The organism is Veillonella sp. 3310, assembly GCF_003999875.1.
Taxonomy (GTDB): Bacteria; Bacillota; Negativicutes; order Veillonellales; family Veillonellaceae; genus F0422.
In genome coordinates, this window is sequence record NZ_RQVJ01000003.1 from 57,672 (window position 1) to 115,342 (window position 57,671).

Below are 57,671 nucleotides of genomic sequence, written 5' to 3' on the forward strand. Positions count from 1 at the left end.
ATTAGCCTTCCGTTTGTTTGGTAACATACTAGCGGGAGAAATTCTTTTAGAATTATTATATGCCTTGGTACCCTATGTACTTCCTATCGTATGGTTAGCCTTTAGTCTAGCAATCGGTATTATTCAAGCGTTTATTTTTGCCATGCTCGTTACCTCGTATTTGGGGATGACAATTGGAGATGGACATTAATAGTTTAGGAGGAAATCATAATGGAATTATTATTAGCAAAAGCGTATGTATTGGTTGGTTCTGCCATTGGCGCTGGTTTAGCAATTGGTTTAGCTGCGATTGGTGCAGGTATTGGTGACGGTCTTGTATCTGGTAAAGCTTTAGAAGGTATGACTCGTCAACCAGAACAATCTGGTAAATTGTTCACAAATATGTTAATTTCTGTAGGCTTAATCGAAGCGGTGCCTATTATCGCAGCAGTTATTGCGATTGTATTAGTGTTCGCAAATCCATTGGTAGACTTACTTAAATAATAGACATTAGCTAAGAGGAGGTATGACCGTTGGTAGATTTAAACGGCACACTCGTACTTCAGATTTTGAACTTTATTGTGCTAGTGTTGATTTTAGCAAAGTATGCGTATAAACCGTTATTGCAAACCATGGAAGAACGGAAACGTCGCATTGAGAATGATCTTACCAGTGCAGAACAAGCTAGAGAAGAAGCGGCTGCGTTGAAAGCTGAATATACAGCGCAATTGCAAGAAGCTCGTAAAGAAGCACAAGGGATTATCGAGACCGCAAAAGAACAAGCAGAAGCAGAATCACAAGCACAAATCAAAGAGTTACGAGCTCAACTAGTGAAAGAAAAAGAAATCGCCCGCCAAGAAATTGAACGGGAACGGGAAAAAGCAATGCAACAAATCCGTGCAGAAGTTGTGAATTTGTCTGTACAAGTGGCTGGTAAGTTAATTGGAAAAGACTTTTCCAGTGCTGATAATGTAGCTCTTGTAGAGGATACCATTGCAAAACTTGATAGTACAACTATAAGGTCGTGATACGATGAGTGTAGAAAGAATTGCAGAAACATATAGCTCCGCTATATTTGAATTAGGACAGGAATCAGGTTTGTTACCACAATTTGATACAGATCTTTCCTATGTGCAAGATTTATTTTCCACCCATGAGGAATTACGCCAAATTTTAATCAATCCTATGTTAGAAGTAGCGGGAAAAAAGAAAATTTTACAACAAATCTTTGGTAGTGAAGTGCATCCATTGATTATGAATTTTCTCAATGTTATGGTGGACCGCCGTCGCAGTCCCTATATCATGGAAACAGCTCGTGCTTACGTAAAACGCTCCCGTGAAAGTCGCGGTATTTTGGAAGCGAAAGTAACGGTTATAGAACCACTTTCAGAGGCAATGCGGGAAAAAGTATTGCGTAAGTTACAAGAGATTACTGGCAAAGAATGTGTCATCGAAGAACATGTGGATCCATCCATCTTAGGTGGCATGGTCATTCAAGTGGGAGATACTCGGATTGATGGAAGTATGGCTAGACGATTGGAAGAATTAAAAAAATCATTGCTTAATGCAAGTACCAATAAGATTGGGGTGAATGGTTAATTATGAAAATGACGCCTGAAGAAATTACTGCCATTATTAAACAGCAGATTCAGGACTATAATGTTGAATTAAACGTAGATGACGTAGGAACTGTTCTGGAAGTAGGGGACGGTATTGCGCATATCTACGGTCTTGAAAAAGCCATGGCTGGCGAATTGTTAGAGTTACCTCATGGCGTATATGGCATGGTACTCAATTTAGAACAAGATAATGTAGGCGCCGTTCTCCTAGGTAATGACTTCTTGATTAAAGAAGGCGATGAAGTGCGCCGTACAGGCCGCATCATGCAGGTTCCTGTAGGAGATGGCTTAATTGGTCGTGTTGTGAATGCCCTTGGTCAACCTATCGATGGTAAAGGGGAGATTGTGGCAGAAACACATCGACCTGTAGAATATCCAGCACCTGGTATTGCAGATCGTAAATCTGTATTTGAGCCAATGCAAACTGGTTTGAAAGCCATTGATGCGATGGTACCAATCGGTCGTGGTCAACGGGAGTTGATCATCGGTGACCGTGGTACTGGTAAAACAGCGATTGCTATTGATACAATCTTGAACCAAAAAGGACAAGATGTTATCTGTATCTATGTAGCCATCGGTCAAAAAGAATCTACTGTAGCTCGTGTTGTACAAAAATTAGAAGAAGCAGGGGCTATGGACTATACAATCGTTGTGTCTGCTGGTGCTTCTGAAGGGGCTCCTATGCAGTACTTAGCACCATATTCTGGGGTAGCTATGGGTGAACATTTCATGTACCAAGGTAAACATGTACTTTGCGTATATGATGATTTAACAAAACAAGCTGCTGCCTATCGTGCAATGAGTTTGTTGTTACGTCGTCCTCCAGGACGTGAAGCGTACCCTGGTGACGTGTTCTACTTACATTCTCGTTTATTGGAACGTTCGGCAAAAGTATCTGATGAATTGGGTGGCGGATCTATTACAGCTTTACCAATTATCGAAACACAAGCAGGTGACGTATCTGCCTATATTCCAACGAACGTAATCTCCATCACGGATGGACAAATTTTCTTGGGTACAGATATGTTCTACTCTGGCGTTCGTCCAGCAGTTGACGTAGGTTTATCCGTATCTCGTGTAGGTGGTAGTGCGCAAATTAAAGCGATGAAACAAGTAGCTGGTAAATTGCGCTTGGAATTGGCACAATATCGTGAATTGGCGGCTTTCGCGCAGTTCGGTTCTGATTTGGATGCCTCCACAAAAGCACAATTAGATCGTGGTGAACGCTTAACTGAAATGTTGAAACAACCACAATACTCTCCGTTAAAAGTAGAAGAACAAGTGGTATGTTTATATGCAGGTATTAATGGCTATTTCAAACGATTAGCTGTTCATGATGTACCAGCATTCCAAGATGCCTTATTACACTATGTACATGGTAATTATGCCAATGTATTAGCATCAATTAGAGATACTAAGAAATTAGAAGAAGATACAGAAAAAACATTGCAACAAGCGATTTTAGAATGTATTGATGTCTTTGGTGCTACTCACGAATTATTACCAGAGGAGGCGTAATCTATGAGTAGTGCACAAGACTTACGCAAGCGTATAAAAAGTGTCACTAATACGCAGCAAATTACAAAAGCTATGAAGATGGTAGCATCTGCTCGTCTACGTCGTGCACAACAAAAAGCGAAAGGTACTGAACCTTATACAGAACGTCTCCGCCACATGCTGCATCAAAGCATGTCCTCTCTAGATGGGGGCGCAGATTTACCGCTACTCACAGTTCGTCCTGTGAATAAGGTAGCCTATGTGGTGGTAGGTGCTGATAAAGGTTTGGCTGGTGCTTATACTAGTAATATCATTAAATACGTGCAATCCTTGCTCAAGGATACGCCAACAGATGCCTATGGTTTATTCACAGTGGGTCGTAAGCCAACGGAATATTTCACAGGCCATGGCTATTCTGTAGTCTCTGAGTTGCAAGGTTTTTCTGATAAACCAGGCTTTCATCATGCTCAAGACATTGTGGAACAAGTGAAAACCATGTTCTTGTCTGGTGAGGTAGATGAAGTGGTATTGGTATACACTAAGTTTGTGAACTCCTTATTGCAAGAAGTGACTCATGAGCGCTTATTACCTCTTTCATTAGAGTCCGATACAGCAGAGGCCGGTGAAAGTTTATTCTATCCGGACCAAGGGTCTGTATTGGAACAATTATTGCCAGCCTATGTGGAAAGCACTGTATATAATGCATTGCTACATGGGGCGGCTAGTGAATTAGGTGCCCGTATGACGGCCATGACATCCGCTACTGATAATGCAGGCGAATTGATTGGTACCTTGCACTTAGAATACAATAAGTTGCGCCAAGCAGGTATTACTAACGAAATTTCTGAAATCGTAGGCGGTGCAAACGCATTGCAATAATAGATAAAGGAGTATCTCGTATATGAGTACAAATATAGGTAAAGTAGTTCAGGTTATTGGACCGGTGGTAGACGTTGTCTTCCCAAAAGGTGAATTGCCTGCTATTTACAATGCAATTACTATTACAAAAGGCGACGAACAAGAAACGTCTAAAATTGTTGTAGAAGTGATGCAACATTTAGGTGATGACACAGTTCGTTGTGTAGCCATGAGTTCCACTGATGGATTAACTCGTGGTATGGAAGCAGTGGACACAGGTGCCGCTATTTCCGTTCCTGTTGGTGATGGTGTACTAGGCCGTATTTTCAACGTATTAGGCGAAACAGTAGACCATGATCCAGCGGAAGTGAAAGTGAATGAACACTGGCCAATTCACCGTGCCGCTCCAAAATTTGATGAATTAGCACCAGAAACTAATATTTTAGAAACTGGTATTAAAGTCGTAGACTTAATTGCGCCATATGTAAAAGGTGGTAAAATCGGTCTATTTGGCGGTGCCGGTGTAGGTAAAACAGTTCTAATCATGGAATTGATTCATAACATCGCTACAGAACACGGTGGTTACTCCGTATTCGCAGGCGTTGGTGAACGTACCCGTGAAGGGAATGACCTTTGGAACGAAATGAAAGAGTCTGGCGTATTGTCTAAAACAGCTCTTGTATATGGACAAATGAATGAGCCTCCTGGAGCTCGTATGCGTGTAGCTTTGACAGGTTTGACAATGGCCGAATATTTCCGTGATGTACAACAACAAGACGTGTTGTTATTCGTAGATAACATTTTCCGTTTCATCCAAGCTGGTTCCGAAGTGTCTGCCTTGCTAGGTCGTATGCCATCTGCCGTTGGTTACCAACCAACATTGGCTAATGACGTAGGGGCATTACAAGAACGTATTACATCGACAAAAGAAGGTTCCATTACGTCTGTACAAGCCGTGTATGTACCTGCCGATGACTTGACTGACCCAGCGCCAGCGGCTACATTTGCTCACTTGGATGCTACTACAGTATTGTCTCGTTCCATTGCAGAACTTGGTATTTATCCAGCTGTGGATCCATTGGACTCCACAAGCCGTATCTTGGATCCATTAGTATTAGGGGAAGAACATTACTCCGTAGCTCGTGGCGTGCAAGAAGTACTTCAAAAATACAAAGATTTACAAGATATCATTGCCATCTTAGGTATGGAAGAATTGTCTGAAGCGGATAAATTGACCGTAGCTCGTGCTCGTAAAATTCAACGTTTCTTGAGTCAACCATTCTTCGTAGCCGAAGTATTTACAGGCAGTCCTGGTAAATATGTGCCATTGAAGGAAACATTGCGTGGTTTCCGTGAAATCCTAGAAGGTAAACATGATGACTTACCGGAAAGTGCTTTCTACATGGTGGGAACTATCGATGAAGCTGTTGCCAAAGGAAGGGACATGTTAGGGAAAGGAGAATAATCTATGAGTACCATGCATGTAACAATTATTACTCCTGATGAAACAGTGTTTTCTGGAGACGCAACGATGGTGGTAGGAAAAGCTCTCGATGGAGAGTTTGGTATCCAACCACATCATATGCCTTTAGTGAGCGCTTTGGCGCCTGGGGCGATTCGCATTGACCATGATGGCAAGCGTGAAGAATTTATACTACCTGGGGGATTCCTAGAAGTGGAAAATAATTCTGTGTATATCACGACGGCCTCTTGTGAACGTGCTTAATTACATATCGAAGAGATAGAAAAAGGGTTGTACCAACTGTGTTTAGCAGTCTGGTACAACCCTTTTGAATACATAGTTGTCTATATTAGTTTTGTAATGAATCTAAGAATAGTTTGATACGGCGCAAGGCCTCTTGGATAGTTTCCTTAGAGGACGCATAGGAACAACGAATACGGTTAGCACCGCAAGTGCCGAAAGCAGATCCTGGTACAACCGCAACGTGTTGTTGTTCTAGCAATTGTTCGCAGAAACTTTCATCGGATAAACCGGTTTGGGAAATATCAGGGAACACGTAGAAAGCCCCTTCTGGAACGGCGATAGGTAAGCCCATGTCTTGGAAGCCTTTCACAATCATGTCGCGACGTTCCAAGTAATCTTGGCGCATGGACACTACGGAGTCATCGCATTCGTTGAGAGCCACGATGGCAGCGTGTTGCACTGGAGTAGCTGGTGCGACAATGCTGTATTGATGCAGTTTAATGCAGGCCGTAATGAATGGTGCTGGAGCACAGAGAAACCCAATGCGAAGACCGGTCATAGCATAGGACTTGGAGAAGCCGTTTAAGATGATGGTCCGTTCTTTCATGCCCGGCAAGGATGCCATAGATACATGGTCCTTGTGGTAGGTAAGTTCTGAGTAAATTTCATCGGAGATGATGATCAGGTCATGGGCTTTCGCAAAGTCTGCGATAGGCAACAGATCTTCATAGTCCATGATGGCTCCCGTAGGATTGCTTGGGTAGCACATTAAAATAGCTTTTGTCTTTTCTGTTACAAGTGTTTCTAATTCTTCCACACGAAGTTTGAAACCATCTTCCAAATGTGTTGGCACAGGTACAGCCTTGCCACCGCACATATGAACTTCTGCTTGGTGAGCCACGTAGGATGGATTTGGAATTAATACTTCGTCTCCTTCGTTTAGCAATGCCCGCAAAGAAAGGTCGATGGCTTCACTGGCACCAATGGTAAGCATCATTTCATCTGTACCGTAAGACACATGGTAACGGCGGTTGTACCAATTGCTGATAGCCTCGCGCAAGGGCAAGATGCCTGCATTTGGAGAGTAGTTCGTTTCTCCTCGTTCTACGCTAGCCACAAGTGCATCTAGTACAGGTTGAGGAGGAATGTAATCGGGTTCCCCTACGCAAAGGGAGATGACATCGTCCATAGCCATGGCTTTTTCCCAAAACTTACGAATCCCAGATGGGGGAAGTGTTTGTGTCATAGTTGAAAGATAATTGTTCCAGTTCATAGGTTGTCCTTTCTGATACATGATGCATGTATCTCTATGTTAAATGTTATGGGTGTTGTATTACCTGATATGGGCTCTGACTCATAAGAGGTCTTACGAAGATCGCAAGCCATAAAATAAGTTCATATAGAATTAACTACTTATAAGAATGCATACAGAGGATAACAACACCTTTTATAATGATAGAGTTAACAATAGTAACAGTGTACCACATTCTTAGAAAAGAACCTAGTCGATTAGAGGTTCTTTTTTATTGCATATAGTGTATAATTGTAGGTATGACATAGCATTTCATCAGAACTTATGTCATACTATAAAGATAGAGACATATTCTCTAAGCATTGTTACAACCTAAGAGGTTGTAACTGACTTTCACATAAAAACTCACAAGATAGAATAGATACAGTTGTAATGATGGGAAAGGAGTTACCGATGGAAACATTTTCCGTTACCTATGCATTGCATGTTCCCACCTATGAAGAGGCGAAGCAAGTGGCTTGGTCCATACAGGTGGAGCAAACCATTGAATTTCCTTATGAATTATTAGGTGAAAGCGATGCACGCCGTCATATGGTGGGACAATTGCTTTCGCTGGAAGAAAAAGAAGATTGTTTTTGGGCAAAGATTGCCTACCCGGTAGAGACATCAGGGTTTGAAGTGACACAGTTTTTAAATGTAGTCTTTGGCAACTCTTCCTTGCAACCACATATTTGGATAGTAGATATTGAGTTTAGCCCTAGTTTGTTAGACGTGTTTAAAGGTCCTAAGTTTGGATTAGCTGGCATTCGAGAATTATGCCAGACCCCAACTCGGCCTATGATTCAAGCGGTCATCAAACCGATGGGCACGCCCAATGAAGAATTGGCTCGCATGTGTCATGCTTACACCATGGGCGGTGCGGATGTGATCAAGGATGACCATGGATTGACGAATCAATCCTTTTCGCCTTTCAAAGATCGTGTGTCACGATGTGCTCATGCGGTGCAAGAGGCGAATGCTAAAAGTGGTCATCATACCCTCTATGCAGCGAATGTATCTGGGGATGGCACCGATGTACTAGAACGGGCTCACTATGCAAAAGAAGTGGGTGCTACGGCTCTCATGGTGGCTCCGTCCTTAATCGGATTTGGTTGGCTCCATCGGTTGGCTACGGATGATTCACTGAACCTGCCATTAATTGTACATCCTGCTATGATGGGTGGATTCACGTTACCGGGTACATCGGGCATTGCAGCTACCATTTGGATGGGCTTATTACCACGTATCTTCGGCGGTGATATGAATATTTTCGTATCCTACGGTGGGCGATTTACATTCAAACCGGAATTATGCCGTCAAATTTGTGATGCTAATCGAAAATCATTGGCAACTATCAAAGCATCTTGCCCAGCTCCAGGTGGGGGTGTAACTGAGGCTCGATTACCAGAATTGGTGAGCATTTACGGTACAGATACGATGTTCCTTGTAGGGGGCGATATGTTCCGACGAGGACCCGATTTAACAGACAATATGAAAGCTTTCATAGATGTATTAGAAAGAAGCTAGGAGACATATGACATTGGAAGAAAAAGAATTACAAGTTCATGTCGTAGCTAGCGGTAGTAAAGGGAATTGCACCATTATTCGCAGTTCTCACAGTGCAGTGATTATTGATGCAGGCATTAGTTGCCGGCGGATTACGAATGCCTTACAAGACTTGGAGATACCGAAGCATATAGTCGAAGGGATTGTTATTACCCATGAACATTCTGATCATATTGCAGGGGTACCTCAAATGATTAAACAAATGGGTTTACCTATTATCACAAGACCTAATACAGCACGGCGCCTTATGGATAAATTTAGCGTATCTGCGGAGTGCTTTCAAACGTTAGGGACGAAAGAAGTGACCATAGGGGATATGGTATTACAACCATTTTCTACTAGCCATGATGCGGTGGACCCGATAGGAGTCACTTGTTATAAAGGGCATACAAAAGCAGCTTTGCTAACAGATACAGGTATGGTATCAAAGGAGATGTTAACACATTTGCATGATACCAATTTATTGGTCTTGGAAGCGAACTATGATGAACAGATGTTGCTCTATGGACCGTACTCACCAGATTTAAAACGTCGTGTAAAAGGCCAATCAGGACATTTGTGTAATATAACGGCTATGAAAGTGTTATCAGCCCTAAGACGACCTAAGGGGATGGAAGTTGTCTTTGCTCATCGTTCCGAGCAAAATAATTCCCTCCATTTAGTAGAGCAGCTATCAGATCGCTTGTTAGCTTGGTGCCACACACAAGGTCAAGAAGGGTTTACGGCGTATCATGGAGATCCCAAAAAGTATACTTCCATTGGTGTATCTCGTGATATATAAAGAGTCTTAGATTGGCATGTATTGAAGGTTTTAGGAGATAGGAATCTATGAAATTTTCTATCTATTGTATAGGAAAGTTAAAAGAACCTTATTTACGAGAAGGGGTGGCAGAATTTGTTAAGCGAGTGCAACCGTATGGGGGCATCACTATTACAGAGCTACCAGAAAGTAAATTAGGAGATAAGCCAAGTCCATCAGATAAGCAAAAAGCCCTCTATGATGAAGGGCAGCGATTGCTCAAATATTGCACACCACAATCCTTTGTGGTATTGCTAGATGTATATGGAAAGCAAATAAGTTCTGAAGACTTGGCAAAACGAATTAGTGAATTAGAAGTGCAAGGCCATAGCGAGATGGTGTTCTTCATTGGTGGCGCCTTTGGGGTGTCTGAAGAATTACGGCAACGAGCACAATGGAAATTGTCCATCAGTCCCATGACTTTCACCCATCAGATGGTGCGACTTGTACTAGTAGAACAATTATATAGAGCTTGTAAGATTAATCGAAATGAACCTTATCATTGGTAAGAAAGGAGATATGCATGGCAAGTGCAATTGAAAAAGGAATTACTTATGTATCAGCAGATATACAGGAGTTGCCCCTAGAGGATCCAGAATTTGTAGGGCATTATACAACAGAATTAATAGAAGGAAAAGAAGATATTCTTGCGATTCAAAATGAAAAACAGGGATTGGTACAAGGATATGAGGCACTCTTTGTCGAATTAGAAGAGAAGGGGCAATCAGAGTCTTTAGAAGAACGTCGTCATATGGTGTCAGATAGTATAGGAGAATATACGAATGTAACAGATACAGTATGCACTGTATTAGATATCTATATAGATATGGCGAATATGATTCAACAAATGGAAACATCTGGTGGTAATCCAGCGTATTTATTGCATCGTAAACAAGAATTGCTAGAACAGAATGTAGAACTAAATAAGATTTTTGATCGTCTAGATTATTATATTTCTACCGTGGTCGAGATGCTTTCAAAAGAAACAGAATTTGCGAAATCTGTGGTAGCCGGTGGCACAAGTGCTTCGGAAGAAGATGTAGTGCATATGTTACTTTTACATCAAACAGCACTGAGTTCTTGCGTAGAAATTAATAAGGCTTTGGTAGAGCGATTGCAATTAATGGTACCTCGTCTTGAAGGATTGCGAGAAGATGTGATGAAAGTACAGGTCCATTCTGTAGCAAGTGATGTAGAAGAACGTAGAAAGCGATTGCAAGAATTGCGTCAACAAGCGAAAATAGAAGATGTAACGGATTACACGGATTTAGAAGGGCAATATCGTCATGCTTATGATGATGAAGGAAACCACATCGGAACCCAAGAAGGGGGCGATGGGGGTAACCGTAAAAGTTTGACTGCCATTTTGGTTGTAACAGCGATAGTCATTGCTATCTTTGCTGCCTATGTATATATGAAATAGGAGGACTTCACTATGACATTACAAGAAATTATGAACAAATACCCAATTACTGTTGGTAAAGATGAACAAATTACAAATGTAGCCAAACTGATGGTAAAACACAATTTAACAGCTATTGCTGTAGTAGATGAAGATAACAAGTTGATTGGCATTGTATCAGAAGGTGATTTGTTGTATAAAAAGGTTCGCCCCCATGCGCCACATTACATCAATATTTTAGGAGCTAATATCTATTATGGCGGCATCGGTGAATATGATGGACAATTCAAAAAATTGATGGCTAACCATGTAGAAGAAATCATGACCACAGAAGTAATCACTGCCTATGCAGATGCAGAAGTGGAAGTAACGGTGGGAGCCATGGTTGAAAAATATTTGAAAAATTTACCAGTCGTTGATGATGCGTATCATTTGATTGGTATGGTAAGCCGTCATGATATCATGAAACTTATCGCTGAAGAACAAGGTAAATAGGGAAATAATTGCACGATTGACAACTTTATGATAATATTAAAAATGCAATATTAAAACTTATAATTTGGGTGCATTATACCCTAAGGAGGAAATACTTTCATGAAAGCAACTGTAACTGCTGTTGATCAGCACAAGGTATCTATTACAATCGAAATTCCAGCGGAAGATGTGAAAAAAGGTTTTGCGCAAGCTGTAAAACGCATCGCTGGCCAAGTTAATATTCCAGGCTTCCGTAAAGGTAAAGCACCTCGTAAAATTTTGGAAATGAACTATGGTAAAGAAGCTATCGCTGAAGAAGCGTTTGAATTATTAGCAGGTCGTGCTTACACAGAAGCACTTCGTGAAAATGAAATCGTTCCTGTTAGCAACCCAGACATTGAACGTGAACAATTCGAAGAAGGTAAAGATTTAATCTTCAAAGCAACAGTAGTAAAACAACCAGAAGTAACTTTGGGTGACTACAAAGGCTTAGAAGTTGAAAAACAAGATGCTACTATCACTGATGAACAAGTAGAAGAACAATTGAACAATATCCGTAGCCAACAAGCTAAAATGGTAGCAGCTCCAGAAGATGCAACTGTACAAAACGATGACTTTGCTACAATTGATTTCAAAGGTTTCATCGATGGCGAAGCATTTGATGGTGGTGAAGGTAAATCCTACCCATTGCAAATCGGTTCTGGCAGCTTCATCCCTGGCTTTGAAGACCAATTAATCGGCCACAAAGCTGGTGAAGATGTAACTGTTACTGTATCTTTCCCAGAAGATTACTTCGTAGCAGAATTAGCTGGTAAAGAAGCAAAATTTGAATGCCATATCCATGATATTAAACGTAAAGAATTACCAGAAATCACTGATGAATTCGTACGTTCCGTATCTGTAGGTCAAGGTAAAACTGAGCCATCTTACAATACAGCAGAAGAATTTGTAGCAGATCTTCGCAAACGTATGGAAGATGATGCAGCACGTCGTGCTATCGATGCATACAATGCAGGTTTAGTGGAATTAGCTGTTAAAAATGCAACAGTAGATATCCCTGAAATCATGATTGAAGACCGCGCTGAACAAATGGTTCAAGAATTAGCAATGAACCTTGAAGGTCGTGGTTTGAAATTAGAAGACTACTTAAAATTCTCTAATAAAACTATTGAAGAATTACGTGAAGAAAATAAAGCAGCAGCCGCTGAAAACGTTCGCGCTGACTTAGTATTAGATGAAATTGCAAAAGCAGAAAACGTTCAAGTTACTCCTGAAGACATGAACTATGAAATCTTTGCTATGTCCCAACAATTCGGTGCTGACCCTAAAGAAGTATACGATATCATTGTAAAAGAAGGTCGTGTATCTATGTTAGCTAGTTCCGTAGCACGTAAAAAAGCAGCTCGTTTCATCGTAGACAATGCTAAAGGTGCTGAAAAAGCTGAATAATTGCTAATGCAGGTACATGTATAAGAGGTGTTAGATGTCTATGTATGTGCCAATCGTGGTAGAGCAAACTGGTCGTGGTGAACGCTCCTACGATATTTATTCTCGTCTATTAAAAGATCGAATTATTCTATTGAGTGGTCCTATTGATGATACGGTTGCTAATAGTATTGTAGCTCAATTGCTATTCCTAGAATCTGAAGATCCAGATAAAGATATTCACTTGTACATTAATAGCCCAGGTGGTGTGGTAACGGCTGGTATGGCGATTTACGATACTATGCAGTACATTAAACCTGATGTGTCCACGATTTGCGTGGGCTCAGCAGCTAGTATGGGTTCCTTGTTGCTTACAGCGGGAGCCCCTGGCAAACGATATGCGTTGCCACACTCTCGCATTATGATTCACCAACCATTGGGTGGTGTTCAAGGGCAAGCGTCTGAAATTGAAATTCACGCTCGTGAAATATTGCGGTTACGAGAAGAATTGAATGGCGTGTTAGCACATCATACGGGTCAACCAATAGAAGTGATTGCACAAGATACAGATCGTGATAATTTCATGTCTGCAGAAGATGCAAAAGCATATGGTTTGATTGATAAAGTATTGACTCGTCCATCCTCAACAGAAAAATAAGGAGACAGGGGTTTGAATAAAGACGATAAAGAAAGACGTTGTAATTTTTGCGGTAGAGCAGAAACAGAAGTCGAACGATTGATAGCGGGTCCTAATGTGTTCATTTGCAATGAATGTATTGATGTATGCCAGCATATTATTGATGAAGACAAAATTGAAGAACTACCGGAAGCGTTTGATTTAAACGATATCCCGACTCCAAAAGAAATTAAAGCTCATCTTGATCAATACGTGATTGGTCAAGATGATGCTAAAATTTCCTTGTCTGTAGCCGTATATAATCATTACAAACGTTTGCAACATGATAATGTCATCGATGATGTAGAACTGCAAAAGTCCAATGTATTATTCATTGGTCCTACAGGTAGTGGCAAGACATTATTGGCTCAAACATTAGCAAAAATGTTACAAGTACCATTTGCCATGGCAGATGCTACTAGTTTGACAGAGGCAGGCTATGTAGGGGAAGATGTAGAAAACATTCTCCTCAAACTGATTCAAGCCGCCGACCATGATATAGAGCTAGCTGAACGAGGTATCATCTACATTGATGAAATCGATAAAATTGCTCGTAAATCAGAAAATCCGTCCATTACTCGCGATGTATCTGGCGAGGGTGTACAACAAGCATTACTGAAGATCCTAGAAGGAACAGTAGCCTCTGTACCACCACAAGGAGGACGGAAGCATCCTAATCAAGAGATGTTACATTTAGATACAACAAATATCTTGTTTATTTGCGGTGGTGCTTTTGATGGTATGGACAAAGTAATCACGAAGCGAACTGCGAAGAAAACATTAGGTTTTGGTGCAGATATTCAAAAGAAAGAGGAAAAAGATGTAGCCTCTATTTTGAAAGAAGTTGTGCCAGAAGACTTACAAAAATTCGGGTTAATACCTGAATTTATCGGACGATTGCCAGTGATGGTTACGCTCAGCCCACTTGATGAAGAGGCATTGATCAAAATTTTAACAGAGCCTAAAAATGCATTGACTAAGCAATATGAAAAAATGCTGTCTTTAGATGATGTGAAATTAGTCTTTGAATCAGATGCACTCCGTGAGATTGCGAAAGAAGCCTTGGAACGCAATACGGGAGCACGCGGATTACGGGCCATTATCGAAAAAGTTATGAAACGTGTCATGTATGAAGTACCATCTATGAAAGATGTAAAAGAATGCATTGTAACAGACAAAGCGGTTCGTGGCGAAGAAGAGCCAATACTCAATAAATGAGTCCACGCTGAAGCAATCAGATAGTAAAGGCAAAGAAACTCATTTCAAAGGCGGAATGGGTTTCTTTTTATCATATAGTACTGGGAGGTTCAATGGAAACTAAACCTATGACATTACCGATGGTTCCCCTACGTGGAATTGTTGTATTTCCCAAAGTAGTGACACAATTAGATATTGGTCGTACCACATCGGTACAGGCTGTAAAAGCAGCTATGGACAAAGACCAATATTTGGTGGTTACTGCTCAGAAAGACGAAAATATCGAAACTCCTACCTTGGAAGAAGTATATCAAGTTGGGACGATTGTTAAAATAAATCAAATGCTCCGCTTACCAGGGGGCGTGGTTCGTATTTTAGTAGAAGGCGTAAGCCGTGTTAAGTTAGACGCCATTTTAGGTACAGACCCATTTTATGAAGTATCAGTAACTCCGTTGGAGACTCTTCATGAAGATCCAATGGAAGAAGAAGCATATCGACGTATCTTGCAAACTAAATTTGCACAATGGGTAGAGGTGCTTAAGCCCAATACAGATGAAGGATTAGATCATGTTTTGGGAAGCTCAGATGCTAGTGAATGGGCGGACCAAGTAGCATTCCTTGTGCCTATTCAATTGAAAGTACGCCAAAATATTTTAGAAGAGTTATCCGTAAATCGACGTTTGAATATGGTTGTAGGCGTATTGAATACAGAGCTACAAATTTCGGATATGGAAAGCTCCATTAATAACCAAGTTCGTCAATCTATGGAAAAAGCACAAAAGGAATATTTCTTGCGTGAAAAAATCCGTATTATCCACGATGAATTAGGGGATAAAATGGACCCTGACCAAGAGGCAGAAGAATTACGAGAACAGTTGGCAAAATTAGAATTACCAGAGGATATCCATGCACGTATCGACAAAGAGATTACTCGCTATAGTCGTATGCCACAAATGATGCCCGAATCCAATATTTTGCGTAATTATATTGATTGGTTATTGCAATTACCTTGGAATACTTTGTCTGATGATCGGTTAGAATTGAAAGAAGCTAGCGATGTACTTGACGGTGACCATTATGGTTTGGAAAAAATTAAGAAACGCATTCTAGAATTTTTAGCAGTTCGCAAGTTGTCTGGCAAACAAGGCGGCTCCATATTATGTTTAGTAGGACCACCAGGGGTAGGTAAAACATCTTTAGCAAGCTCCATTGCAAAAGCTATGAATCGTAAATTTATCCGTGCCTCCTTAGGTGGTGTCCGTGATGAAGCTGAAATTCGCGGCCATCGTCGTACCTATGTAGGAGCCTTGCCAGGTCGTATGATCCAAGGGCTAAAAAATGCAGGTACTCGTAATCCTGTATTCTTGCTTGATGAAATTGATAAATTGGCATCTGATTATAAAGGGGATCCATCTTCTGCTTTATTAGAAGTGTTAGATCCTGAACAAAATAGCACATTCAGTGACCATTACATTGAAATTCCATTTGATTTCTCTGATGTATTCTGGATTACTACTGCCAATGTAGCGGGTAATATTCCTAGACCACTATTGGATCGTATGGAAATCATTGAACTCAGCAGCTATACAGAGGAAGAAAAATTAGAAATTGCTAAACGTTACTTAGTGCCAAAACAAATTGAGAAACATGGTTTAGAAGGTCACAGTGTGAAACTTTCAGATGCTGTGTTAAAACGTGTGATTTCCGAATATACTCGTGAAGCTGGTGTGCGTACCTTAGAAAAAACAATTGCTAAAATTTGCCGTAAATTGGCATTTGCTGTGGTTACGGAAGGTGAAAAAGCACCTAAAGTAACGGTGAAAAATTTGGAAGACTACCTAGGCACGCCTAAATTTGTGGAAGAATCTCGAGAGAAACAAGCGCAAGTTGGACTTGTATATGGTTTAGCTTGGACTTCCGTAGGTGGAGTTGTCTTACCATGTGAAGCGACAACAATGCAAGGAACCGGCAAATTAAGTTTGACTGGTAGCTTAGGCAAAGTGATGCAAGAATCTGGTCAAGCGGCTATGTCCTACATTCGTCATCGTCAAAAAGAATTGAAATTGCCAGAAAAATTCCACAAGGAACTGGATATTCATGTGCATTTACCAGAAGGGGCTACCCCTAAAGATGGCCCATCTGCGGGGATTACGATGACCTTGGCTATTGTATCTGCTTTAACCAGTAAAAAAGTGCGATCAGACATTGCTATGACTGGCGAAATTACTTTACGTGGTAGAGTATTGCCAATTGGTGGTTTGAAAGAAAAATTATTAGCGGCTCTTCGCTATGGAGTGAAAGAAGTGCTCATTCCAGAAGGCAATAAAAAAGATATTCAAGACTTACCGGATATCGTTAAAGAAGGATTGATCATCACTCCTGTGAAAACGATGGAAGAAGTATTAGAAAAGGCATTACTATGAAAAAGAAACCAGCCGTAAAACGCCATCCAAAACCAGTGTATACTAGAAAAGAGACGACAGGTCCACGCATCATCGCAGCGAAATATATAGCGTCTGCGGTGAAGGCGGATCAATACCCAGAAGGTGATACCATTGAAATCGCCTTCTTGGGACGATCCAATGTAGGAAAATCATCTCTCATCAACTCCTTGTGCAATCATCGAGGATTGGCGCTAGTCAGTGGTACGCCGGGTAAAACGAAAACGATCAACTTCTTTAGTATAGAATCAAAGGAAGATTTACCAGATGATATGGAACGTCGCTTTGATTGGTTCTTAGTCGATTTACCAGGGTATGGATATGCAAAAACAGGTGGGTCCAATACCAATATTTGGTCTTCTTTTATTGCCAATTATATTTTACAAAGTGAAAGAATGATGCTATTATGTTTACTCATTGATGGTCGTCATCCAGAGTTGCCTATCGATAAAGAGGCCTTTGATTGGTTACAATCCCATGGAGTACCTTTACAAATCGTGGTAACAAAAGCGGATAAATTAAAAATGAACGAGCGACAAAAACAGTTAAAAACTATTGAAGAGCGGTATCCAACGGGATATCCACCTATTTTGTATAGTTCTTTAAAACATACAGGTCGTGATTGTTTATTAGCACGTATTAATGCAGTCTTATTGGGGGAAGAGGAATGAGTATTCTTACAGATGCACAAATGAAGCTACGAGTCTCTAAAGATTTAGAACGCGTAGAAACATATTTGCAACAATCTCTACAAACTGGTGCAGAAGATTTTAACGCACTCATTCGTCCTCTTTCAGCAGGGGGCGGCAAGCGACTACGAGCGCAATTGTGTTTGTTAATTGCCTTGAGTGGAGATTCCAAACAAGAAGATAGAGTTCGTATGGCAGCAGCCATTGAGATGTTGCACTTGGCTACACTCATTCATGATGATGTATTAGACCAAGCCGAAGTACGACGTGGCGTAACTTCTATTCATTGTACGAAAGGCAATAAAGTGGCTATCCTCAGTGGAGACTATTTATTTGCTAAAGCTTTCGGTATTGTAGCTGAAATCGGTTCTATTCCATGCTTAACTATTTTTTCTGAAATTATTTCTGCCTTGGTAGAAGGCGAATTTATGCAAATGGAAGATGTGTACCGATTAGATCAAGGCACAGATCGATACCTTTTAAAAACACAAAAGAAAACAGCAGACTTCATTGAAGGTTGCTTGGCATTAGGCGGCATCCTTGGGGGATGGTCAGAGGAGCATATTTCATTATTGCGCACCTATGGTCATGGCTTGGGAATGGCATTCCAAATTACCGATGATGTGATGGATTACCGTGAGCAAACGGTGACCACAGGAAAACCGGTAGGGAAGGATGTGAAAGAAGGCATCTTGACCTATCCATTATTATCTATCGTAACGCCAGAAAATACAGCGTCTTTGACAACTATGATTGAGGAAATCCGTGAGGGCAAAGATACAAAAGAGTTGTTGGATTATGTCGTTGCAGAAGGCGGCATCGATAAAGCGTTAGCTCTTGAGGCGATGTATCGCAGACAAGCAGAGATAGCATTAGAGCAATTGCCGTCCTTTAAAGGAAAAGATATTTTGGAAACTGTTCTTGAAAAATTATCGAACCGTAAGGTGTAAGCATGAAAGAATTTCAAGTAAAAGACTTTGACATGAGTGCCAAACGTCCGTCCTTGAATAGTGTGATAGCGCAAAGAAAGCGTCTTGCTCAGCAACAAGCAGAGCAAGACGCCTTATTGCAAGAGGATAACTATACAGATACGGAAGCGAAACTTATGGAAGAGGCGTCCTCTATGTCCGTAGTAGATCATTTAAGCGAACTTCGCATGCGTCTAGTAGTAGCCATTGTGGCAATCATCATATGCACTTTGGGGGCGTACTATTATGTGGAGGATATTCTGCAGATTTTAGTGGCTCCAGCTGGAAAATTGTATTATACAAAACCGACGGAAGCTTTCTTCACATATATGAAAATTTCCATAGTAGCAGGTTGTATTATATCGAGTCCTATTTGGTTTTACCAGTTATGGGCGTTCATTGTACCAGCCTTGTCGAAAGGTGAGAAAAAGGTAACCTTTATGGTGGTACCTACGGCAGTCACCTTATTCGTGGTAGGGGTGCTGTTTTCATATTACCTAGTCTTACCAATGGCTATACAATTTTTTATCGGCTTTGGTACGGATGAATTGCAACCATTGTTTTCCATCGGTCAGTATATTGATTTTGTGATCGCCTTTGTTTTACCATTTGGCATTACCTTTGAATTGCCACTGATATTGATTGCTCTTGGGGTGATGGGTATTCTTTCATCGAATCGATTACGCCAGTATCGTAAGATATTTATTCTAGTAGCTTTTGTTGTGGGGGCGGCCATTTCACCTACACCAGATATGCTATCCCAAACTATGATTGCAGGGCCTATGATTTTGCTCTATGAAATTAGTTACGGTGTATTACGATATATTGTGAAAGTATAAAGTAATGGTTCATATTACGTTCATAATTATAGTGTATACTGATTTAGAAACTGATTAGTGTATATAAAGGATGTAATATGAGACGAAAAATACTTATAAGTATCCTTAGTATTTGTGCTATTCTTTCGGTAGGGGCAATTTCTTGGTATTCATGTTGTACTGGAAATGAGTCGATTTCTACTACAACAATGGTGGATGGAACGGAGATTACATTGAAGAAAGTTCCTTTACCAGAGGTAAAAGTTGTATCTACAGAGCCGCAAAGTTCAGATGCGAAAGAGGGATCAGATTCAATCCTTGTAGATGCCAAGGGGGCTGTTAATTTATACAAGAAACAATATCCAACAGCACAAGTGAAAGGGATAACATTTGAAACACAAGATGGACGTAAAAGCTATGAGGTAGCTGGGGTATCCTCGGAAGCGGGCCATAGCGTGACCATAGATGCCACAACAGGACAGGTGTTACAAACCAATGTAGGTGAGGCTCGCGAACCGATGGTTGATTCTGCAGCCATAGATTTGGGAAATCTCATTAACCCAGAGGAAGCAAAAGAGGTGGCTATCACTATGTTGGGTAGTGATGCTCGTCTAATACGTTGGGAATTAGAAACAAAAGGATATGTTGCTCGATACCATATGGTATTGGATATGCATGGTGATACGATGCATGTAACGATTGATGCCAATTCCAGTCAGGTTATGGAAGTGACAAAAGAAGAATAAAAGCTATTCATTCCGATAGGAGTGAATAGCTTTTTATGATTTATATATGTGATAGTAAAGGATCTATTACACCATTGTCTGTGAATGCTTGTTCTCGGTCACGACAGGTTCCACAGGTGTGACAAGGAGTGTCTCCACCTTCGTAACAAGACCATGTGAGATGATAGGGTACTTGTAATCGTAGCCCTTCTTCTACAACTTGTGTTTTATTCATTGTATTCAGTGGTGCATAGAGGCGGACTTTGTTGTAGGAACCAATGTAAATGGCTTCATTCATGTGGTGATTAAAGTCAGGTCGACAGTCTGGATAGGCATTGCCCGCAGCATCGTCAGCATGAGCACCGATATAAATGGTCACTTCCTCATCTGGATAGAGGCTAAGAGCTAAGCTAGCTGCCATGGAGAGGATGAGTCCATTGCGAAACGGTACATAGGTAGACACTGAACCGCTTTCTGCAATTTGTTCACCATAGGTGCGGTGATCGATACTTTCAGTAGAAGAAGATAAGAGAGACGAATTGGAATAGGACATAACCTGAGTCAGGTCTAATTCATAGTGAGGAACACCATAATAGCCTGCAATGGCTTTGGCGGAATCTAATTCTTTTTTGTGCTTTTGCCCATACCAAATGGAAAGGGCACTCACGTTGTCTGTGCCGAGGGTATCGATGGCCATGGCTAAGCAGGTGGTGGAATCGACACCGCCACTGGATAATACTAATGCTTTCATAGGAAACCTTTCATGGAAATAAAAAAATTATAAGTGAGTACTGACATAGAACAGATGATGTACTATAATAGTAAGGATAAGATTGTTATAAAAGGAGATAGTATGCGTTTACGTAGAAAGCCGTGGATTGATGAAGCAATCCTAGAATATAATACATATACTGTACTAGAGAATCACGAAGTTTTCAAGGGAAAATGGCGTGAAAGTTTTGCAGATCCGTCCAAACCATTATACATGGAGCTAGGAACGGGAAAAGGTAAATTCATTGCAGGTATGTGTGAAGCACATCCAGAAGCAAACTTTGTTGGTTTTGAAGTACAAATTGGTGTGCTATATTACGCAGCTCAAAAATTGTATGAACAAAAAGCAGAGAATGGTAAAGTGAGCTTGTTTGATATTGCAGGTATTGAAGAGGTAATGGCACCAGGTGAGGTGGACCGTTTCTATATCAACTTCTGTGACCCTTGGCCAAAAGCTAAGCATGCTAAGCGTCGGTTGACCTATCATACATTTCTAGATCGTTATGCACGATTATTGAAAGAGAATGGAGAAATCCATTTTAAAACAGATAATGAAGGATTGTTTATGTTCTCCTTGGAGGAGTTCAAAAATTCTGGTTGGACATTAAAGAATGTAAGTTATGATTTACATAGTACGGATATGCCAAATGTACGCACAGAATATGAAGAAAAATTCAGTGCTAAAGGGCAACCAATTTTCCGCTTAGAGGCAATTAAGCCGGCTAAAGGAAGTGATACGACAAATGCAGGAGAATAGTAGTTCACCTAACAAAAATCTCGGCATATTTCAGCAAGTAAGAGCCCTTTATAAGAGTATTATCAAACATGATGGGCAGGGCATATTAGTTCCTCTCTTTGGGATTATATTAATAGGCTTTTTGAATGGCTATAGTGCTACCTATACGACGACCCTACATGGGGGGGACAATTGGAAACCATTTTGGCTTCTATTAGGTAAGCAAGCACTATTCTTGGGAGTAGGCTTTTTTGTAGCTTGGTGGTTCTATCGTTTTGACTATCGTAAATGGGGAGATCCTAAGGTACAACGTAAATTGTTGGTGATTGTACTTATCCTCATGGGTGTTGTTTTTATACCGTTTCTTGGACATGGTGCGAACGGGGCTCGCCGTTGGATTAGTTTACCTTTAGGGTTGACATTGCAACCGTCGGAATTTGCGAAGTTAGCCGCCATGCTTTGGGCAGCGTATCGTATCGATATACAAGTAAAGCAACGAGGGATTATGTACTTGTTTGAGCCTCATAAATGGGGGCAATATAAACGCTTGCACTGGCTTTGGAAAGTATGGGCCTTTGTCATATCTCAAATTAATAAATTGTGGAAAGGCTTTCGAGGAACTCCCGGCAAATTACATCCAGACTTGCTATTGCCATCTACTTTTGCGGTACCTATTCTATATGCTGTGATTACTATGTTTCAACCAGATATGGGAACAGCAATTTTGATTTTATTATTTCCTACGTTAATGACATTTTGCGTAGGCTATCGAAAATCGGATTGGAAATATTTAGGTGTAGTATTTTTTATACTCAGTGTCATTGCATATCTGTTGGTTCGCTATACAGAATATCGTTGGCTACGTGTAGTCGCTTTCTATGACCCTTGGTCAGATACAACGGTCAATGGATATCAAGTGACGCAAAGTATATTGAGTGTGTCCATTGGTGGATTCTGGGGAGAAGGATTTACGAAAGGGATTTCTAAATATAATTACTTGCCAGAAGCTCATACAGACTTTGCCTTTTCGATTTTCTCTCAAGAATTTGGCTTTGTAGGCGTTTGCTTGGTAGCTTTTTTCTTCTTGTGGTTTACGAAATATGGTTTGTCCATTGCTCGTCAATCAAGAGATGTATTAGGTCAAATCCTTGCTATAGGATTTACCTTCTTTATTACGATTCAAGCATTTTTTAATATTGCTATGGTGGTAGGTTTAGTACCAGTTACAGGGGTTCCGTTGCCATTTATCAGTTATGGTGGCTCCTCGTTGGTTACAAACTTTGCCGTTATCGGCATATTATTAAATATTGCGCGCCGCAATGAATATGCACGCAAACAAATTGGAACGACTCGTCATTTACCATCCATTGGTGAAGAAACGCGTCATCGGTTTCAACCTAAGTCTTAATGTTTTAAGTGTGATTTACACAGAAAGAGATGCACCATGAAAGATTTTATTGATGTTCACGAACGCCCGTCTTTCGCTAAGTTATTACCACTTAGTTTCCAGCATTTATTTGCTATGTTCGGGGCTACTGTATTAGTACCATTCTTATTGAAAGTTGACCCAGCTACGTCTTTATTCATGAATGGTATCGGTACGATTTTATACGTATTAATTTGTCAAGGAAAGATCCCTTCTTACCTAGGTTCTAGTTTTGCTTTCATTGGTCCAGTAGGTGCAGTAGTCGCTTCTGGTATGACCTATGGAGCAGCCCAAGGTGGTTTCATCGCTTTTGGTGTGTCTTTTATGCTATTGGCTTTACTAGTAAAATTCATTGGTATTAAATGGATTGATACATTGTTCCCACCAGCAGCGATGGGTGCTATCGTTGCCGTTATCGGCTTGGAAGTAGCCCCTGTAGCGATGGGAATGGCAGGTATTATTGGAGATCAATGGCAAAGCTTTGGTATGACTCATGAACAAGCCTTATTTTTATCCTTGTTCTCCTTAGGGGTAACCATTTTAGGGACTGTATTATTTCGTGGATTCTTTGCAGTCATTCCTGTATTAATTGGTGTAGTATCTGGGTATGTTGCGGCTGCAATTATGGGTGTAGTAGATTTCACTAATGTAGCGAATGCACCATGGTTTGCACTTCCACATTTCTATGAACCAGAATTTAATATCAATGCGATCTTGATGATTATGCCAGCATTATTCGTAGTGTTTGCAGAACATGTGGGTCACATTGTGGTAACAAGTAATATTGTAGGTCGTGATTTAATGAAAGATCCAGGCTTGAGCCGTTCTTTATTTGCAGACGGTCTATCTAATGTGTTGTCCGGTTTATTCGGTGCTACACCAAATACAACATACGGAGAAAACATTGGTGTAATGGCAATTACACGTGTATTCAGTACTTTCGTTATCGCTGGTGCAGCAGTGCTTGCTATCTTGTTCTCTTTCATTGGTAAAGTAGCAGCCTTAATTCATGCCATTCCAGTTCCAGTTATGGGTGGTGTAAGTATTTTACTATTCGGTATCATTGCTGCTTCTGGTTTACGTATGTTGGTAGAACGTAAAGTGGATTATACAAAATCTTCTAACTTAATCTTAACATCGGTAGTACTAGTTATTGGTTTGAGCGGTGCTAAATTAGCTATCGGTCCAGTTGTGCTACAAGGTATGGGTTTGGCAACAGTAACCGCTATCTTGTTGAGTATTCTATTTGCCATTTTCCGTAAAACAGGACTATGGAATGAGGAACTCAAAGACTAATCTTGCTCTACTATGTAGCCTGTGGCGTTCTTAACTGAATATGATAAAAAGGAAGAGCACGGTATACTCCTCACAAACGGTATTTCATAATGTTTGTTCGGAGCACACCGTGCTCTTCTTGCGTTTGTGTCATTTAGATAGAAAGGTACGCCACGAGGCTACTACGCATAACTGCGATTCTACGGGGGGATAAAAAAAGCTGCTACCATATCGGTAACAGCTTACTGTGGCGGAGAGGGTGGGATTCGAACCCACGGCCCCTTGCGGAGTCACTGGTTTTCAAGACCAGCTCCTTAAACCACTCGGACACCTCTCCAAATATAAAAACTAGATATAGTCTATCATTGAATGAGGGGGTTTGTCAATTAGAAATAGGTGTGAAACTATGTTACATATGTTATAATTTTATGCGGATTATATTCTTTATATAGGTTTGTGGTATTCCATAGGAGGTATTACATGAAAAAGGGGTTTACTCTTACACAAACAGGTATACTGCTGACTTTGTGGTTAACATTTTTATTAAGTTTTGTCATGCGCTTATCCTGGTCATCGTTGATGCCAATCGTAAATGAAGCGTTGCATTTTACAGCACAGCAAGGGACGTCCTATTTAACAGCTTTCTATTTTGGATATGCATTGACTGTATTGCCAGGGGGACTGTTAGCGGATCGTTTTGGCTATCGTAAATCCATTTTAGGTAGCTTAGTGGCTATGGCTATTGTAACGGGGCTTATGAGCACTGTACAAAGTTATGAGTACGGATTAGTATTGCGTTTCTTATTGGGTATTGTATCAGGTCCTGTACAATCTGCTTGTTTGAAAGCTATTGGAGAACATTTCAGTGCAGAACAACGTGGTACTGCGGTAGGTATCTTTATGAGCTGTACATCCTTTGGCATTACCGTGGTCAATGGATATGCACCATTTGTAGCTGTACACTATGGATGGCAAATGGCATTTTTGATGACTGCTTTATTGCCATTACTAGTATTCTTTTTAGCTTTGTTTACAGTGAAAGAAGTACAAGCTTTCAGAAAGAATCACACAGTAGACACACAAGGTACAGAGCAACAGTCCATGTCATTGGCACAAAGTTTGAAGTTTGTAGGAACGAACCGCAACATTTTATTGTTAGCAGTGATGGGATTTTTTGCAACAGGTACTACATGGGGCGTTACCACATGGGCTAACTTGTATTTGGTGAAACAATTACATGTGACGCCTATCTTTGCGGGAGCCATCATGAGCCTCTATGGTATCGCTGCGGTGATTGCAAAGCCGACCATTGGATTCATTTCTGATAGAATTTCATTGCCAAGAAACTATTTGGCGGCCATCGTTATGTTTTTATTCTCTCCAGCTTTATTAATCTTTGCGAACACAAGTAATCCAGATATGTTATACATTACAGCACCTCTCTTAGGCATGGGGGCATTCATGTATAGTCCATTAACCAACGCTATCATTATCCAAGCGGCACCACCAGAACTAAGAGGGACCACAGCAGGATTCGTGAACTTGTTCAACCAAATAGGAGCCCTCACAGCACCTATCATCTTGTCTACCGTATTAACCGCTACAGGCAATTACCAAACAGCGTTAATGGCACTATCTATCTCTCCAATCATCGGAGCTATCTTGTTGTCATTAATTCGATTAAAATAGGAATATAGGGCCTTGAAATAGATCCCTTAGTGGTATCTCTCTTTCCATTCCTTAGAAATGCAATGTTAGGATATACTCTTGTAGGTCTTCTTTTGCAATGGTAGGACAAAGTCGATGTAGCACAGCAAGCACGTATCGATATTGATTGTTTATATTTAGTAAATGGAAGAAGAGCAGGGCATGGGTAAATAGATTCTAGTATATGAAATGATATTTGTATTTGCCTAAATTATGCTAATCTGAGAAGAACGTGGCATACCTCGGAGCAAACCTAACGGAGTATCAGTTTGTGGAGAGGTGTGCCACGGTCTTCCTTTTATCGGGGAATTCAGAAATAGAGGCCAGACTTTGTGCCCTGCTCTTCGATTTAGAAACTATGCTGTGCTTTCAGTGTGCGCCAATATTGCAAAAGAACACCATAAAGATATCATCGTAACGCAAGTTTCATTTGCGAAGATTGGAATTTTGTGAGACAATAAGAGTAAAGAAAAGGAATTTTCAAGTCTATGTCGAATTCTAGTGATATAGACAAGTTACATAGTAGCACAGTAACAATTCGGAGGAGGTCTTACTATGGTGGAATATAAAAAAATAATTGTTCCTGCAGATGGATCGGAAAATGGTAAAAGAGCATTAGAACATGCATTGGCAATTGTAAAACGTAATGATGCGGAATTGATTTTGGTGCATGTAGCGAATATTGTATCCGCAATTTCTAACTTTGACCAAACTCCAATCAGTGGTGGTTATGTATCGGAGCAAATTGCAGAAGATATGGAAGAAACTGGTAAAAAAATCTTAAGCGAAGTCGCAGAAGATGTACCGGCAGATATGAAAGTAAAATGCGTCTTTGAAGTAGGGTCTCCTGGACCTGCTGTATTAGCGGTGGCTAAAAAATATGATGCAGACTTAATTGTTATGGGGAGCCGTGGATTAGGACCTTTGAAAGGCCTATTTATGGGTAGTGTAAGTAGTTATGTAACTAGTCATTCCACATGTCCAGTATTAATTGTTAAATAATAGGATACAAGGCTTTGTTCTCTGAGCAAAGCCTTTTTTTATGGAGATATATATGAATATACAACATATACGTTGGTTACATGAAGAACTTGAGCAATGGCGGGAGGAAGGTCTAATTTCAGAAGAGCAAAGCCATCGATTACAAGCTAAGTATGGTTTTATTCCTAAAGAGGGGCCATCTTGGACGCGACTGATCACCGTGTTAGGGGGCGCTGCGCTCATTTTGCTGGGGATTATTTTGCTCTTTGCAGGCTATTGGTATGGATTTTCCCCAAATGGGCGCTTTGACTGGTCATTAGTCATCTTATTACTGGCAATCGCCATTGTAGGGGGCGGTGTTTGGAAAGCCAAGCCAGCGAGTATGGTTGCTGAGGCCATTACAGTCATCTATATGGCAATTTTAACGACGTCAACCTTATTAGTGGCAGATACCTATTATACAGGGGAACACATGGGATTATATGTGTTGATTATCCTGTGTTGTTCTTTGCCCATCATTTATATTCTAGATTCGGCGTTGGGGATGATTTTGTACCTCATTGGCGTCTTAGGCTGGAGTTTTTCCAGTCATCCTTTGAATGCGTGGGTAGGACCGGCTGCCGTAGGTGGACTGTTATTAGTAGCAGTGCCATACTATATACGTCGTTTTGGTCAGTATCAACAGGTGAAAGACCCTTTATTGGTGTCTGTATCGTGGGCATTTGTAGGTGCCATTTTTGGAGAAGTATTTTTCACCTTATCCACCTATGAACCGCAAATGAATCTATTTTTTATCAGTGTATTAGGCGCCGTTACTTATGGACTAGGCACATTAGAAAAGAAAATAACCCTCTTAGCATTACCTTGTAAGGGGGTAGGTGCTATTGCCTTACTGTATACCATTGTGGAAGGTACGTACATCAGTACATGGATTCGCATCGGTGAAAGCAGCATGGTATGGTGGTTATGGCTTTGTATGTTACTGAGCCTAGGTGTAGCATTTCTTGTGTTACGTCGTTTGGTATTGGCAAAACGTATTGAAAGCTGTATTGGATTAATTCCGTTCGTTGTCTTTGTATGTTATATTGTCACTGTATCTGGAGCGACTCCTATTTTGACATCCATTTTATTTAATGCTTATGTGTTAGTGGCAGCTTTAGGGACGTTTATTCGTGGCACTTTGGTGAAAAAGGTAAGTTTATTAAATAGCAGCATTTTGACTTTGATAGCTATGTTTGGGGCCCGTTTCTTCGATCCTAGCTTTACCTTTGTAGAACGAGGCGTATCCTTCTTAGTGCTAGGTATTATTGTACTAGGAATTAATGCCATTTATTTATGGCGAAAAGGGAAACAACGTGCTACGATGAATCAACGTGTTCGACAAGCACGTCGGCAGGTAGCAGATGTATCAGCTTTGGAAACACCGATGGAAACACAAGTAGTGACAGAAGAAACTAAAACGGTAGAATCAGAGGTAGCTATGAAGGAGGAAGAACGATGAAATATCAAAAGTGGATTTTCTTTGCTCTTGCTGCGATTGTTGCCTTGCTAAGTCAATTCTATATTCAACAACGATATACAACCTTATTGCAAGGTGGTGCGGAATACCAATGGCCTGTGAAAGTAAGTCGACATATTGGATGGGTTCCGTCAGATTACTTAGAGATAGAGTTTTTAGGGTCTTATGCGAATTGGGAAGGGAAGCAAACGCCAGAAGTAGGACATGAGGTGTATGTTGTTGTAACACCTAAACAGTCTGGTGTATTGCAAGTGCTATCCGCCACTGATGAAACTCCAAAAGATCAAGAATACATTCGGGCTAATGTGAAACGATTTGATCATGGTGTAGTGGAATTTTCAATTCCTTTTAATCGTGTGAAAGTAGACCTTAGCAAGGTAGATAGTAAGTTTTATACCAATTATCGAGGTACTTTGATTGGCACCTTAAAATTACGTGATGGCTATGGGGTAGTCACTGGTGTCTATGCCAAGGGGGTACCGTTGGAATTAGCTACACCGGAGAGCGTAGTGGATCAAGAAAAAGATTCACGAGTTCTTTTGGAAAAAATTGGTGATACAGAACAAGAAAAAGATGATATAATAGTAATACCGAACTCTAATTAGAGGACGGACTACTATATGATAGCGAGGTTAAGATGGAAACAAATCAACAAGAGTTGGAAACACAATTGTTAGCTGAACTATTTAAGGTCCTTGGTGATCCAACGCGGTTGCGTATTGTTAGACATCTGCTTCAGAAAGAAATGTGTGTAACTGAAATTGCAGATGCTATGGATATGGGCCAGTCAGCTATATCTCATCAGTTGCGTGTGTTGCGTCAAGCAAGACTTGTAACATTTAGAAAAGAAGGAAAAACAGCTTGGTATCGCTTAAATGATGACCATGTGATTGTTCTTATTCGTCAAGGATTAGAACACGTGGGACATCAATAAGTGTAGAAACATGTAGAAGGGTTGCGAAAGCAGCCCTTTTTGCATGGAAAAAGGCCTATTCAACCATGTATTAAATACATTGTCAGATAGGCTTTCTAGAGCTATATGCTTGTATGAGAGAACAGGATATCGCATAGTTTTTATGTAGTGTTATTGATTTAGACTATTGTCTGCTATATAGTTACATAGTAGACCTAGAATGTACCTATATACGTTTATTTGTTTACTATCTCAAGCAAATTGACATACCAATCTGTTAGCTATAAAGGGAACACATAGTATGCCAATAATATAGCTAGGGGCATAGTAAAAGAAGAAAGAACTGTAGTAGCTAGTACGATTTGCGTAGCTAGTTCTGGATTGTTGTTCATCTCCACTGCCATGAGGGCGGTGTTTACTGCAGATGGGACTGCGTAAGCGATGATAATGCTTTGCGCTGCAATAGCACTTAGTGGTGTGTAGTACATGGTAATAGGAAGTACTACGATTAATGCTAATACAGGACCTGCGATTAATCGCAAGAAAGAAGTAATCATGACATCTTTTTTGATGAAGTTCCAAGGCGTTCGATTCAACTGTACTCCTAGAGTCAGCATAGCGGCGCCTACAAAGCAACGGCCGAATATATCTAAAGGCCCCCATATAATGGTTTGGGTGAAATCGATAGGAATGTAGTAATGAGCAATGATTGAGATAGGTACGCAGTAAATAATAGGAATATGTAAGATAGTACGTAAAGATTCTGCAGTGGTTAACTTTCCTTTGCCAGCTTGATAGAATCCCAAGGAGTTACAGAACACAGTTTGTATAATAAAGGTAGCGATAATGGCGATAACCCCATCATGTAAATAAGGGGTAGCCCCATCGATGATGTATGGTTCATTGGCAAAGACGAAAGTTCCTAGGGCTACTCCTAAGTTACCAATGTTCGAGAACATCACTGCATTGCGGACAATTTCTGTTTTTCCTAAATTATAACCTTGCCACTTAGCGACGATGCCTGCTAATGCTGAGTTAGCAAATAAAATGATGAGGGCACAGCCAAAAATTTCAAAACTTTCATGGGTTAAATCAGTGACATAAAAGGATTTCAAAATATAGGCGGGCAGAAATAAATAAAAGTTCAACTTACTCAAAGTTCGTAAATCGAGGTGAAACCATCGATCTAGTAAGACCCCCATGAGGGTAAGTAATAAAATGGGGACGATGCTAGTGAGAATGATGTGAAAAAATAAATCCATAATGGATAACCTCCTTAGGTTGTATAGTTGTCATCTCTATTGTACCACATGTAATTAAAATCATTTTGCTTAATATCATTTTTCTAGTATAATGAGAATATGTAGTAAGCTTCTAAGTGTATATATTTAAATTAGGGAGGATATCATTATGAAGCGTAATTGGTTAATGGGGTTAGTTATGGCAGGTATGTTAGCATTAGCTGGCTGTGGTGGACAAGGCACTACATCGTCTACAGCACCATCTACAAATGAAACAATCACTGTATCTGCAGCAGCTAGTATGCAGGGGGCATTGGAAGAATTAAAAGCAGACTATGTGAAAAAACATAACTTAAAACCTGAACAAGTGAATATTGTCTATGCAGGTTCTGGCACTTTGCGTCAACAAATTGAAGAAGGCGCGCCATCCAGTATCTTTATTTCTGCGAACAAAAAGAATATGGATCAATTGAATGAAAAAGGATTAATGGATAACATTCGTCCATTCGTAGCGAATACATTGGTGATGATTGTACCAAAAGGTAAAGAAGCTGTGACATTAGATAATATTACGAATGCAAAACGCGTAGCTATCGGCACAGTAGAAACAGTGCCAGCTGGTAAATATGCGAAAGAATCCTTAACCAAAGCTAATTTGTGGGATGCAGTAGAACCTAATATTGTATTTGCGAAAGATGTAAAAGCAGTAGGTGCGTACATTGCGGAAGGCGCAGCTGATGTAGGATTCGTATATAAAACTGATGCCTTAGCATTGAAAGATAAAGTAGATATTTCTGCTACAGTGGATGCTAAATTACATGCACCTATCGAGTACCCTATCGGTGTGGTGAAAAAGAACCAAAATAAATTAACTGAAGATTTTTATGCGTTCCTAACAAGTAAAGAAGCTAACGAAGTATTAGCCAAATGGGGCTTCGCTGAGCCAGCTCAAAAATGATAGCCTTACAACTATCCATCGAAGTTGCCTTTCTGGCACTTTTGATTAATGTCATTTTTGGACTTAGTTTGAACTATGTGATGAAACATTATGCCTTTCCAGGAAAATCTTTAATTGATTCTTTCTTTACATTGCCCTTGGTATTACCACCAGTGGTATTAGGCTTTGTGTTGCTCATCATATTTTCTCCAGGCAATGCCTTTGGAGCTTGGTTAGAGGCGCATGGAATTCGCGTGGTCTTCTCTAAGTTAGGGGCAATTATTGCATCCGCCGTGGTGAGTTTTCCTCTGTTTTATCAATCTGTTCGAACAGCGCTAGCCGCTATCGATAGCGATATGGAAGATGTAGCCCGTACATTAGGAGCCTCGGAGTTTCGTGTGTTTTGGACTATCTCCTTGCCGTTAGCGTGGAAAGGAATTCTCAGTGGATCCATCCTTTCCTTTGCCCGTGGATTAGGAGAATTTGGTGCCACTATTTTGATTGCTGGAAATATTCCAGGTATTACAAGGACGATGCCCTTAGCCATTTATTCTCTCGTAGAATTTGGCGATTATAGTGGGGCCTTTGAACTTGTGATTTATATTTGTATTTTAACATTGGGGCTTGTGTGGGCCATTCAAGGTCTAACAAAAGGATCCCTCTTCTCAAATCGGTAAGGAGGTACTATGATTTCCTTTGATATCGTCATAGAACGAGGTACTTTTGTTGTGAAAGCCCAAGGTACATTACAAGAAGGTATTACTACATTGATGGGCCCTTCTGGAAGCGGGAAATCTACATTTTTGAAAGCTTTATGTGGATTGTTAACACCCAAAGAAGGTAGGATTACAGCCAATGATGCGGTATGGTTTGAGGGCAAGAAGGTAGTAACACCTACCCAAGAACGACACATTGGCTATATGCCGCAAGGCAATATTGTGTTTCCCCATATGACTGTAGAGGACAATATCCGATACAGCAAACAAGGATCTCCAGAGTTATTCGATCATATTGTGGAACGTTTGCGATTGACACCACATCTTAAGAAAAAAGCCAAAGGCTTGTCTGGTGGGGAACAACAACGGGTGGCATTAGGTCGAGCGTTGTACTCTAAACCGGTACTACTCATTTTAGATGAACCACTCACAGCGTTAGATGTAAATCTACGTGCTCAGCTGCAACAAGATTTAGTCGCCATTATTTCTGAATGGGCTATCCCCTGCTTGTGGGTCACTCATAGCGAAGAAGAGGCCGCAGCCGTGGGCAACCATCGACTGTTATGTCGTGATGGGGTTATAGCAGAGGAACTTTAAGTAGGATGTTGGTTTATAAGGCGGGGCTGATGGTGGCAAGTTTAGAAACAATGCAATCAGACTGCGGTAGATGAACACATACATAACAAAAGTAATAGCGTAATAGAGGAATGTTGATGCACTTTGATCAGCATTCCTCTATTTGTATACCATGACAATATCACATGCCGTTCATAATATTTGTAGCTAAATTTGTTTATTTCTTTACAGTATAGATGTATATGAAGTATAATACTACTGATTATGACTATTTTTAAATTACTTAGGCATAGTCAACAGAACTGTCGAAACAATGACAAAGGAGGAACCAAATTCGTAAAGGCGAATAGCGCAAGCGCTGGAAAGAGACAGCTTTCACAGCGGACGAGGTAGAGGAGTATCGAAATTCAGCGGATGCCTCTCGGCTAGCTTCAGTCGTAGAAGTAGAGCAAAACACCAAGGTAACTAGGTGCACAAAGGCTATTTTCAGAAGCAATAGTAATGAATTAATCAAGGAGGTACATACCATGTGTGGTATCGTAGGATATATTGGATTTGAAAATGCAGCAGATTTTATGCTGGAAGGTTTGGAGAAATTAGAATACCGCGGATATGATTCTGCAGGGATTGCCGTAGTGGGCGAAAATAATGTGATTAAAGTACAAAAGAAAATGGGACGCTTGGCGAATTTGGAAGCTGTGGTGAAAGCAGATTCTAACCAAGGTCATATTGGTATCGGTCATACTCGTTGGGCTACCCATGGTCGTCCAAGCGATATGAATGCGCACCCACATACAAGTACAGATGGAAAATTTGCCGTAGTGCACAATGGTATCATTGAAAATTACATGCCATTGAAAGAAGAATTATTGGCTAAAGGTGTTGAATTTACATCTGAAACAGATACAGAAGTAGTAGCTCACTTATTGAGTGATATGTACGATGGCAATTTTGAAAGTACCGTTCGTCGCATGTTAGATCGCATCGAAGGGTCTTATTCTTTAGTGATGGTTTGCGCCGATGAGCCAAATAAAATCATTGCTACAAAAAAAGATAATCCATTGGTAGTGGGCTTAGGAAAAGGGGAAAACTTCATTGCTTCCGATATCCCAGCTATTATTCAACGCACTCGTGAAACATATATCATCAACGACAATGAAGTTGTTATTGTGACACCAGATAGCGTGACAATCACTGACCGAGCTGGTCAACCAGTACAAAAAGACATTTATCATGTCACATGGAATGCAGAAGCGGCTGAAAAAGGTGGCTATGAGCACTTCATGTTAAAAGAAATTTACGAACAACCAAAAGCGATTCGTGATACCTTGAGCGGCCGTATTAATAAAGATGCTACAGAAGTAGTGTATGATGAATTAAACTGGACACCAGATACAGTGAAAGGCATCAAGCGCATTTTAATTACTGCTTGTGGTACGGCGTACCATGCAGGTTTGGTGGCAAAATATTACATTGAGCAATTGGCGCGCATTCCAGTAGAGGTAGACATCGCTTCCGAATACCGTTACCGTACACCATTAACAGATGAAGATACGTTGTGCATCGTTATCAGCCAATCTGGTGAAACTAGCGATACTTTATCTGCATTGAAAGAAGCAAAACGTTTGGGTGCTAAATCTTTGGGTATCACTAACGTAGTAGGTTCTGCTGTATCCCGTGAAGCGGATCAAGTCATCTACACTTGGGCAGGTCCTGAAATCGCCGTAGCATCTACAAAAGCGTATACGACGCAATTAGTAGCCTTATTGTTATTAGCTGTGTACTTGGGTCAATTAAATGGTCGCATTGATGAAGCGGTAAAACATGAAATTTTGACAAACTTACAAGAGTTACCTACATTGACGCATGAAATCTTTGAAAACGTAGACGAAATCAAAGCCTTTGCTAACCATTATGGGTATAAAGAAGATGCCTTCTTCTTAGGCCGTTTAATCGACTATGCTGTAGCTATGGAAGGGTCTTTGAAATTGAAAGAAATTTCTTACATCCATGCAGAAGCCTATGCAGGTGGCGAGTTGAAACACGGTACTTTAGCATTGATCGAAGAAGGAATTCCTGTGATCGCTTTGGCAACACAAGAGTCTGTACGTGAAAAAATGATGAGCAACATCAAGGAAGTAAAAGCTCGTGATGCCATCGTTATCGGCGTAGGTATGAAAGGTGATGAAGAGTTGGCGAAATACGTGGATCATACTATCTTCGTGCCAAAAACTGATGCTTTCACAGTACCTATCTTAGCCGTTGTACCATTGCAATTGTTGTCATATTATGCAGCTATCACACGCGGTGCTGACGTAGATAAACCAAGAAACTTGGCGAAATCCGTAACCGTAGAATAGGAGATACTATGTCCGTTATTTTTTCCGGAATTCAACCAAGCGGTGAGTTGACCATTGGAAATTACCTTGGGGCTCTTCGCAATTTCTTGACATTCCAAGACGACCATGAATGCTTTTACTGTATCGTGAATCAACATGCGATTACAGTACCACAAGATCCAAAGGACTTAATCCACAATACTCGAAGCTTGGCTGCCTTATATTTGGCAGTAGGCTTGGACCCTAATAAAGTAACTTTATTTGTGCAATCTGAAGTACCTGCTCATGCTCAGTTAGGTTGGATTTTAACAACGTTAAGCTCTATTGGTGAGTTAGAGCGCATGACGCAGTACAAAGATAAATCGGCGAAACAAGGGGAAACTATCCCAGCTGGTTTGTTGACGTATCCACCATTGATGGCAGCGGATATTTTGTTATACCAAACAAACTATGTGCCCGTAGGGGATGACCAACGTCAACATATCGAGTTAACTCGTGACTTGGCGCAACGTTTCAATTTCAAATATGGCGAAGTCTTTGCTATGCCAGAAATTAAAACGACAGTCGGTGGTGCTCGTGTGATGTCCTTGCAAGATCCGACAAAGAAAATGAGTAAGTCCGATGATAATAACTGGGCGACCATCCGTTTGTTGGATACACCAGATGTAGTGGTGAAGAAGATTAAAAAGGCGGCCACTGATTCTGAAGGGGTCGTGCGCTACGACAAAGAAAAACAGCCAGGTATTTCTAACTTGATGGGTATTTATAATGCCTTAACAGGAGATTCCTTTGAGGCTATTGAAAATATGTATGCTGGCAAAAATTATGGAACTTTCAAAGGTGACATTGCAGACCTATTAGTAGGAGCATTGACACCAATCCATGAACGGTATGCAGAATTAATTAACAGCCCAGAACTAGATACGATTTTGACAGAAGGCGCGGAAAAAGCGGCCTCTGTGGCGAATGTAACATTAGCTCGTGTAGAAGAAGCTATGGGTCTACGACGTAAGTAATGATGAAGATGTAATGAGATGCGTATATAGCATTTCATTACATCTTTTTAATCATGTATACTATGACGCGGTGAGGATATCTAGCAGGATAGGTATGTAGTAAAGGAATATATGGTATCTACAGAGGTGTTGAGTAGGAACACCATAGAGGTTGGAGTACTGTTTAGGAGAGGAACTATGAAACGTGAAGAAATAGAAGAACTGTTTCCTTGTGGAGCGATTCAAGAAGAATTACATAATTCCTCTGTTATGATATGGGGATTTCAACTAGTGTATGCAGCTATCGCTGCTTGGGGGCTGTATCGTGGAGTACTTCTATATCGAGAACTGGGTCATAGCTTCAATATGTGGATGCTTCTTCTTATGGTGGTATCTGCCTACGCATTATTGCGCATGTACCAGCAAGACGATGTGGAGATTTATATCGCTACAGAAGGAATTATTTTAAAACGAACACCTATATTAGTAAAAGAACGGATAGAACGATTCTTCGCACCAGATCTATATTTAACCTTTGTTCATTATCAAGGTATCATGGGTTTTGGAGAGGACTGGAAAACTTTGTATGTTCAGACAGAAACGGGCGGTATATATATCGTGCCTATTAGCTTACAGTTTTTGAGCCATCAAGATAAAATGAAAGTCTTAGAGGCATTGAATCGATATAAAAATACTTGAATAGGACTAGAAAACATGTTACCCTCTTATCAAGGAGTAATATCTGTTCGTTATACGGCAGGGTTTATTTTCGCACAAGGGGGAAATCTATATGTTTGGTGTATTGCTAATTCATGCGGTTTATGCAGTCTTGATGTATTCCTTTAGCTTTAGAATCATGGTGATTCCACATGCTGTATTTGTTGCATTGTCTGGAATCTATATGATTGTTGAAAAAGGACTTATCATTGCGCCTATTTTGTCTTTTGTATACTCATTTTTTGCTATCCTATTGGCTATTAGTGATGAAGCCACTTGGGATGATGGTACAGGCAATGAAATGATTTGGTTTTGGGTATTCTTCTGCTCTGGACTATGCTATGTTATCTTTGAGTATCTCTACTAGGCTATCATAATAGATATAATTTAAAGATCAGCTTAAGGTGTAATCTATAGATTCTAACTTTTTGTTCTGACATAGTTTCTTTATAATGATATTTCGAAGCCGTTGCAACGGTTCTTAGATTATGTGGATGGTCATGCTGCATCGGATGAGTTACTACGAGAAATTGAAAGCGCCGTAGATGAAGCAAAACATTGTGAGACTTGGAGGGAGGAATATTCAATGCTATCAATGGATCATTATACATATTGGAAAGAAGGCGTAGCTGAAGGAAGGGCAGAGGGGTTAGTAGAAGGTGAAAATCTAGGTAAGGCTAAAGCGAAAACTGAAGTTGTCGTTCAAATGCTTCGAGAGAATATATCCATGCAGATGATTGCCAAGATTACTAACTTAACGCTAAAAGAAATAAATGAAATAGGCAAAGCACAGGGCTTGATATAAAACATATAGGTAAAGAGCAAATCAGCGATATAGTGAGTACATAACTTACTATATCGCTTTTTGTTTTGATAGTTAGTTGTTGGAGAATGTCAGTATAAATTACTTTCAGAATAAATAATAAAATTTAGTATTTTATCTCTTTACAACTTTAATTAACTAAAGTATAATGTAATCATGAAATAGAGATTGAATATCTGTAGAGAGGAGAAAGTACTATGAATTGGTTACAAAAATGTTCTAAAACAGTATTGGTAGCGGCTAGTGCATTGGTGATTGTTGGATTAGTGGCAGGTTGTGGGACGTCTACGAAGCAGGCGAACACAGAGGTGCCGAAAAAAATTGTCATCGGCTTAGATGATAACTTCCCACCTATGGGATTCAAAGATGAAAAAGGTGACTTAGTAGGTTTTGATATTGATTTGGCAAAAGAAGTAGCAAAGCGTATTGGTTCTGAAGTAGAATTTAAATCCATCGACTGGGATAGTAAAGAAGCAGAACTAAAATCTAAACGCATTGATGTGTTGTGGAATGGTTTAACCATTACGAAGGAACGGGAGCGCAATATCTTGTTTTCTAAACCATATCTTCGTGGGGACCAAATCATTGCAGTCAAATCTGATTCTGGTATTACAGATAAAGCCCAACTCGATGGTAAACGCGTAGGCGTGCAATCCGGTTCTACTGGGCTAGAAGCGGTGAAAAATGATCCACAATCTAAAAATTTTAAAGAAGTCAAAGAATATGGCGATTATGTAAATGCTTTCATGGATCTAGAATTAGGACGCATCGATGCGGTCGTGGTGGATGAAATGGTAGGCCGTTATTTAATCGGTAAAAAAGGTAATAATGTATTTACCGTAGCCACAGGCTCCTTTGCCAGTGAAAAAGTAGGTGTAGGTATGCGCAAGGAAGATGAAGCGTTGAAAGCTAAAATTGACGCTGCTTTACAAGAAGTGATGAATGATGGTACGGCTGACAAATTGGCGCAAAAATGGTTTGGCAGCACATCTATCTTGACGAAAGAGGAGTATAAATAAATATGGACTTACTGGAGTATATGTTACAGATAGCACCGGCTATTGCCGGCGGATTCCAAGTGACCTTGTCCTTGTTCTTTATCGTCATCATCTTGTCAGTGCCAGGGGGATTGCTCTTGGCGCTGCTCCGTTTGAGTACGAACCGCGTGGTGACAACCATCGTAGATGCTTATGTGTACGTTATGCGTGGTACGCCGTTGATGTTACAAATTTTGCTCATCTATTATGGTTTGCCATTCATGATTGACGGCTTTGAACTGACGGATATGACGGCGGCGGTGTTATCCTTCGTGTTGAATTACATTGCCTACTTATGTGAAATTTTCCGCAGTGGTATTCAATCTATCCCGAAGGGACAATATGAAGGGGCTAAGGTATTAGGCTTTACCTATGTGCAGACTATGTACAAAATCATTTTGCCACAGGTGATCAAACGTGTGTTGCCACCATTGGCAAATGAAACGATTACATTACTGAAAGATACATCTTTGGTGTACGTATTAGCTATGAATGATATCTTACGAATTACTCGTAGCATCGTGCAACGAGACTTTGATATTACCGCTTTTATCGTAGCTGGCGTATTCTATTTAGCTATGACATTTGTATTGACGAAGTTATACCAATATTTAGAACGTCGTATGGCGATGTACGAAGATTAGGAGGAAACCATGGCTTTCATAGACATGTTACATATTGAAAAGAACTATGGCTCAGTGGCGGTCTTGCAAGATGTGTCACTATCCATGGAACGGGGCGAAGTGGTGTCCATCATCGGTCCCTCTGGATCGGGTAAATCCACCTTTCTTCGTTGCTTGGGACAATTAGGAAGTATACAAAAAGGGACGATCATCGTCGATGGGGCAACCTTGGTGGACACTCCGGCGAATGTAGGTGAGGCAGTGTACGTAGGGAAAGAAGAACAGCAACGCATCTTGCTGAAAATGGGGATGGTATTCCAATCTTTTAACCTATTCCCGCATATGACGGTGTTAGAAAATATTATGGTCGCACCTCGCATGGTAAAAGGCATGAAAGACGCGGATATCTTGCCTATTGCTCAGTCCTTGCTAGAAAAAGTAGGCCTTTGGGATAAACGAGATGTATACCCTAGCACCTTGTCAGGGGGACAAAAGCAACGGGTGGCTATTGCTAGAGCACTAGCGATGAAACCAGAAATCATGCTCTTCGACGAACCAACATCCGCTTTAGATCCGGAGTTTACTAGCGAAGTATTACGGACCATCAAAGAACTAGCGGAAGAAGACATGACTATGATCATCGTCACCCACGAAATGGCATTCGCCCGTGAAGTAGCAGATAGAGTCATCTTCATGGCAGACGGCAAAATACAAGAAGAAGGAACCCCAGAAGAGGTCTTCGGGAATCCACAAAACCCAAGAACACAAGCGTTCCTAAACTCTATGCTGAGAGTGTAAGGTTCAAACATTATAAACGCACCTAAACTCCATGCTACGAGGTTTGGTATCAAATCATGCAAAGTAAATGCGACATAACGAGGCACAAACCGTATTATATAGTTTGTACTAGGTATGTCGCATTTTGTGCACCAATACCCTTGCCCTACACTTACTTTCTCATAGAATACAAGCAACTAAATGCGCAATGTCATTTTGTATAGTTCTAGCTAGAATCATACATATACTCAGTGGGAGATAAAGGAACTATCAACAGAATGGACATCCATCATATAGCTTGGTTTTATAATTTGTCGGCAGAGGAATAATAAAAGGGGCTTCCCTCTTGAGGATCCCCCTCACATAACGATGATGATACACAATCATATAAACGGACTGGAAGTAGATGTGTGCCTTTGACTGATGGAGATATAAGGTCAGGGGATACAAGTAAGTAGGCTAGTTTTGCTATATAAGATAAAGGTTGAGAAGAATGCGGTATGCTCCGCAGCAAACATTACGCAGTGCCGTTTGTGAGGAAGCATGCCGCATTCTGACTGACAAGTAAAGGAGAACATAGCCTACTTACCGAGGATAAAATACCCTCAGTCAGAGGCATACACAAATTGCCAATCAGTACTAAGATTGTGTATAATAAGAGGTATGTATAATCCGATGTTAGAGGGAAATGAGGAATGACGATGCGAATTGATGGTCGTGGTTTAAAAGAAATACGCCCTGTGAAAATCACTAGGCATTACACAGCCTACGCAGAGGGATCTGTATTAATTGAATGTGGCAATACAAAAGTACTTTGTACGGCTAGCGTTGAGGATCGTGTTCCCCGCTTTTTGAAAGGCACTGGTACGGGTTGGGTGACAGCGGAATACTCTTTGTTACCACGAGCCACACATACGCGTGTACCTAGAGAAGCAGCTAAAGGTAAACAGACAGGACGCACGGTGGAAATCCAACGCTTGATTGGCCGTGCTTTGCGAGCTGTTGTAGACTTAGAGGCTCTAGGAGAAGTATCTATTACGGTTGACTGTGATGTATTACAAGCTGATGGTGGTACTCGTACAGCTTCTATTACAGGTGCTTTTGTAGCCTTAGTAGATGCCATCTACTCTATCTATGATGGATATGGTAAATTCCCTGTAACAGACTATTTAGCAGCTATTTCCATGGGCATCGGTGAAGATGGTCCTATGCTAGACTTGTGCTATGAAGAAGATAGTGCAGCCGTTGTAGATATGAATGTGGTCTGTACCGGTAAAGGCCAATTAGTAGAAGTGCAAGGTACAGGTGAACATGGGACTTTCACGAGAGAAGAATTGAATAGCTTATTAGATTTAGGTGAAGCTGGTACAAAACAATTGATGCAAGCACAACGTGAAGCATTAGGCGAAATTGGTCACATGGTGGGTCATGAAAATGCACCGAAAGCAGTGGTACTAGCCACACGGAATAAAGGGAAAATTCGTGAGTTTACCGCAGCTTTTGAAGAATTAGGTTTTGAAGTGCGCACAATAGATGATGTGGTGGATATTGATGAGCCAGAAGAAATTGGCACTACCTTTATGGAAAATGCAGAATTGAAAGCTTTATACTACGCAGAGGCTTGTGGTCTCCCATGCGTGGCTGATGATTCTGGACTGGAAGTAGATGCTTTAGGTGGAGCGCCGGGTGTGTATTCCGCACGTTATGCAGGACTGCACCGCAGTGATGAGGATAATAATCGTCGCTTAGTGGCAGAATTAGCTGATGTAACCCCAGCGGATAGAACGGCACGTTATCAATGTGCTCTTGTATGGGCTACGCCGGATGGACAGTGCATTCGTGCTACGGGCACTTGCGAAGGGCTTATCCAGTTAACGCCGATGGGAAAAGGTGGATTCGGTTATGATCCATACTTTTACATTCCAAAATTAAAAACGACGATGGCCAATATTTCTATGGAACAAAAGCAGGCGATTAGTCATCGAGGTAAGGCGCTACGGGCATTAGTGGAGCAATTGCGACACACTATAATTAAGTAATTAAGTAGAAAGTGCCTATATATCAATGATTTAAGGTAATTCTGTGTATAAATGATATACACACGGTTGTTATATTGATATGTATAATGATACACACTCTTTACTATAGTCAATTGACTTTTTAAAAATGCTATGCTAAAATATGTAATATATTATTCTGAAAAGAGGTGAAAATATGGAAGTCAGTAAACATGGAACAAGAGTAAGATGGACAAAAGGTTCTTTGAAAGACGCAGTTTTAAATTCTAAATTTGGAATTATTGCGCGTGATAGATTTATTCGTGCAAAAGAAAAAAGAAACTTAAGATATGAGGATATTTCATATCAAGCTAAAATTAGCCAATCGGATTTATCAAAATATTTAACAAGAAACATTATTTTATCTGATGAAGAATTTACAGCACTTGAGGAACTACTAGGAGTAGAAGAGGGGTACTTAAATCCATTCAAATTACTCCAAATCGAAGATGATGAGATTGAAGTTTTTAGCAACTATCTTACAACCTCTAGCTTTAGAGACGCAACTTCTGCAGAGTTAGAAGAAACTTTAAAAAACAAAAAAGTACAAGCGTTGGTAAATCAATTCCAAAAAGATTTGAGCGAATTAATTAGAGGTGAGTAATCTATGGTTAATATACCATAAGGCTATCTATTGTTATAATAACAGTAGGTAGCCTTTTTTTGTCATTTATATGCAAGAAAAAACAGTAGGTTTAATTGCCTACTGTTTTTAATTCTAATGGTTTAGTTTTCTGTATGATGTTGCTATCGTTGACGGCTATATAGTATCCTTTGTTGACTTCTAGCGGTGTAAACGATGACGAAAACATAACGTATTTAGCACCATTATGAGCAACAACGAAAGCCATATCATTACCGTTTCTATCCTTGCGAATATCGAACTTGTGGACAATAACAGCTAGAACATTTTTACCGTTGACTAATGACGTATCGTAAATGGACAGCGGATTATCCAACGTGATTCCAAGTACTTCTAGTTCAAAGTCACGTTTATTAAACGGTTCTTTTTTATCTGCAGATTCCATTTCATTGTGCAGCTTTAGAGTCCACTCATTGATTTTCTTTTCAGCAGATACAATCTTTTTAGCAATCGACTGTTTCTCTTTATCGTTCACTGGTTCAATAGTTTTTAAGTCGGCAACAATATTCGTAAAGTGATTAATTCTTTCATGACACTTAACTTCGTTGTTGACGTTTTCTTTGTAACTATCTATAATATAGAACAGATGTTCCCTATTATTAAGAAAATCTAAAGCACCAGACTTTACTAAAGACTGTAGGATACGTCTATTGTATGTACGATAGATACAATCTACCGTATATTCTAGCGGTTTATTAATCGAGCCTATACCCTTGACGTAGTTAAGCCCCATGCGAATCTTACCGTTTTCAACAGTCCATTCTTCGCTAGAGTATCTAAGGTCGGGCGGTAGAATCTCTACACCTTTGTTTTGTATCTCTTGGATAAACGGTATGATTTTTTCTTGCGTGCCATGTTCGGAGTTAATGCTGGCGACATAAAACTCAAGGGGATGATGAGCCTTTAGGTAAGCTGTAATATAGCTAAGGTATGCGTACGATTGACTATGTGCAAGGTTAAATGAGTAGGTAGCACTGGCGACAATATCATCTAAGATTTGTTTAGCTACAGATTCATCTGTACCATTCTCTACAGCACGGCTTACAAAATCTTTAGTGATAGATTCCATCAGTTCCATATCTTTTTTACCTACAGCACGGCGAACTGTATCAGCTTCTGCCATGTCATAACCGCCAATGACACGTACTACAGACATCACATCCTCTTGATAGACCATAAGACCATACGTACGGCTTAATACGTCTTTCAATCGTGGGTCTAGGTACTCAAATTGTTTACCATTCCTACGTTCGATGTATTCGTCAAGGATACCAGTAATGATACAAGCAGGGCGGTAGAGCGCAACGATTGTAATTAAGTCAACGAGGCTAGTCGGTCTAACACGTTTCAATGTACGAATCATACCGTCTTTATTCAGTTGGAATACACCTAGAGTATCTCCTTGTTGCAACAGGTTGATTGTCTTTTTGTCGCTCCATGGTAGAGTGGTAACATCTAGTGGATTATCTATAGACTTTAAAACATCGTCAACAACGTCAAGAGTTTTAAGTCCAAGTATATCCTCTTTTAAAAGTCCTATTTGTTCTAAGTACTTAAAGTTAGTGCTTGCAATGAGCACATCCTTGTTCGTCTTTGAATCTTTTTGTCTTTCAAGCGAACAAAACTTGCGTATATCTTGATTGGAGATGATAACACATGAAGCATGCTTACCGAACCCAGACATAATTCCAACAAACTGTTTTGCAAGGTCAATTACGTTATCGGGAATATCACCATGTAGTGAATCTAACATCATCAACTCTAGTTCTTTATTTGTATAATCTTCATCTTCATCATCTACCTTGAATTTGTCTAACTTCTTAGACCATTTCTTGACGATTGAATCTTCAAATCCTAAAGCCTTACCAGCACGGTGCAACGCACCCCTAGACTTGAGATAATTGAACGTGCGACATTGATATACATAGCCGTATTTCTCTTTGATATAGTCTATAACGTCACCACGCATGCGTTGGCTTACATCGTTATCTACATCAGCTGGAGAGATACGTTTAGGGTTAGCAAATCGTTCAAAGTGTAATCCGTTTGTGATTGCATCCAACGTTGTTATTCCAAGGAGATATGCACATTGACATCCACCTACAGACCCCCTGCCGTGACCTACTGGAATACCTCTTTTGCGACAATTATCGAGTATATCTTTAGTAATCAGCAGATAGTCCATGTAGTCTACTTTCTCAAGGACATCAATCTCATGTAGTAGTCGTTTGTCTACTATTTCCTTTTGTTCTTTAGGCAAGAGATGTATTCCTTTGTCTTTGTAGCCCTTGCGTAACTCACTTAGGAATACCTCTTTAGTATTTTGTCCATCGGTAAACTTAGGGTATAGATGTTGATTGAACTCAATCGAGGTATTACATTTATCGAATATCTCCATTGTATTGGCGATTGCATTATCAACAACAGTACTATCAAGATAAGATAAACGATGTCTTACTTCATCTTCTGATTGAATATAAAAGTCATTAGACTGATAGTAATTATCTTCGTCTGACTCTTTGATACCTCTAAAGTACTTATGCAGTTGATATTTATCTTGCGTTGTGTAATGCGCGTCACAACATGCGACTAGCTTAACATTATGTTTGTTCGCAAGTTCAATAATCTCTTTGTTGAATGCATATTGTTCTTCATGCTGGTAGGTGTGAATCTCTATGTATAAATCATCTCCGAATATCTCTTTGAACTCTAACAGTAGATTCTCTTTATCGGGAGACCTCAGCCATCCACCCATGCATGCAGATGTACAGATAAGTCCTTTAGAATACTTGCGAATCATGTCTAAGTCACAACGGCTTTTGTAGTAGTAATGTTCATGTGCTTCGGATGTTAGTTTATATAGATTTTCTAAGCCGTCATTATCCTTAGCGATGAACAGAATATGAAAGTACGACTTATCCTTAATTGATACATCGTACGTATAATACAATTCTGACCCCATTAATAGCTTTAAATCAGTATTGTATTTCTTGTTAAATTTTTGTACTTTGACATAACCCTCTATGAGACCAGAGCACCCGTTATGGTCTGTAATAGCAAAACCCTTTTGCCCTAGAGAGTGTACTCTATTGATTACATCATCTATGCTACTGATTGCGTCATTCATTCCATAGTTGGAAAACTCAGTATGTAGATGAGTGTGTATAAAATTATCCATTTTAAACTCCTTTCTGTATCTATATTATATCACTTTTTGGGAATAATAGAAAGGATTTAGATAGAATGTTATTCATAAAAGTAAAAATTAAAGATAAAAATAGCTTTAAAATAGTTGATATAATGTTGAGCATAGTTTATGATGGTTACATCAAATAGTTGTTTTTAAGAAAAGAAAGGAGAGTAAAATATGGAAATGTTAAAAGAGTTCTTCACTTATCAAATTGTAGAAGAAGTATTACAAGATGGCAACTTTATAGACGATATAAAAGAGCGCTATCCACAAATTGATGAAGTGGCATTGCATGATATTGTCATAGAAACAATAACGAAGGCAGTTAGAAAATCATTAGATACACTAGAAGAATACGAACAATAGGAGAAACACAAATGAATAACAATCAAAAGACTAAACGTGAGCAATACATCACACCGTTGGGAACAGCTAAGTACATCTACATTAATGGACGTGAAGATATTCTGACAGACCAATTCACTGGACGCAAAACTCCAAACGGATATTCCGCGACAATTGAAATCACGGAAGAACAAGCTAAAGAAGTAAAAGCTAAGTTTACCAAAGCATGGACTGAATCACGTGAGTATGAGGTATTGAGCAACAACGGTAAAGATGTATCTACACCGAAAATGCCGTTATTCAAAAACAAAGAAGGTAAATGGATGTTGAAAGCTAAGACTAAGCCAACATTCTATGACGCAAAAACGCAATCTCAAAAAGAGCGTGTAGTCATGCTTCGTGACGGTTTACAAAATATCTTAGACCCTAAGACTACTATTTGGAGCGGTTCAACGATTCGATTGGTTACAACGATTAATCCATATGCTGGAGCGATGGGTTACGGTATCAGCTTATATCTATCGGGTATCCAAATTGCGGAGTTGGCACAAGCACAAGGTGGTAACAGCTGGGGAACAATAGAGGGAACACATGCGATTACTAACTTTGAAAATCCGCAATATGTATCAGCACAAGAAGAGGAACAGGATGTAATTCCATTCTAAGATAATCGTTGCAGATAAATTATATACGTACACACACATTACAAAACCAAACCAAAGAATTAAGCAAGGGGAATATACTCTTGCTTTTTTCTAATGCATAAAAACTGTAGGGAATATCAGTATTTGAAACGAGTGACAATACCTTTATGATTGATATATACTGATTTTGCACACATATATTTATACAATACGTTAAATTACTTGACACGATATGATATAATATTAATCTATAGATTACTATACTATAGATTAGTCTATAGATAACCTTTAGGATTGAATCTATAGAACTTATCTTATAGATTATCTTTAGGATGATTATCTATAGATTGTAATCTTTAGATTTGTATCTATAGGTTTCTTATCTTTATGTTATTCATCTTATAGATTCTCATCTTATTAGTTGATTAATCTATAGATTGATTTAAAGAACTACGTTCTTTAAATAGGAAACCCAGTGTTTTTTGACTTAAAGTCTTTCATCATTGTGACTTTGATTGCTACGCAATGGCGCTACGCACCAATCAGTGATTTAGTTTTGACGAACCTTTGGACGCAATTAAAATTGCTTGACAAGTCAAAGTGAAATGTTTTACAATGTTTTCGGAATATAAATTTGGTACTTTTTAGAATATTGGAATATCAGAAAGGGAAGTATGGGAATGAACATTGAAGAATTTAGTAAATTGCCACATAAAAAGAAGTCGTGGCACGTTGCGAAGTTGTACTTGAATAAGTGTACCGTTAAAGGCTTTATCGTAAATGGGAAGCCTAATGCAGATTTCTTTAAAATTCAAAATTGGTTGAATCACAATGAAGAGGGAAATTTAGCATTACTATTTAGATATTTGACAAACATTGAAGATAAGGAAATATGTACCTTATCATCGCTATTTGATAAAGCAATGAATTTAAGCAGTAAGGTTCATATAAATGCAAATTCAGCGCAAACAGCTAAACAATATGAACGAAAATCTGTAGAGGAATGGTTAAATGGTTAGTAGAGTGCATAGTAGAAAGTATGGACCGAGACCTACTAGACAATTCTACAAAATATCTGTAATGAAATACTTAGCACATTTAAGTTATGACAGAGATAGGCAAATTTATGGTATTTACTTTCCAAAAAGAAAAGTAGTAAACGTTGAAGAGGAGATAATCAACAGACCTTTCAAGTACAGAAACACAAGGCAAATGACGTTAAAAGAATCTTACAAAAAGATTGACAATAACATCATGTTCTATTTTAAAATTGGCGAAGCCAGATACGTAAACTTAGATACAGCGGAAATATACCGCACTGAACGTGGTAGACAAACAACGTACCTATTGCTTGACGGTGGAGAAGTGACAGCTTATGACATTCAACGAAAAGAGTATAGAAGCGAAAAAGATATATGGATGGAATGCGACGATAACTATTTTCAAACATACAAACAGAACTACAAAACAGAAAAGAGAAAAGTTCAGTTAAGACGTGGACGCAATAAGCGTTGGGAAGCGAAAGAAAAAATCCGAGTAGAGGAAAAAAGGCGAATTAGAGCCTTAAAAAGACAGCAACGAAAGGAACAAGAGAAAGGAGAAACGCATGGACACAATTCAGACATTGTTATACAAGATTGACTTAGTTGACCTAGTACAAGAGTATACGCCGTTACAATTAATCAATGGTGTGTATCGTGGTTGTTGCCCTATTCATGGTGGTCACAACAATACATCATTTTGTATCTTAGACAATCGGTATTATTGCCATTCATGTGGAGCTACAGGTGACGCCATTAAGTTTTATTGTGAAATGGAATCTCTTAGCTTTTATCAAGCGGTAGAAGCATTGGCAGATAAGTATGAGGTATCTACAGACGATGAAAAGTATCAACGCGAGAAAGATTTATATCGAGAGAATGCTATTACAGCGAACTCATTCCATAAAAAGGTAAATACCGTGACAGATTACCTAGTCAACAAACGTGGATTATCACTAGACACAATCAACGAATTTCAGCTAGGGTATGACAGCGGTGGCTATCTAGGAGTTGATGTAGCTGGGATTATCATTCCAATTCAAGACCACTATGGACGAATCGTTGGATTTTCTAAACGTAGATTAGACAGTGGTAAGCCTAAGTATAAGAATACAAAGGAAAATGAAATATTCCACAAAGGTAGCTTGTTGTTTAATTACCATCGAGCAGTCAAGATGATTAAGCATACGAAAAAGCTACACGTGGTTGAGGGATACATTGATGTGTTATCAGCACATGAACAAGGACTTGCATGTGTAGGCTATCTCGGAGGTAGACCAACGCAACAACAGCTAAAGATACTTATGGAGATACAGCGATTATATAAAGGTGACGTAACATTTATATTAGCCGTTGACAATCCACTAGAGGATGACGCAGGTAGAAATGCGTTGATTAAAACAAGAGAATCAATCATGAAGTACACTCCAGAGTTAAATGTACGTGTACCAATTTATCCAACGTGATAGAAAGAGAGGAATTAATGCTAGATTTTCCATTTTATAGTATGCCTATTCGAGTGCTAAAGAAAACAACAAAATATACAGTGTTTAATAGTTTTGACTTAAAACGCAATGATAAGCTACAGTTTAAAATTGCAACGATTGATAGAGATGTGGTTGGATTATCCAAGCATAAAATCAATGTAGAAGTTTACTGTAACGATGTATACATGGAAACAGTTGGATTAAGGCGACTACAGACAATCTTAACAGATTACATCGAGTGGCTGCCGTATGCGTTATACGCCAAAAGTAGTGCATTTAGAATTAAAAACGAGGAATAGATATGAAATTTTACAAGATAGATGGACGGTCAGATTTTGGCAAGCAATATATCAAAAGCTTTAGATTTGAAACTATCATGACAAACGTTGTACTTAATGACTTTTGTAGATTTACTGGTATCAGTAAATACGGCGTCAAAATAGTAAACGACACAATTGTTATCAGTGAAGATGAATACAATAAATTATCAGACTTCTATAAAGCGTTCTTTGAAAAGATTCTTAAGATGTACTATCTAAAGCCTAATAACGAATGGGGAGCATATCTTGACGTACTATTGCGTGTTCTAGAAGAAACAAGAGAGCCTAGCTTGCTAGATTATATTGATGATTGGAATGGAGAAAATCTATCACTATTAACAAGCGAGCGATATAAAGTCGTTGATTCTGAAATTGTAACTGATACGGTTGACGTATTCGTTAAAACAAGGGGAAAGATATACACTGATAACAACGACATACGTGAGTGCTTACCAGAAGAGTTTATGACAGCAAGAGGTAAACAAATTGACATCATGTTATATTCGATAGGTGAACTCAATGAAAGACTATAACGACTTACACATAGCTGGTGTATGCATTGGAGACCTAGAAACAGAACCGCTTGATATAGCTTGCCTTAATATTGGGCTTGAGAAGATTGGCGACTCTACAAATGAATACAGATTCGCTAGTGACTTTTGCAAGACTATTCGTGACGGGATGATTAAGTCAGATGTAGCAAAGATATTATCTAAGCGGTGGGATAAGCCGTTAAGTGAGGTTAAAGAGTATTTATCAGTATCGGTAACAGATAGCGAGGAACTACTTACAAAAGTGCACAACTTTGAAGATTCGTTCTTAGATTTCAGAGAATTTGTTGGCGAAGAGGGCGAAGGCTTAGGATTTCCATCCATTGATGAATCTATTGGAGGTGTAAAGCGAAAAGAGGTAGTAGTCCTAGGGGCTTACTCTAATCATGGTAAATCGTTTGTTGCTTCAAAAATTGTAGCACATAGAATACTTCACTATAACGATAATGTAGTAGTATTCTCCATGGAAATGCCTAGGGGTCAGTTCTTAGCAGAGGTTATCAAAGAGATACTACACATGAACGATGATACACTACAAGCCTACATGAAAACAGACAACGGATTTCACATCTATGAACAAGTGCAAGAAAAATTAAAAGATAGGCTGCGAATTGTTGATGAACCGAACAAGTCTGTAGCAGATATGACTGAAATCGTACGATTGTTACAGGCAGATGGCTTTAGTAGCGACTTTATCGTATATGACCACTTTCACCTAATACCGGGTGTAGATGACCTTGCGATACAAAACAGTGAAGCCAATTCACTAAAAGATTTTGTCAAGCGATTCAACTGTAGACTACTCATGCTGGCACAATTCAATGAAGAGTCTCAAAAATCATATGGTACAAAGAAAAAAGTGTTTGAACCTATGATTACAAATATCAAAGGGTCTAATAACTTAAAAGCTATAGCAGACCAAGTGTTACTGGTTTGGCGACCGTATTATACTGACACTTCGCTTGACTCAATAGAACGTGAAGCCTTGCGATTTATCACATCGATTAAAATTGCAAAGAGTAGACGTACGTTGAAAGGGTCTATCTTTTTTCGTCTTAAATATAATCCAGAGACGGCTTCACTGACAGAGGTTGTTAGAAACAATTAATCTTTCTATAAAAATTAAAGATTAATATTTTTTTAGAAAAATTATATTCTAAAAAGTTGACATAGTACATAAAAAGTGATATTATATAGGTGTAGGGAAAACCACCTACTGGATACTTGACGTTTCCGCTAATTCCTTTCAATGTGACGGTGCAAGCCGTCACTACATGAGAGGTGACAGTTCAGTATCGTCATTTTATCAAGCAATTAAACAAATGATAGACTCAACCAGCAATATTTCAAATCAAGGCTATAGAGATAATATTAGAGTCTAGTAATCAAACACTGCGAACAGCAAAAAACATTCAAGAATAAAGATTTCCATAAACCATAATCTATATAATGATGCAGTGTGTATGTTTAATTGTTTGACGAGATGATGATATGTCGAGGTGCAACTCCTTGACCTCTCAACTTTCTTATTATTTATGTTTATAAATTATAAGTAGATGTAAACTACAAATTAGAACACCTCTTACATCAAATATTAGGATTGAACGTTTAATTAAAATAACCTTAAAGAGGTGTGTGGAAAACTCAACAACTTCTCATACAGCAACTGATATGGGATAAACTGATAATTTATTAACCAAAGAACCAAAGAGGAGAGTAGGATGAGCGACAAATTATTTAAAGCATTAGAAAAAGCACCTAATGCAGAAACAGCGAACGGTGCTAATGCATATGATAGTACAAATAATGCGTTCTTAGATTTCTTTTATGAAGCTGGTAACGCAAGAACAAAAGAAAAACAAGCTATTTACACTTTAGTAGAAAACTCTAAAGTGTGTGATAAAGAAAATACGATTCGCTTGATTGGATATATGCGAGATGTACGCAACGGATTAGGCGAACGTAAAGGCTTTAGATTGGCAATGCAGTACTTAATTGCTGGTGGCTTAAAAGTAAAACCTAAGAAGCTGTTCGATTGGTGCATGGAGTACGGTCGAGCAGATGATTACTATGAGATTGTCTATAGTGCTTACAAAGGTGAAGAACTAAAGACTTTCACAGAGGTAATCAAAAAGGCTTTAGCTAAAGATATGAAAGCCAAAGCACCTACACTACTTGCGAAGTGGCTACCGTCAATTAATGCAAGTAGTAAAGAAACTAGAAATAAAGCTAAAGTCTTATGTAAGTATTTAGATATGACTGAAAAGGACTACCGCAAAACACTTAGCTGTATTCGCAAGAAGATTAAACTAGTCGAAACGTTCTTAACGAACAAGGACTACAGTTTTGACTACTCTAGCATTCCATCACTTGCGATGTTGAAGTATAGAATGGCGTTCGCACGAAACGATGGTGAGAGATATAGCGAGTACATCAAGGCAGTCAACAGTGGCGACAAAAAGATGAACATGCAAGTGTCAGAGCCTAAAGACATTTACAAGATGTGGAAACAAACACGTGAAGCAAATGATTTAGTTGAAGCTGCATGGAAGTCTTTGAAACAGCAAGAATTGACTGATGTTAAATTCTTACCAGTGTTAGATACAAGTGCTAGCATGTGGGGTGTTCCAGAACAAATTGGCGCGTCTTTAGCTGTATATTTTTCAGAAAAATTGCCACAGCCGTATCGGGATAAAATCGTGACATTTAGCAGTAAGGCTAGATATTTTGACTTATCTAAATTCGATACAGTGTGTAAAAAATTCAATCATCTTAATGAAAATTGTATTGTAGAAGATACAAACATTGAGTCTGTATTGCATTTGGTGTTTGGAACAGCTAGAGATAATGGATTAACAAATGAAGATATTCCAACATTGTTATTCTTGAGCGACATGCAATTCAATGAAGGAGTGGATAAAGTACATGGTTGTTCTTATCACGAAGCCTTTAAAAAGATTGCAGATAGCTATGGGTACAAATTACCTAGAATTGTATACTGGAATATCAATGCATACGGATATAAGAACTCACCAGTTCGTCACGATGAGCAAGGAGTGGTAATGCTTAGTGGTTCATCCACAAATGCAATTCAAGCGTTGTATCACATCAACGAAACACCACTAGAAACAGCACTTGCGACTGTACAAAACAGTAAAGCAGGGAATGAATTACTAGAAGTGTTTAAAAAGAAATAAACAACAAGAAATATCCATGAGTGACAACAGTATTTACTCATGGATATTTTTATAACCAAAAGGAGAGGAAATTATGGAAAACTACTTTATGTGTCCAGACAAAAAGGTCATATCATGCAGTGACTGTATTAAACAGTGTAGGAGAAAAGAACGTTGTCTTGCATTACCGTTGTTAGTATACGCAAGTCGAACTAGAGATTTAAACAGACGGCATTTCAGTGTGACTGAACTATTGTCACCTACACTGCAGATGTATCTAAAGGCTACACATGGCGAATTAATCAAGCCACAGTCAATACTACCTAGCGCTATCGGAACAGCGTGCCACGCTATCTTAGAGGACTGTTTACCAATTGGATATGCTGGCGAGTTTAGGCTTGAGAGTGACGGAATTACAGGTCAAATGGACTGTATCGACTTAAAAGGTAAAACTCTATATGACTATAAAATCACTAGTGTTTACAAAGTAGCCAGTATGCTGGGGTACAGCATGTACAGAGGATACAAGGAAATTACTAGAGGTAAGAATAAGGGTGAACAGCGATTTGGACTTCATTGGACTAAAGAGCCTAATGGACTGCATGACTATGGTGACTACTGTAAACAACAAAATTTATATCGTATCTTGCTTGCTAAGAATGGTATAGAAATCAACGATATGTATCTACAGTGCATTATCAAAGAACCCGAATCTAAGCTAAAAGAAACACCGCTTAAAAAGCCGTGCTATCTAATCAAATTACCAAAGATGAATGATGAAAGACTTTGGAATTATGCACAGTATAAAAAGCGAGTGTTATTACATGCGATTGATACAGGAGAATTACCTAAGATGTGTACACCTAAAGAAACATGGAACGGTAGACGTTGTAAAGATTACTGTAATGTAGCCGTGCATTGTCCTTATATGAATGGGGGAAAGTAAATGATACTCATAGGTAAAATGGGTAGCGGTAAATCTACGGTTGCTAACATTATGGATGTTCAGCAATTTGCATTCGCAGATTTACTCAAAGAGGTTATCACAGAAACAGAAAATACCACTGCTAGCCACGGCTTGCATATAATCTGTAGTCAATTTGAAGAAGAACGATTCACTGACCAAAGCCGTGTATATAACCTATTGAAAGAAATTCATCGAGTAAAACCTACTAAGCAAGGCAAGCAGTATGCACGGTGGTATTATCAACAGCTGGGACAGTTAATGCGTGAGGTTGACCCTTTGTTTTGGGTAAAAGCTGTTAGAAACAAGATGAAACAGCAAAAATACAGGTGGAATAAATTAGACTATGTAATTACAGACTGTAGGTTTAAAAACGAGTTTAAAGCATTCAAGGAAGATTATTCAATCTACATCGAATGTGATGATACAGAGCGCATTAAACGGTTGAAAGAACGTGACGGGGATGTAACGCTTGAATACATGAAAGACATCTCAGAGATTGAATTGGAAAGTCTAAAAGATAAATGCGACTACATTATTGATACAACAGGATTAACGATTGAAGAATTACAGCAAGAAGTGTGGGAGGTAATGGTTGACATTGAGCAAAATCAAGAAGAATGACGCATACTTGCTAAAGTCAATAGCAGATATGCTAGAGCATGATAAACAGCTGTGTTATAAGGCTTGCGAATTAGAAACTAAAGAAGAACAGTTAGACATACTACAGAAACTAATCAAACGATTAGACGGTGAGAAAAGTCTACTATTAGAGTATATGGAGACTATACAGCATGATTCTATTTAGTGGCATAGTTGAGGGAATACCAGTAGCACAGGGTAGACCACGGTTTAGTACGTTTGGTGGATATACAAGGGTATATGACCCGCCAAAGTCTAAAGCATACAAGAAACTCATTCAAGATACTGTACCAAAGAAAGAACATCTCATTGATGTACCTTTTAAATTTAATCTTGATGTGTATCTGCCTATTCCTAAATCAACATCGAAAAAGAACAAGCAGTTAATGCTAGAGGGGGCAATCGTACCGACTAAAAAGCCTGATGTTGATAACTATGTGAAAGGTGTACTGGACGCATTAAATCAACACATATGGACTGATGATTCACTCATAGTAAATCTATCGGTGAAAAAACGGTACAGTGACAATCCTAGGATTGAGTTCGCTTGTTATGATATATCACTATAGAAAACGAGGAGGTAATTATGCATAGATACAATTTTGAAAATGGATTTTTTAAAGATGTAGAAGTGAAAATCAATATGGAAATTTTCATGAGTGGCGAAGATTACGAAACAACATACGAGGAAAAAGAAGAGCATATCAAAAATCTTGTAAAGTATATCACAAGAGATAAGGATATTACTAAAGTATATGATATTGAAGTGTTGGATATTTTTTAATGGGGAACATTTATGACGGAAAGATATATTGAAGCAAGTGGTAGGTTTAATATCACAATCAAAGTAAAAGACTATGGTCAAGAACCATGCGATGAAGAAATGCTTAGAGAAATACTGCACGCATTTCTAGGCAAGAGTTCATCTAAAAATGATTCTATCGACATTTTGTATGACTATGAAATAGTAGACGAAAATATCTATTAAGGAGAAAGCTATGGATAAAGAACAAATGCATATACAGGCTACGGTTACACTTAACCTAGATACATACTTTGACGCAAATAACTTTAGAATCTTACCAGACCAGCTTGGATTTGTGAAAGATAGCATTACTAATGAAATTGAAGAGAATATGCGCCGTGCTGTAATGGCAATAGATACGTTTGATACAGATTATGTAATCGAGGAGATATTAATCAATGGCGAATACGTATGATTTATACTACGGCGACAGTATCAATAAGGAATATATCAATACATTTAATACAGAGGATGAAGCCTTTGATTGTATCGTTGAGTTTTTAAAGTCAAAAGGATGTGAGCCGTATTATTACCGTGGAATTTATCACGATGAATACACGATGATAGACTACGGCAGTCACTATACTTTTTATTATATTTACAAGAGGTAATACTATGGAATTATATTGGTTTGTTTATTTTACAAAAGATGGTGAACATAAATTAATTGGTAAGTATAAAAAAGAGTGTAAGGCATTCGATTGTGTAGCAGAATATTGCAAAGACCCTATAAAGTTTAAAGACTTGGTATTTCACAGAGATATCAATGGGTTTACAGTTGGATATGGCGTAACAGGTGAATATTATTCAGTAATTAAAGAGTTTGTTTAATTTGAAAGGAGTAACGATAGTGGAAAAGCTAAAGTTTATTGACATGTTCGCTGGAATCGGTGGATTTCACAGTGGACTGGAACAAGCTGGTATGCAGTGCGTTGGATGGATTGAGATTGATAAGTACGCAAGGAAGTCTTATCTTGCGATTCACAATGCACACGATTTATGGACAGCAGAAGATATCACAAAAGTTAAAGGCGATGAGTTGCCACATGCAGATTTATGGTCATTCGGTTCGCCGTGTCAAGATTTATCAGTTGCAGGTAAAATCAAAGGTTTAGATGGCGAAAGGAGTGGTCTGTTTTATGAAGTCATGCGACTTATTGACGAACGAGAAGAAAGTGGAAAAGGTAAACCCGAATGGTTACTCTTTGAAAATGTTAAAGGAGCTTTATCCAGTAGGGGGGCAAGACTTCCTTGAAATCCTCTATCAAGTGGCAGAAAGAGGGTACTATCTTGAATGGAGAGTGTATAATTCAAAAAACTACGGAGTACCACAAAACCGTGAGCGAGTGTACCTTATTGGACATCATGGAGGAAAACCCCGGAATGAAATACTACCTAAAGCAAGAGACGGCGGAAAAGGTATTAAAAAGCTTGATGGCTTAGATAATAACGATTGTTTTCAAGGTTATCGTGTGTTTGAAACTGATGGTGTAAGTTGCACGTTAAGCTCAGCGCATGGTGGACTTGGAGTAAACACTGGATTATACGGTCAAGATATTCCAAAGAACA

Annotated in this window: 64 protein-coding genes, 1 tRNA gene and 1 pseudogene (2 of these 66 cut by a window edge); 61 read left to right on the top strand and 5 right to left on the bottom strand. The window is 39.3% G+C overall.

Features of this window, described 5'->3' with window-relative positions; translation table 11 throughout:
• The 8 genes in view from atpB to atpC are tightly spaced (at most 29 nt apart) and all read left to right on the top strand, a layout consistent with a single transcriptional unit that may run on beyond the window.
• Window positions 1-190, top strand: partial view of a F0F1 ATP synthase subunit A gene (gene atpB / locus EO127_RS05250; protein ID WP_009353413.1) — the end only. It extends 482 nt beyond the left edge of the window; only the last 190 of its 672 coding nucleotides appear in the window; its start codon lies beyond the left edge, outside the window; it ends in the stop codon at window positions 188-190.
• 20 nt (window positions 191-210) lie between these two features.
• Window positions 211-483 carry a F0F1 ATP synthase subunit C gene (gene atpE / locus EO127_RS05255; protein ID WP_009353316.1) on the top strand — a complete coding sequence of 91 codons (273 nt, stop codon included), beginning with the start codon at window positions 211-213 and terminating at the stop codon, window positions 481-483.
• Between the two features lie 29 nt (window positions 484-512).
• Window positions 513-1,007 (top strand): F0F1 ATP synthase subunit B, encoded by a 495-nt coding sequence (gene atpF / locus EO127_RS05260; protein WP_127448305.1) that lies wholly within the window; start codon window positions 513-515, stop codon window positions 1,005-1,007.
• 4 nt (window positions 1,008-1,011) lie between these two features.
• Window positions 1,012-1,578 (top strand): ATP synthase F1 subunit delta, encoded by a 567-nt coding sequence (atpH, locus tag EO127_RS05265; protein ID WP_009353260.1) that lies wholly within the window; start codon window positions 1,012-1,014, stop codon window positions 1,576-1,578.
• Window positions 1,579-1,580: 2 nt separating this feature from the next.
• Window positions 1,581-3,116, top strand: coding sequence for a F0F1 ATP synthase subunit alpha (gene atpA / locus EO127_RS05270; RefSeq protein ID WP_127448306.1), 1,536 nt, complete (start codon window positions 1,581-1,583; stop codon window positions 3,114-3,116).
• Between the two features lie 3 nt (window positions 3,117-3,119).
• On the top strand, window positions 3,120-3,974 hold the full coding sequence (gene atpG / locus EO127_RS05275; protein ID WP_127448307.1) for an ATP synthase F1 subunit gamma: 855 nt from the start codon (window positions 3,120-3,122) through the stop codon (window positions 3,972-3,974).
• A 22-nt stretch (window positions 3,975-3,996) separates the two neighbouring features.
• A complete protein-coding gene (gene atpD, locus EO127_RS05280) occupies window positions 3,997-5,418 on the top strand; it encodes a F0F1 ATP synthase subunit beta (RefSeq protein ID WP_127010974.1) in 1,422 nt (473 codons plus the stop codon).
• Between the two features lie 3 nt (window positions 5,419-5,421).
• Window positions 5,422-5,679: an ATP synthase F1 subunit epsilon gene (atpC, locus tag EO127_RS05285; protein ID WP_127448308.1), complete on the top strand. Its 258-nt coding sequence runs from the start codon at window positions 5,422-5,424 to the stop codon at window positions 5,677-5,679.
• An 85-nt stretch (window positions 5,680-5,764) separates the two neighbouring features.
• Here atpC and EO127_RS05290 read toward each other — a convergent pair whose 3' ends face one another.
• Complete coding sequence (locus tag EO127_RS05290) at window positions 5,765-6,931, bottom strand: pyridoxal phosphate-dependent aminotransferase (RefSeq protein WP_127448309.1); 1,167 nt, start codon at window positions 6,929-6,931, stop codon at window positions 5,765-5,767.
• Window positions 6,932-7,363: 432 nt separating this feature from the next.
• On the opposite strand from EO127_RS05290, the gene EO127_RS05295 reads away from it, so the two are divergent.
• The 13 genes from EO127_RS05295 (at window position 7,364) to EO127_RS05355 (ending at window position 20,150) form a co-directional block, all read left to right on the top strand.
• Window positions 7,364-8,476 carry a RuBisCO large subunit C-terminal-like domain-containing protein gene (locus EO127_RS05295; RefSeq protein WP_127448590.1) on the top strand — a complete coding sequence of 371 codons (1,113 nt, stop codon included), beginning with the start codon at window positions 7,364-7,366 and terminating at the stop codon, window positions 8,474-8,476.
• Window positions 8,477-8,483: 7 nt separating this feature from the next.
• Window positions 8,484-9,296 carry an MBL fold metallo-hydrolase gene (locus EO127_RS05300; protein ID WP_127448310.1) on the top strand — a complete coding sequence of 271 codons (813 nt, stop codon included), beginning with the start codon at window positions 8,484-8,486 and terminating at the stop codon, window positions 9,294-9,296.
• A 47-nt stretch (window positions 9,297-9,343) separates the two neighbouring features.
• Window positions 9,344-9,823, top strand: a complete 480-nt coding sequence (rlmH, locus tag EO127_RS05305) for a 23S rRNA (pseudouridine(1915)-N(3))-methyltransferase RlmH (protein WP_127448312.1) — start codon at window positions 9,344-9,346, stop codon at window positions 9,821-9,823.
• A gap of 14 nt (window positions 9,824-9,837) precedes the next feature.
• Complete coding sequence (locus EO127_RS05310; protein ID WP_127448314.1) at window positions 9,838-10,737, top strand: hypothetical protein; 900 nt, start codon at window positions 9,838-9,840, stop codon at window positions 10,735-10,737.
• 12 nt (window positions 10,738-10,749) lie between these two features.
• A complete protein-coding gene (locus EO127_RS05315; protein WP_127448316.1) occupies window positions 10,750-11,211 on the top strand; it encodes a CBS domain-containing protein in 462 nt (153 codons plus the stop codon).
• A gap of 99 nt (window positions 11,212-11,310) precedes the next feature.
• Window positions 11,311-12,639 (top strand): trigger factor, encoded by a 1,329-nt coding sequence (tig, locus tag EO127_RS05320; RefSeq protein WP_127448318.1) that lies wholly within the window; start codon window positions 11,311-11,313, stop codon window positions 12,637-12,639.
• 40 nt (window positions 12,640-12,679) lie between these two features.
• Window positions 12,680-13,273 (top strand): ATP-dependent Clp endopeptidase proteolytic subunit ClpP, encoded by a 594-nt coding sequence (gene clpP, locus EO127_RS05325; RefSeq protein ID WP_177429254.1) that lies wholly within the window; start codon window positions 12,680-12,682, stop codon window positions 13,271-13,273.
• 12 nt (window positions 13,274-13,285) lie between these two features.
• Window positions 13,286-14,509 carry an ATP-dependent Clp protease ATP-binding subunit ClpX gene (gene clpX, locus EO127_RS05330; RefSeq protein WP_127068346.1) on the top strand — a complete coding sequence of 408 codons (1,224 nt, stop codon included), beginning with the start codon at window positions 13,286-13,288 and terminating at the stop codon, window positions 14,507-14,509.
• 92 nt (window positions 14,510-14,601) lie between these two features.
• On the top strand, window positions 14,602-16,911 hold the full coding sequence (lon, locus tag EO127_RS05335; protein WP_127448322.1) for an endopeptidase La: 2,310 nt from the start codon (window positions 14,602-14,604) through the stop codon (window positions 16,909-16,911).
• The gene (yihA, locus tag EO127_RS05340) at window positions 16,908-17,600 is read left to right on the top strand and encodes a ribosome biogenesis GTP-binding protein YihA/YsxC (RefSeq protein ID WP_127448324.1); all 693 of its coding nucleotides are present in this window, start codon (window positions 16,908-16,910) and stop codon (window positions 17,598-17,600) included. The genes lon and yihA overlap by 4 nt, the downstream gene beginning before the upstream one ends.
• The gene (locus EO127_RS05345) at window positions 17,597-18,568 is read left to right on the top strand and encodes a polyprenyl synthetase family protein (protein ID WP_127448327.1); all 972 of its coding nucleotides are present in this window, start codon (window positions 17,597-17,599) and stop codon (window positions 18,566-18,568) included. The genes yihA and EO127_RS05345 overlap by 4 nt, the downstream gene beginning before the upstream one ends.
• A 2-nt stretch (window positions 18,569-18,570) precedes the next feature.
• On the top strand, window positions 18,571-19,425 hold the full coding sequence (gene tatC, locus EO127_RS05350; RefSeq protein WP_127448330.1) for a twin-arginine translocase subunit TatC: 855 nt from the start codon (window positions 18,571-18,573) through the stop codon (window positions 19,423-19,425).
• A gap of 77 nt (window positions 19,426-19,502) precedes the next feature.
• Entirely contained in the window at window positions 19,503-20,150 is a 648-nt protein-coding gene (locus EO127_RS05355; RefSeq protein WP_127448333.1) for a PepSY domain-containing protein, read from the top strand.
• A 40-nt stretch (window positions 20,151-20,190) separates the two neighbouring features.
• Here EO127_RS05355 and queC read toward each other — a convergent pair whose 3' ends face one another.
• Complete coding sequence (gene queC, locus EO127_RS05360; protein ID WP_127448335.1) at window positions 20,191-20,880, bottom strand: 7-cyano-7-deazaguanine synthase QueC; 690 nt, start codon at window positions 20,878-20,880, stop codon at window positions 20,191-20,193.
• Between the two features lie 102 nt (window positions 20,881-20,982).
• Between queC and trmB the strand changes: the two genes are divergently transcribed.
• Genes trmB through uraA form a run of 3 tightly spaced genes read left to right on the top strand, consistent with a single transcriptional unit; the run spans window position 20,983 to window position 24,358 of the window.
• Window positions 20,983-21,657, top strand: coding sequence for a tRNA (guanosine(46)-N7)-methyltransferase TrmB (trmB, locus tag EO127_RS05365; RefSeq protein WP_127448338.1), 675 nt, complete (start codon window positions 20,983-20,985; stop codon window positions 21,655-21,657).
• Complete coding sequence (locus EO127_RS05370; RefSeq protein WP_127448340.1) at window positions 21,644-23,044, top strand: FtsW/RodA/SpoVE family cell cycle protein; 1,401 nt, start codon at window positions 21,644-21,646, stop codon at window positions 23,042-23,044. The genes trmB and EO127_RS05370 overlap by 14 nt, the downstream gene beginning before the upstream one ends.
• Window positions 23,045-23,080: 36 nt before the next feature.
• Window positions 23,081-24,358: a uracil permease gene (gene uraA / locus EO127_RS05375; RefSeq protein ID WP_127068337.1), complete on the top strand. Its 1,278-nt coding sequence runs from the start codon at window positions 23,081-23,083 to the stop codon at window positions 24,356-24,358.
• A gap of 227 nt (window positions 24,359-24,585) precedes the next feature.
• Here uraA and EO127_RS05380 read toward each other — a convergent pair.
• Window positions 24,586-24,674: transfer RNA gene (locus EO127_RS05380), tRNA-Ser, on the bottom strand.
• Between the two features lie 143 nt (window positions 24,675-24,817).
• Between EO127_RS05380 and EO127_RS05385 the strand changes: the two genes are divergently transcribed.
• From EO127_RS05385 to EO127_RS05405, 5 genes are all read left to right on the top strand, one after another.
• A complete protein-coding gene (locus tag EO127_RS05385) occupies window positions 24,818-26,026 on the top strand; it encodes an MFS transporter (protein ID WP_127448343.1) in 1,209 nt (402 codons plus the stop codon).
• Window positions 26,027-26,599: 573 nt separating this feature from the next.
• Window positions 26,600-27,046, top strand: a complete 447-nt coding sequence (locus tag EO127_RS05390; protein WP_127161096.1) for a universal stress protein — start codon at window positions 26,600-26,602, stop codon at window positions 27,044-27,046.
• A gap of 52 nt (window positions 27,047-27,098) precedes the next feature.
• Window positions 27,099-28,526 (top strand): DUF2157 domain-containing protein, encoded by a 1,428-nt coding sequence (locus EO127_RS05395; protein WP_164742297.1) that lies wholly within the window; start codon window positions 27,099-27,101, stop codon window positions 28,524-28,526.
• Window positions 28,523-29,149 carry a hypothetical protein gene (locus EO127_RS05400; RefSeq protein ID WP_127448348.1) on the top strand — a complete coding sequence of 209 codons (627 nt, stop codon included), beginning with the start codon at window positions 28,523-28,525 and terminating at the stop codon, window positions 29,147-29,149. Before EO127_RS05395 ends, EO127_RS05400 begins: the two co-directional genes overlap by 4 nt.
• A gap of 32 nt (window positions 29,150-29,181) precedes the next feature.
• Window positions 29,182-29,478, top strand: a complete 297-nt coding sequence (locus EO127_RS05405) for a metalloregulator ArsR/SmtB family transcription factor (protein WP_126937104.1) — start codon at window positions 29,182-29,184, stop codon at window positions 29,476-29,478.
• A gap of 260 nt (window positions 29,479-29,738) precedes the next feature.
• Here the strand turns inward: EO127_RS05405 and EO127_RS05410 are convergent, their stop codons facing one another.
• Window positions 29,739-30,719: an AEC family transporter gene (locus tag EO127_RS05410; RefSeq protein ID WP_127448351.1), complete on the bottom strand. Its 981-nt coding sequence runs from the start codon at window positions 30,717-30,719 to the stop codon at window positions 29,739-29,741.
• 148 nt (window positions 30,720-30,867) lie between these two features.
• Between EO127_RS05410 and modA the strand changes: the two genes are divergently transcribed.
• From modA to EO127_RS05475, 14 genes and pseudogenes are all read left to right on the top strand, one after another.
• Window positions 30,868-31,656: a molybdate ABC transporter substrate-binding protein gene (modA, locus tag EO127_RS05415; RefSeq protein ID WP_126940420.1), complete on the top strand. Its 789-nt coding sequence runs from the start codon at window positions 30,868-30,870 to the stop codon at window positions 31,654-31,656.
• Window positions 31,653-32,312 (top strand): molybdate ABC transporter permease subunit, encoded by a 660-nt coding sequence (gene modB / locus EO127_RS05420; RefSeq protein ID WP_126940419.1) that lies wholly within the window; start codon window positions 31,653-31,655, stop codon window positions 32,310-32,312. The genes modA and modB overlap by 4 nt, the downstream gene beginning before the upstream one ends.
• Before the next feature lie 9 nt (window positions 32,313-32,321).
• Window positions 32,322-32,948, top strand: coding sequence for an ATP-binding cassette domain-containing protein (locus tag EO127_RS05425; RefSeq protein ID WP_127448354.1), 627 nt, complete (start codon window positions 32,322-32,324; stop codon window positions 32,946-32,948).
• A 506-nt stretch (window positions 32,949-33,454) separates the two neighbouring features.
• Window positions 33,455-35,287, top strand: a complete 1,833-nt coding sequence (gene glmS / locus EO127_RS05430; RefSeq protein ID WP_127448356.1) for a glutamine--fructose-6-phosphate transaminase (isomerizing) — start codon at window positions 33,455-33,457, stop codon at window positions 35,285-35,287.
• An 8-nt stretch (window positions 35,288-35,295) separates the two neighbouring features.
• The gene (trpS, locus tag EO127_RS05435) at window positions 35,296-36,282 is read left to right on the top strand and encodes a tryptophan--tRNA ligase (RefSeq protein ID WP_127163344.1); all 987 of its coding nucleotides are present in this window, start codon (window positions 35,296-35,298) and stop codon (window positions 36,280-36,282) included.
• 177 nt (window positions 36,283-36,459) lie between these two features.
• Entirely contained in the window at window positions 36,460-36,960 is a 501-nt protein-coding gene (locus tag EO127_RS05440) for a hypothetical protein (protein ID WP_127448359.1), read from the top strand.
• A gap of 91 nt (window positions 36,961-37,051) precedes the next feature.
• A complete protein-coding gene (locus EO127_RS05445; protein WP_127448362.1) occupies window positions 37,052-37,345 on the top strand; it encodes a hypothetical protein in 294 nt (97 codons plus the stop codon).
• A gap of 102 nt (window positions 37,346-37,447) precedes the next feature.
• Complete coding sequence (locus tag EO127_RS05450; protein WP_127448364.1) at window positions 37,448-37,783, top strand: hypothetical protein; 336 nt, start codon at window positions 37,448-37,450, stop codon at window positions 37,781-37,783.
• 215 nt (window positions 37,784-37,998) lie between these two features.
• Entirely contained in the window at window positions 37,999-38,820 is an 822-nt protein-coding gene (locus EO127_RS05455) for an amino acid ABC transporter substrate-binding protein (protein ID WP_127448366.1), read from the top strand.
• 2 nt (window positions 38,821-38,822) lie between these two features.
• Window positions 38,823-39,482 carry an amino acid ABC transporter permease gene (locus EO127_RS05460; RefSeq protein WP_206168579.1) on the top strand — a complete coding sequence of 220 codons (660 nt, stop codon included), beginning with the start codon at window positions 38,823-38,825 and terminating at the stop codon, window positions 39,480-39,482.
• 9 nt (window positions 39,483-39,491) lie between these two features.
• A complete protein-coding gene (locus EO127_RS05465) occupies window positions 39,492-40,259 on the top strand; it encodes an amino acid ABC transporter ATP-binding protein (protein ID WP_127448369.1) in 768 nt (255 codons plus the stop codon).
• Between the two features lie 680 nt (window positions 40,260-40,939).
• A pseudogene (gene rph / locus EO127_RS08835) lies at window positions 40,940-41,665 on the top strand (ribonuclease PH); the annotation flags it as partial.
• Window positions 41,657-42,277 (top strand): XTP/dITP diphosphatase, encoded by a 621-nt coding sequence (locus tag EO127_RS08840; RefSeq protein ID WP_240646024.1) that lies wholly within the window; start codon window positions 41,657-41,659, stop codon window positions 42,275-42,277. The pseudogene rph and the gene EO127_RS08840, both read left to right, overlap by 9 nt.
• Window positions 42,278-42,452: 175 nt before the next feature.
• On the top strand, window positions 42,453-42,899 hold the full coding sequence (locus tag EO127_RS05475; protein ID WP_127448372.1) for a helix-turn-helix transcriptional regulator: 447 nt from the start codon (window positions 42,453-42,455) through the stop codon (window positions 42,897-42,899).
• A gap of 91 nt (window positions 42,900-42,990) precedes the next feature.
• Here EO127_RS05475 and dnaE read toward each other — a convergent pair whose 3' ends face one another.
• Window positions 42,991-46,116 (bottom strand): DNA polymerase III subunit alpha, encoded by a 3,126-nt coding sequence (gene dnaE / locus EO127_RS05480; RefSeq protein WP_127448375.1) that lies wholly within the window; start codon window positions 46,114-46,116, stop codon window positions 42,991-42,993.
• A 189-nt stretch (window positions 46,117-46,305) separates the two neighbouring features.
• Here dnaE and EO127_RS05485 point away from each other — a divergent pair, with 189 nt between their 5' ends.
• The 18 genes from EO127_RS05485 to EO127_RS05570 all read left to right on the top strand — a co-directional run.
• Window positions 46,306-46,494, top strand: coding sequence for a hypothetical protein (locus EO127_RS05485; protein ID WP_127448377.1), 189 nt, complete (start codon window positions 46,306-46,308; stop codon window positions 46,492-46,494).
• A gap of 11 nt (window positions 46,495-46,505) precedes the next feature.
• A complete protein-coding gene (locus EO127_RS05490) occupies window positions 46,506-47,138 on the top strand; it encodes a hypothetical protein (RefSeq protein ID WP_127448379.1) in 633 nt (210 codons plus the stop codon).
• 659 nt (window positions 47,139-47,797) lie between these two features.
• On the top strand, window positions 47,798-48,136 hold the full coding sequence (locus EO127_RS05495; protein WP_127448381.1) for a hypothetical protein: 339 nt from the start codon (window positions 47,798-47,800) through the stop codon (window positions 48,134-48,136).
• A gap of 61 nt (window positions 48,137-48,197) precedes the next feature.
• Entirely contained in the window at window positions 48,198-48,758 is a 561-nt protein-coding gene (locus EO127_RS05500; protein ID WP_127448383.1) for a hypothetical protein, read from the top strand.
• Window positions 48,724-49,623 (top strand): CHC2 zinc finger domain-containing protein, encoded by a 900-nt coding sequence (locus tag EO127_RS05505; protein ID WP_127448385.1) that lies wholly within the window; start codon window positions 48,724-48,726, stop codon window positions 49,621-49,623. Before EO127_RS05500 ends, EO127_RS05505 begins: the two co-directional genes overlap by 35 nt.
• Before the next feature lie 17 nt (window positions 49,624-49,640).
• Complete coding sequence (locus tag EO127_RS05510; protein WP_164742298.1) at window positions 49,641-49,943, top strand: hypothetical protein; 303 nt, start codon at window positions 49,641-49,643, stop codon at window positions 49,941-49,943.
• A gap of 2 nt (window positions 49,944-49,945) precedes the next feature.
• On the top strand, window positions 49,946-50,497 hold the full coding sequence (locus EO127_RS05515) for a hypothetical protein (RefSeq protein ID WP_127448390.1): 552 nt from the start codon (window positions 49,946-49,948) through the stop codon (window positions 50,495-50,497).
• Window positions 50,484-51,623, top strand: a complete 1,140-nt coding sequence (locus tag EO127_RS05520) for a DnaB-like helicase C-terminal domain-containing protein (RefSeq protein ID WP_127448393.1) — start codon at window positions 50,484-50,486, stop codon at window positions 51,621-51,623. The genes EO127_RS05515 and EO127_RS05520 overlap by 14 nt, the downstream gene beginning before the upstream one ends.
• 613 nt (window positions 51,624-52,236) lie before the next feature.
• Entirely contained in the window at window positions 52,237-53,712 is a 1,476-nt protein-coding gene (locus EO127_RS05525; RefSeq protein WP_127448396.1) for a DUF2828 family protein, read from the top strand.
• A 73-nt stretch (window positions 53,713-53,785) separates the two neighbouring features.
• The gene (locus EO127_RS05530) at window positions 53,786-54,637 is read left to right on the top strand and encodes a hypothetical protein (RefSeq protein ID WP_164742299.1); all 852 of its coding nucleotides are present in this window, start codon (window positions 53,786-53,788) and stop codon (window positions 54,635-54,637) included.
• Window positions 54,638-55,279: an AAA family ATPase gene (locus EO127_RS05535; RefSeq protein ID WP_127448401.1), complete on the top strand. Its 642-nt coding sequence runs from the start codon at window positions 54,638-54,640 to the stop codon at window positions 55,277-55,279.
• A gap of 170 nt (window positions 55,280-55,449) precedes the next feature.
• Window positions 55,450-55,866: a RusA family crossover junction endodeoxyribonuclease gene (locus EO127_RS05540; RefSeq protein WP_127448403.1), complete on the top strand. Its 417-nt coding sequence runs from the start codon at window positions 55,450-55,452 to the stop codon at window positions 55,864-55,866.
• Between the two features lie 17 nt (window positions 55,867-55,883).
• The gene (locus EO127_RS05545; RefSeq protein WP_127448406.1) at window positions 55,884-56,081 is read left to right on the top strand and encodes a hypothetical protein; all 198 of its coding nucleotides are present in this window, start codon (window positions 55,884-55,886) and stop codon (window positions 56,079-56,081) included.
• A gap of 12 nt (window positions 56,082-56,093) precedes the next feature.
• On the top strand, window positions 56,094-56,285 hold the full coding sequence (locus EO127_RS05550) for a hypothetical protein (protein WP_127448408.1): 192 nt from the start codon (window positions 56,094-56,096) through the stop codon (window positions 56,283-56,285).
• Window positions 56,286-56,295: 10 nt separating this feature from the next.
• Window positions 56,296-56,517 (top strand): hypothetical protein, encoded by a 222-nt coding sequence (locus EO127_RS05555; RefSeq protein WP_127448411.1) that lies wholly within the window; start codon window positions 56,296-56,298, stop codon window positions 56,515-56,517.
• 200 nt (window positions 56,518-56,717) lie between these two features.
• Entirely contained in the window at window positions 56,718-56,933 is a 216-nt protein-coding gene (locus tag EO127_RS05560) for a hypothetical protein (RefSeq protein WP_127448413.1), read from the top strand.
• A 19-nt stretch (window positions 56,934-56,952) separates the two neighbouring features.
• Window positions 56,953-57,357 carry a DNA cytosine methyltransferase gene (locus EO127_RS08880; protein WP_127448415.1) on the top strand — a complete coding sequence of 135 codons (405 nt, stop codon included), beginning with the start codon at window positions 56,953-56,955 and terminating at the stop codon, window positions 57,355-57,357.
• Window positions 57,278-57,671, top strand: partial view of a DNA cytosine methyltransferase gene (locus tag EO127_RS05570; RefSeq protein WP_164742300.1) — the 5' end (the start) only. The gene runs 479 nt beyond the window's last position; only the first 394 of its 873 coding nucleotides appear in the window; its start codon is at window positions 57,278-57,280; its stop codon lies off the right edge, out of view. Before EO127_RS08880 ends, EO127_RS05570 begins: the two co-directional genes overlap by 80 nt.

Coding starts and splice junctions, on each gene's coding strand:
- EO127_RS05295 (WP_127448590.1), top strand. CDS start 7,364: ATGGAAACATTTTCCGTTACCTATGCATTGCATGTTCCCACCTATGAA.
- EO127_RS05355 (WP_127448333.1), top strand. CDS start 19,503: ATGAGACGAAAAATACTTATAAGTATCCTTAGTATTTGTGCTATTCTT.
- glmS (WP_127448356.1), top strand. CDS start 33,455: ATGTGTGGTATCGTAGGATATATTGGATTTGAAAATGCAGCAGATTTT.
- atpA (WP_127448306.1), top strand. CDS start 1,581: ATGAAAATGACGCCTGAAGAAATTACTGCCATTATTAAACAGCAGATT.
- EO127_RS05400 (WP_127448348.1), top strand. CDS start 28,523: ATGAAATATCAAAAGTGGATTTTCTTTGCTCTTGCTGCGATTGTTGCC.
- EO127_RS05315 (WP_127448316.1), top strand. CDS start 10,750: ATGACATTACAAGAAATTATGAACAAATACCCAATTACTGTTGGTAAA.
- trmB (WP_127448338.1), top strand. CDS start 20,983: ATGCGTTTACGTAGAAAGCCGTGGATTGATGAAGCAATCCTAGAATAT.
- EO127_RS05405 (WP_126937104.1), top strand. CDS start 29,182: ATGGAAACAAATCAACAAGAGTTGGAAACACAATTGTTAGCTGAACTA.
- EO127_RS05515 (WP_127448390.1), top strand. CDS start 49,946: ATGAAATTTTACAAGATAGATGGACGGTCAGATTTTGGCAAGCAATAT.
- EO127_RS05530 (WP_164742299.1), top strand. CDS start 53,786: ATGGAAAACTACTTTATGTGTCCAGACAAAAAGGTCATATCATGCAGT.
- EO127_RS05465 (WP_127448369.1), top strand. CDS start 39,492: ATGGCTTTCATAGACATGTTACATATTGAAAAGAACTATGGCTCAGTG.
- EO127_RS05440 (WP_127448359.1), top strand. CDS start 36,460: ATGAAACGTGAAGAAATAGAAGAACTGTTTCCTTGTGGAGCGATTCAA.
- EO127_RS05445 (WP_127448362.1), top strand. CDS start 37,052: ATGTTTGGTGTATTGCTAATTCATGCGGTTTATGCAGTCTTGATGTAT.
- EO127_RS05520 (WP_127448393.1), top strand. CDS start 50,484: ATGAAAGACTATAACGACTTACACATAGCTGGTGTATGCATTGGAGAC.
- EO127_RS05385 (WP_127448343.1), top strand. CDS start 24,818: ATGAAAAAGGGGTTTACTCTTACACAAACAGGTATACTGCTGACTTTG.
- EO127_RS05540 (WP_127448403.1), top strand. CDS start 55,450: ATGATTCTATTTAGTGGCATAGTTGAGGGAATACCAGTAGCACAGGGT.
- tig (WP_127448318.1), top strand. CDS start 11,311: ATGAAAGCAACTGTAACTGCTGTTGATCAGCACAAGGTATCTATTACA.
- EO127_RS05495 (WP_127448381.1), top strand. CDS start 47,798: ATGAACATTGAAGAATTTAGTAAATTGCCACATAAAAAGAAGTCGTGG.
- yihA (WP_127448324.1), top strand. CDS start 16,908: ATGAAAAAGAAACCAGCCGTAAAACGCCATCCAAAACCAGTGTATACT.
- EO127_RS05490 (WP_127448379.1), top strand. CDS start 46,506: ATGAATAACAATCAAAAGACTAAACGTGAGCAATACATCACACCGTTG.
- EO127_RS05425 (WP_127448354.1), top strand. CDS start 32,322: ATGATTTCCTTTGATATCGTCATAGAACGAGGTACTTTTGTTGTGAAA.
- EO127_RS05535 (WP_127448401.1), top strand. CDS start 54,638: ATGATACTCATAGGTAAAATGGGTAGCGGTAAATCTACGGTTGCTAAC.
- EO127_RS05460 (WP_206168579.1), top strand. CDS start 38,823: ATGGACTTACTGGAGTATATGTTACAGATAGCACCGGCTATTGCCGGC.
- atpH (WP_009353260.1), top strand. CDS start 1,012: ATGAGTGTAGAAAGAATTGCAGAAACATATAGCTCCGCTATATTTGAA.
- atpC (WP_127448308.1), top strand. CDS start 5,422: ATGAGTACCATGCATGTAACAATTATTACTCCTGATGAAACAGTGTTT.
- modA (WP_126940420.1), top strand. CDS start 30,868: ATGAAGCGTAATTGGTTAATGGGGTTAGTTATGGCAGGTATGTTAGCA.
- queC (WP_127448335.1), bottom strand. CDS start 20,880: ATGAAAGCATTAGTATTATCCAGTGGCGGTGTCGATTCCACCACCTGC.
- EO127_RS05370 (WP_127448340.1), top strand. CDS start 21,644: ATGCAGGAGAATAGTAGTTCACCTAACAAAAATCTCGGCATATTTCAG.
- modB (WP_126940419.1), top strand. CDS start 31,653: ATGATAGCCTTACAACTATCCATCGAAGTTGCCTTTCTGGCACTTTTG.
- EO127_RS05455 (WP_127448366.1), top strand. CDS start 37,999: ATGAATTGGTTACAAAAATGTTCTAAAACAGTATTGGTAGCGGCTAGT.
- EO127_RS05510 (WP_164742298.1), top strand. CDS start 49,641: ATGCTAGATTTTCCATTTTATAGTATGCCTATTCGAGTGCTAAAGAAA.
- EO127_RS05395 (WP_164742297.1), top strand. CDS start 27,099: ATGAATATACAACATATACGTTGGTTACATGAAGAACTTGAGCAATGG.
- EO127_RS05560 (WP_127448413.1), top strand. CDS start 56,718: ATGGAATTATATTGGTTTGTTTATTTTACAAAAGATGGTGAACATAAA.
- EO127_RS05290 (WP_127448309.1), bottom strand. CDS start 6,931: ATGAACTGGAACAATTATCTTTCAACTATGACACAAACACTTCCCCCA.
- rlmH (WP_127448312.1), top strand. CDS start 9,344: ATGAAATTTTCTATCTATTGTATAGGAAAGTTAAAAGAACCTTATTTA.
- EO127_RS05500 (WP_127448383.1), top strand. CDS start 48,198: ATGAAATACTTAGCACATTTAAGTTATGACAGAGATAGGCAAATTTAT.
- EO127_RS08840 (WP_240646024.1), top strand. CDS start 41,657: ATGGTGGGTCATGAAAATGCACCGAAAGCAGTGGTACTAGCCACACGG.
- lon (WP_127448322.1), top strand. CDS start 14,602: ATGGAAACTAAACCTATGACATTACCGATGGTTCCCCTACGTGGAATT.
- EO127_RS05475 (WP_127448372.1), top strand. CDS start 42,453: ATGGAAGTCAGTAAACATGGAACAAGAGTAAGATGGACAAAAGGTTCT.
- dnaE (WP_127448375.1), bottom strand. CDS start 46,116: ATGGATAATTTTATACACACTCATCTACATACTGAGTTTTCCAACTAT.
- EO127_RS05390 (WP_127161096.1), top strand. CDS start 26,600: ATGGTGGAATATAAAAAAATAATTGTTCCTGCAGATGGATCGGAAAAT.
- uraA (WP_127068337.1), top strand. CDS start 23,081: ATGAAAGATTTTATTGATGTTCACGAACGCCCGTCTTTCGCTAAGTTA.
- EO127_RS05555 (WP_127448411.1), top strand. CDS start 56,296: ATGGATAAAGAACAAATGCATATACAGGCTACGGTTACACTTAACCTA.
- EO127_RS05505 (WP_127448385.1), top strand. CDS start 48,724: ATGGACACAATTCAGACATTGTTATACAAGATTGACTTAGTTGACCTA.
- EO127_RS05410 (WP_127448351.1), bottom strand. CDS start 30,719: ATGGATTTATTTTTTCACATCATTCTCACTAGCATCGTCCCCATTTTA.
- tatC (WP_127448330.1), top strand. CDS start 18,571: ATGAAAGAATTTCAAGTAAAAGACTTTGACATGAGTGCCAAACGTCCG.
- EO127_RS05345 (WP_127448327.1), top strand. CDS start 17,597: ATGAGTATTCTTACAGATGCACAAATGAAGCTACGAGTCTCTAAAGAT.
- atpG (WP_127448307.1), top strand. CDS start 3,120: ATGAGTAGTGCACAAGACTTACGCAAGCGTATAAAAAGTGTCACTAAT.
- EO127_RS05545 (WP_127448406.1), top strand. CDS start 55,884: ATGCATAGATACAATTTTGAAAATGGATTTTTTAAAGATGTAGAAGTG.
- EO127_RS05300 (WP_127448310.1), top strand. CDS start 8,484: ATGACATTGGAAGAAAAAGAATTACAAGTTCATGTCGTAGCTAGCGGT.
- EO127_RS05550 (WP_127448408.1), top strand. CDS start 56,094: ATGACGGAAAGATATATTGAAGCAAGTGGTAGGTTTAATATCACAATC.
- EO127_RS05310 (WP_127448314.1), top strand. CDS start 9,838: ATGGCAAGTGCAATTGAAAAAGGAATTACTTATGTATCAGCAGATATA.
- atpE (WP_009353316.1), top strand. CDS start 211: ATGGAATTATTATTAGCAAAAGCGTATGTATTGGTTGGTTCTGCCATT.
- trpS (WP_127163344.1), top strand. CDS start 35,296: ATGTCCGTTATTTTTTCCGGAATTCAACCAAGCGGTGAGTTGACCATT.
- EO127_RS05485 (WP_127448377.1), top strand. CDS start 46,306: ATGGAAATGTTAAAAGAGTTCTTCACTTATCAAATTGTAGAAGAAGTA.
- EO127_RS05525 (WP_127448396.1), top strand. CDS start 52,237: ATGAGCGACAAATTATTTAAAGCATTAGAAAAAGCACCTAATGCAGAA.
- atpD (WP_127010974.1), top strand. CDS start 3,997: ATGAGTACAAATATAGGTAAAGTAGTTCAGGTTATTGGACCGGTGGTA.
- clpP (WP_177429254.1), top strand. CDS start 12,680: ATGTATGTGCCAATCGTGGTAGAGCAAACTGGTCGTGGTGAACGCTCC.